General features: G+C 44.1%; 57 protein-coding genes (1 of these 57 running past the window's edge). 38 read left to right on the top strand and 19 right to left on the bottom strand.

Translation table 11 applies throughout. From position 1 onward, the window contains the following. A protein-coding gene (locus ISR87_01495; GenBank protein ID MBL7024102.1) for a TlpA family protein disulfide reductase crosses the window boundary here: on the bottom strand, nt 1–44 show its 5' end (the start). 451 nt of this gene lie to the left of the window's left edge; 44 of the gene's 495 nt are visible here — the first part of the coding sequence; its start codon is at nt 42–44; the stop codon falls past the left edge of the window. A gap of 197 nt (nt 45–241) precedes the next feature. Here ISR87_01495 and ISR87_01490 point away from each other — a divergent pair, with 197 nt between their 5' ends. Together ISR87_01490 and ISR87_01485 are read left to right on the top strand one after the other, a co-directional pair. Next, a complete protein-coding gene (locus ISR87_01490; GenBank protein ID MBL7024101.1) occupies nt 242–2,278 on the top strand; it encodes a pullulanase in 2,037 nt (678 codons plus the stop codon). Nucleotides 2,279–2,286: 8 nt separating this feature from the next. Next, nucleotides 2,287–2,709 (top strand): YjbQ family protein, encoded by a 423-nt coding sequence (locus tag ISR87_01485; GenBank protein ID MBL7024100.1) that lies wholly within the window; start codon nt 2,287–2,289, stop codon nt 2,707–2,709. Nucleotides 2,710–3,103: 394 nt separating this feature from the next. Here ISR87_01485 and ISR87_01480 read toward each other — a convergent pair whose 3' ends face one another. The 5 genes from ISR87_01480 to ISR87_01460 all read right to left on the bottom strand — a co-directional run bounded on the left by ISR87_01480 (nt 3,104) and on the right by ISR87_01460 (nt 7,643). Further along, nucleotides 3,104–3,805 (bottom strand): hypothetical protein, encoded by a 702-nt coding sequence (locus tag ISR87_01480; GenBank protein MBL7024099.1) that lies wholly within the window; start codon nt 3,803–3,805, stop codon nt 3,104–3,106. A 77-nt stretch (nt 3,806–3,882) separates the two neighbouring features. Continuing rightward, entirely contained in the window at nt 3,883–4,644 is a 762-nt protein-coding gene (locus ISR87_01475) for an alpha/beta fold hydrolase (GenBank protein ID MBL7024098.1), read from the bottom strand. Continuing rightward, entirely contained in the window at nt 4,641–5,441 is an 801-nt protein-coding gene (locus ISR87_01470) for an MOSC domain-containing protein (protein ID MBL7024097.1), read from the bottom strand. The genes ISR87_01475 and ISR87_01470 overlap by 4 nt, the downstream gene beginning before the upstream one ends. Before the next feature lie 16 nt (nt 5,442–5,457). After that, the gene (gene ychF, locus ISR87_01465; GenBank protein MBL7024096.1) at nt 5,458–6,558 is read right to left on the bottom strand and encodes a redox-regulated ATPase YchF; all 1,101 of its coding nucleotides are present in this window, start codon (nt 6,556–6,558) and stop codon (nt 5,458–5,460) included. A gap of 92 nt (nt 6,559–6,650) precedes the next feature. Continuing rightward, nucleotides 6,651–7,643 carry a potassium channel protein gene (locus ISR87_01460; GenBank protein ID MBL7024095.1) on the bottom strand — a complete coding sequence of 331 codons (993 nt, stop codon included), beginning with the start codon at nt 7,641–7,643 and terminating at the stop codon, nt 6,651–6,653. A gap of 259 nt (nt 7,644–7,902) precedes the next feature. Between ISR87_01460 and eno the strand changes: the two genes are divergently transcribed. Genes eno through ISR87_01445 form a run of 3 tightly spaced genes read left to right on the top strand, consistent with a single transcriptional unit; the run spans nt 7,903 to nt 11,494 of the window. Then, a complete protein-coding gene (gene eno / locus ISR87_01455; protein ID MBL7024094.1) occupies nt 7,903–9,189 on the top strand; it encodes a phosphopyruvate hydratase in 1,287 nt (428 codons plus the stop codon). A gap of 8 nt (nt 9,190–9,197) precedes the next feature. Then, on the top strand, nt 9,198–9,560 hold the full coding sequence (locus ISR87_01450; protein MBL7024093.1) for a septum formation initiator family protein: 363 nt from the start codon (nt 9,198–9,200) through the stop codon (nt 9,558–9,560). A gap of 59 nt (nt 9,561–9,619) precedes the next feature. Further along, nucleotides 9,620–11,494, top strand: a complete 1,875-nt coding sequence (locus tag ISR87_01445; protein MBL7024092.1) for a hypothetical protein — start codon at nt 9,620–9,622, stop codon at nt 11,492–11,494. Here ISR87_01445 and ISR87_01440 read toward each other — a convergent pair. Then, nucleotides 11,491–11,742 carry a DUF2164 domain-containing protein gene (locus ISR87_01440; GenBank protein MBL7024091.1) on the bottom strand — a complete coding sequence of 84 codons (252 nt, stop codon included), beginning with the start codon at nt 11,740–11,742 and terminating at the stop codon, nt 11,491–11,493. The genes ISR87_01445 and ISR87_01440 overlap by 4 nt on opposite strands. Nucleotides 11,743–11,844: 102 nt before the next feature. Between ISR87_01440 and ISR87_01435 the strand changes: the two genes are divergently transcribed. The 25 genes from ISR87_01435 to ISR87_01315 all read left to right on the top strand — a co-directional run bounded on the left by ISR87_01435 (nt 11,845) and on the right by ISR87_01315 (nt 33,404). After that, complete coding sequence (locus ISR87_01435; protein MBL7024090.1) at nt 11,845–12,660, top strand: hypothetical protein; 816 nt, start codon at nt 11,845–11,847, stop codon at nt 12,658–12,660. After that, entirely contained in the window at nt 12,657–14,405 is a 1,749-nt protein-coding gene (locus ISR87_01430; protein ID MBL7024089.1) for a hypothetical protein, read from the top strand. Before ISR87_01435 ends, ISR87_01430 begins: the two co-directional genes overlap by 4 nt. 29 nt (nt 14,406–14,434) lie before the next feature. Beyond that, nucleotides 14,435–15,967, top strand: coding sequence for an N-acetylmuramoyl-L-alanine amidase (locus ISR87_01425; protein ID MBL7024088.1), 1,533 nt, complete (start codon nt 14,435–14,437; stop codon nt 15,965–15,967). Next, entirely contained in the window at nt 15,964–16,797 is an 834-nt protein-coding gene (locus ISR87_01420; protein ID MBL7024087.1) for a glutamate racemase, read from the top strand. The genes ISR87_01425 and ISR87_01420 overlap by 4 nt, the downstream gene beginning before the upstream one ends. Before the next feature lie 41 nt (nt 16,798–16,838). After that, nucleotides 16,839–18,110 (top strand): bifunctional folylpolyglutamate synthase/dihydrofolate synthase, encoded by a 1,272-nt coding sequence (locus ISR87_01415; protein MBL7024086.1) that lies wholly within the window; start codon nt 16,839–16,841, stop codon nt 18,108–18,110. A 267-nt stretch (nt 18,111–18,377) separates the two neighbouring features. Beyond that, nucleotides 18,378–19,631, top strand: a complete 1,254-nt coding sequence (rho, locus tag ISR87_01410; protein ID MBL7024085.1) for a transcription termination factor Rho — start codon at nt 18,378–18,380, stop codon at nt 19,629–19,631. Nucleotides 19,632–19,811: 180 nt separating this feature from the next. After that, nucleotides 19,812–20,999, top strand: coding sequence for a pyridoxal phosphate-dependent aminotransferase (locus ISR87_01405; GenBank protein ID MBL7024084.1), 1,188 nt, complete (start codon nt 19,812–19,814; stop codon nt 20,997–20,999). Nucleotides 21,000–21,018: 19 nt separating this feature from the next. Continuing rightward, complete coding sequence (rpmE, locus tag ISR87_01400; GenBank protein ID MBL7024083.1) at nt 21,019–21,231, top strand: 50S ribosomal protein L31; 213 nt, start codon at nt 21,019–21,021, stop codon at nt 21,229–21,231. Nucleotides 21,232–21,249: 18 nt separating this feature from the next. Continuing rightward, nucleotides 21,250–22,245, top strand: coding sequence for a DUF1385 domain-containing protein (locus tag ISR87_01395; protein ID MBL7024082.1), 996 nt, complete (start codon nt 21,250–21,252; stop codon nt 22,243–22,245). Further along, on the top strand, nt 22,245–23,309 hold the full coding sequence (gene prfA, locus ISR87_01390) for a peptide chain release factor 1 (GenBank protein MBL7024081.1): 1,065 nt from the start codon (nt 22,245–22,247) through the stop codon (nt 23,307–23,309). The genes ISR87_01395 and prfA overlap by 1 nt, the downstream gene beginning before the upstream one ends. Before the next feature lie 20 nt (nt 23,310–23,329). Continuing rightward, nucleotides 23,330–23,728, top strand: coding sequence for a PepSY domain-containing protein (locus ISR87_01385; GenBank protein ID MBL7024080.1), 399 nt, complete (start codon nt 23,330–23,332; stop codon nt 23,726–23,728). 11 nt (nt 23,729–23,739) lie between these two features. Beyond that, complete coding sequence (locus tag ISR87_01380) at nt 23,740–24,237, top strand: DUF4920 domain-containing protein (protein ID MBL7024079.1); 498 nt, start codon at nt 23,740–23,742, stop codon at nt 24,235–24,237. 33 nt (nt 24,238–24,270) lie between these two features. Then, complete coding sequence (locus tag ISR87_01375; protein ID MBL7024078.1) at nt 24,271–24,882, top strand: sigma-70 family RNA polymerase sigma factor; 612 nt, start codon at nt 24,271–24,273, stop codon at nt 24,880–24,882. Further along, nucleotides 24,882–25,133, top strand: a complete 252-nt coding sequence (locus tag ISR87_01370; protein ID MBL7024077.1) for a hypothetical protein — start codon at nt 24,882–24,884, stop codon at nt 25,131–25,133. Before ISR87_01375 ends, ISR87_01370 begins: the two co-directional genes overlap by 1 nt. A 3-nt stretch (nt 25,134–25,136) precedes the next feature. Further along, on the top strand, nt 25,137–25,391 hold the full coding sequence (locus ISR87_01365) for a glutathione S-transferase N-terminal domain-containing protein (protein MBL7024076.1): 255 nt from the start codon (nt 25,137–25,139) through the stop codon (nt 25,389–25,391). 9 nt (nt 25,392–25,400) lie between these two features. Then, nucleotides 25,401–25,670: a co-chaperone GroES gene (locus ISR87_01360; GenBank protein MBL7024075.1), complete on the top strand. Its 270-nt coding sequence runs from the start codon at nt 25,401–25,403 to the stop codon at nt 25,668–25,670. A 326-nt stretch (nt 25,671–25,996) separates the two neighbouring features. Further along, nucleotides 25,997–27,346, top strand: coding sequence for a CoA-disulfide reductase (locus tag ISR87_01355; protein ID MBL7024074.1), 1,350 nt, complete (start codon nt 25,997–25,999; stop codon nt 27,344–27,346). A 128-nt stretch (nt 27,347–27,474) separates the two neighbouring features. Further along, nucleotides 27,475–27,681: a DUF1858 domain-containing protein gene (locus ISR87_01350; GenBank protein MBL7024073.1), complete on the top strand. Its 207-nt coding sequence runs from the start codon at nt 27,475–27,477 to the stop codon at nt 27,679–27,681. A gap of 79 nt (nt 27,682–27,760) precedes the next feature. Next, the gene (locus ISR87_01345) at nt 27,761–28,183 is read left to right on the top strand and encodes an OsmC family protein (protein ID MBL7024072.1); all 423 of its coding nucleotides are present in this window, start codon (nt 27,761–27,763) and stop codon (nt 28,181–28,183) included. Further along, a complete protein-coding gene (locus ISR87_01340; GenBank protein MBL7024071.1) occupies nt 28,180–28,587 on the top strand; it encodes a rhodanese-like domain-containing protein in 408 nt (135 codons plus the stop codon). Before ISR87_01345 ends, ISR87_01340 begins: the two co-directional genes overlap by 4 nt. A gap of 185 nt (nt 28,588–28,772) precedes the next feature. After that, nucleotides 28,773–29,489 carry a T9SS type A sorting domain-containing protein gene (locus tag ISR87_01335; GenBank protein ID MBL7024070.1) on the top strand — a complete coding sequence of 239 codons (717 nt, stop codon included), beginning with the start codon at nt 28,773–28,775 and terminating at the stop codon, nt 29,487–29,489. Next, entirely contained in the window at nt 29,486–29,977 is a 492-nt protein-coding gene (locus tag ISR87_01330; protein MBL7024069.1) for a TlpA family protein disulfide reductase, read from the top strand. Before ISR87_01335 ends, ISR87_01330 begins: the two co-directional genes overlap by 4 nt. An 8-nt stretch (nt 29,978–29,985) precedes the next feature. After that, nucleotides 29,986–31,683, top strand: coding sequence for a hypothetical protein (locus ISR87_01325; GenBank protein MBL7024068.1), 1,698 nt, complete (start codon nt 29,986–29,988; stop codon nt 31,681–31,683). Next, on the top strand, nt 31,680–32,954 hold the full coding sequence (locus ISR87_01320; protein MBL7024067.1) for a hypothetical protein: 1,275 nt from the start codon (nt 31,680–31,682) through the stop codon (nt 32,952–32,954). The genes ISR87_01325 and ISR87_01320 overlap by 4 nt, the downstream gene beginning before the upstream one ends. A gap of 6 nt (nt 32,955–32,960) precedes the next feature. Next, nucleotides 32,961–33,404, top strand: a complete 444-nt coding sequence (locus ISR87_01315; protein MBL7024066.1) for a hypothetical protein — start codon at nt 32,961–32,963, stop codon at nt 33,402–33,404. 81 nt (nt 33,405–33,485) lie between these two features. Here ISR87_01315 and ISR87_01310 read toward each other — a convergent pair whose 3' ends face one another. Beyond that, nucleotides 33,486–34,490, bottom strand: a complete 1,005-nt coding sequence (locus ISR87_01310; GenBank protein ID MBL7024065.1) for a c-type cytochrome — start codon at nt 34,488–34,490, stop codon at nt 33,486–33,488. Nucleotides 34,491–34,730: 240 nt separating this feature from the next. On the opposite strand from ISR87_01310, the gene ISR87_01305 reads away from it, so the two are divergent. The 7 genes from ISR87_01305 to ISR87_01275 all read left to right on the top strand — a co-directional run bounded on the left by ISR87_01305 (nt 34,731) and on the right by ISR87_01275 (nt 44,782). Next, nucleotides 34,731–35,330, top strand: a complete 600-nt coding sequence (locus ISR87_01305) for a TetR/AcrR family transcriptional regulator (protein MBL7024064.1) — start codon at nt 34,731–34,733, stop codon at nt 35,328–35,330. 35 nt (nt 35,331–35,365) lie between these two features. Beyond that, nucleotides 35,366–37,138: an acyl-CoA dehydrogenase family protein gene (locus ISR87_01300; protein MBL7024063.1), complete on the top strand. Its 1,773-nt coding sequence runs from the start codon at nt 35,366–35,368 to the stop codon at nt 37,136–37,138. A 20-nt stretch (nt 37,139–37,158) separates the two neighbouring features. After that, on the top strand, nt 37,159–38,292 hold the full coding sequence (locus tag ISR87_01295; GenBank protein ID MBL7024062.1) for a thiolase family protein: 1,134 nt from the start codon (nt 37,159–37,161) through the stop codon (nt 38,290–38,292). A gap of 2 nt (nt 38,293–38,294) precedes the next feature. Continuing rightward, the gene (locus ISR87_01290; protein MBL7024061.1) at nt 38,295–40,643 is read left to right on the top strand and encodes a 3-hydroxyacyl-CoA dehydrogenase/enoyl-CoA hydratase family protein; all 2,349 of its coding nucleotides are present in this window, start codon (nt 38,295–38,297) and stop codon (nt 40,641–40,643) included. A gap of 176 nt (nt 40,644–40,819) precedes the next feature. After that, a complete protein-coding gene (locus ISR87_01285) occupies nt 40,820–41,149 on the top strand; it encodes a TraR/DksA C4-type zinc finger protein (protein ID MBL7024060.1) in 330 nt (109 codons plus the stop codon). A gap of 15 nt (nt 41,150–41,164) precedes the next feature. Next, nucleotides 41,165–43,252 carry a S9 family peptidase gene (locus ISR87_01280; protein MBL7024059.1) on the top strand — a complete coding sequence of 696 codons (2,088 nt, stop codon included), beginning with the start codon at nt 41,165–41,167 and terminating at the stop codon, nt 43,250–43,252. A gap of 30 nt (nt 43,253–43,282) precedes the next feature. Next, on the top strand, nt 43,283–44,782 hold the full coding sequence (locus ISR87_01275) for a hypothetical protein (GenBank protein MBL7024058.1): 1,500 nt from the start codon (nt 43,283–43,285) through the stop codon (nt 44,780–44,782). A 13-nt stretch (nt 44,783–44,795) separates the two neighbouring features. Here the strand turns inward: ISR87_01275 and hypE are convergent, their stop codons facing one another. The 7 genes from hypE to hypA all read right to left on the bottom strand — a co-directional run bounded on the left by hypE (nt 44,796) and on the right by hypA (nt 51,433). Further along, nucleotides 44,796–45,845 (bottom strand): hydrogenase expression/formation protein HypE, encoded by a 1,050-nt coding sequence (gene hypE, locus ISR87_01270; protein ID MBL7024057.1) that lies wholly within the window; start codon nt 45,843–45,845, stop codon nt 44,796–44,798. A gap of 27 nt (nt 45,846–45,872) precedes the next feature. Further along, nucleotides 45,873–46,967, bottom strand: a complete 1,095-nt coding sequence (gene hypD / locus ISR87_01265; GenBank protein MBL7024056.1) for a hydrogenase formation protein HypD — start codon at nt 46,965–46,967, stop codon at nt 45,873–45,875. After that, nucleotides 46,964–47,236 carry a HypC/HybG/HupF family hydrogenase formation chaperone gene (locus tag ISR87_01260; protein ID MBL7024055.1) on the bottom strand — a complete coding sequence of 91 codons (273 nt, stop codon included), beginning with the start codon at nt 47,234–47,236 and terminating at the stop codon, nt 46,964–46,966. The genes hypD and ISR87_01260 overlap by 4 nt, the downstream gene beginning before the upstream one ends. A 58-nt stretch (nt 47,237–47,294) precedes the next feature. After that, entirely contained in the window at nt 47,295–47,663 is a 369-nt protein-coding gene (locus ISR87_01255; GenBank protein MBL7024054.1) for a four helix bundle protein, read from the bottom strand. A 72-nt stretch (nt 47,664–47,735) separates the two neighbouring features. Continuing rightward, the gene (hypF, locus tag ISR87_01250; GenBank protein ID MBL7024053.1) at nt 47,736–50,009 is read right to left on the bottom strand and encodes a carbamoyltransferase HypF; all 2,274 of its coding nucleotides are present in this window, start codon (nt 50,007–50,009) and stop codon (nt 47,736–47,738) included. A gap of 142 nt (nt 50,010–50,151) precedes the next feature. Next, the gene (hypB, locus tag ISR87_01245; protein MBL7024052.1) at nt 50,152–50,934 is read right to left on the bottom strand and encodes a hydrogenase nickel incorporation protein HypB; all 783 of its coding nucleotides are present in this window, start codon (nt 50,932–50,934) and stop codon (nt 50,152–50,154) included. Between the two features lie 154 nt (nt 50,935–51,088). After that, nucleotides 51,089–51,433 (bottom strand): hydrogenase maturation nickel metallochaperone HypA, encoded by a 345-nt coding sequence (gene hypA / locus ISR87_01240; GenBank protein MBL7024051.1) that lies wholly within the window; start codon nt 51,431–51,433, stop codon nt 51,089–51,091. Between the two features lie 204 nt (nt 51,434–51,637). Between hypA and ISR87_01235 the strand changes: the two genes are divergently transcribed. Further along, a complete protein-coding gene (locus ISR87_01235; protein ID MBL7024050.1) occupies nt 51,638–52,513 on the top strand; it encodes a radical SAM protein in 876 nt (291 codons plus the stop codon). Nucleotides 52,514–52,952: 439 nt separating this feature from the next. On the opposite strand, the gene ISR87_01230 is transcribed toward ISR87_01235, so the two are convergent. From ISR87_01230 to ISR87_01215, 4 genes are all read right to left on the bottom strand, one after another. Beyond that, on the bottom strand, nt 52,953–55,343 hold the full coding sequence (locus ISR87_01230) for a S8 family serine peptidase (protein MBL7024049.1): 2,391 nt from the start codon (nt 55,341–55,343) through the stop codon (nt 52,953–52,955). 564 nt (nt 55,344–55,907) lie between these two features. Then, the gene (locus tag ISR87_01225; GenBank protein ID MBL7024048.1) at nt 55,908–56,531 is read right to left on the bottom strand and encodes a rhodanese-like domain-containing protein; all 624 of its coding nucleotides are present in this window, start codon (nt 56,529–56,531) and stop codon (nt 55,908–55,910) included. Nucleotide 56,532: 1 nt separating this feature from the next. After that, the gene (locus ISR87_01220) at nt 56,533–57,123 is read right to left on the bottom strand and encodes a YeeE/YedE family protein (protein ID MBL7024047.1); all 591 of its coding nucleotides are present in this window, start codon (nt 57,121–57,123) and stop codon (nt 56,533–56,535) included. A gap of 9 nt (nt 57,124–57,132) precedes the next feature. Continuing rightward, the gene (locus ISR87_01215) at nt 57,133–57,645 is read right to left on the bottom strand and encodes a YeeE/YedE family protein (GenBank protein MBL7024046.1); all 513 of its coding nucleotides are present in this window, start codon (nt 57,643–57,645) and stop codon (nt 57,133–57,135) included. Nucleotides 57,646–57,671: the final 26 nt, after the last annotated feature.

The raw sequence follows: 57,671 nt of genomic DNA, 5'->3' as shown, positions 1-57,671 counted from the left end.
AAGAGGATTGCGGCTGAGCTGGCGATAATTTTATTTTTTTTCATTCTATTCCTTCTTTCGTTGTTGCTCTTAGAGCGAATATCACCCATAGAGTTACAAATAACTGCGGTGAATATGACTTTATAATCACTACTTTCACATTATGTTTCTCCGCAATTGCTTGAAAACTGTTGAATTGTCAGCCAACAGTCAAATTCGAGCCGCTCGTGTATTGTTTTTGGAGAAGAAGGGGAGTACTTGTATGATTCCCAGGAAAATTATCCTGAGTTTGGTTGCCCTCGTTATGATGGTAGCCTGTAGTAATAATTCGGAGTTAGCAAAAGATATGATATCAAGTAGTAAAAATATTGCCGCCGTTGATGAAAAATTGGGGTTAAGCAGAAATCAAGATGAGGCGATTTTTCGTCTATTCGCACCGGAAGAAGACCTGGTAAACCTGGTTCTTTTTCAGAATTTCGACGATGAAACAGGTGAAAACCTTGCCATGCACAAAAAACCTAATGGTGTCTGGGAAATCAGCGTGCCCCATGAGCAGCTCACCAAGTTTTATGCCTATTCTGCTCCTTCCAGCGATAAGCAAATTATTCCCGATCCCTACTCAGAGGCTGTGGTACGTCAGAATCATTTTAAATATCCCAGCAAAACGGTCATTTTACCCCGGGACGAATTTGATTGGCAGGGAGCTGAGGTTACCTCAGCAGCGATTGGAGATCTTGTAATTCTTGAAGCCCACCTGAGAGATATGACAGTACATCCAAGTTCGGGAGCTATCAAGCCAGGCACCTATCAGGGTTTTATTGAACCCGCCCAGAAGGGTGGAATTGCCCATCTGAAAGATATGGGATATAATGCCATCGAATTTTTACCTCTCCAGGAGTTCGGAAACATAGAAATCGATTATAAGAATTCAGAAATAAGCACCTGGAATGATTGGAACCCCTATGAAGCAAACCATTGGGGATATATGACCTCTTTTTTCTTTGCCCCAGAAATTTACTACGGTTCAGACGGTGTAAAGGACAGGGGAGCCTGGGTCGGTGAGGATGGACGAGCAGTCAACGAGATGAAGGAAATGGTGCGGGCTCTTCACAAGGAAGGTATATCGGTCATTCTGGATGTGGTCTATAATCATGTTTCACAGTATGATGATAATCCCTTTAAACTCATTGATAAAGACTACTACTTCAGACTGGATAAAGAGGGCGATTATCTCTCCAAAAGTGGATGTGGCAACGATTTTAAAACCGAGAATATCATGTCTCGTAAAATGATTGTTGAAAGCCTCTTACACTGGATGAAAGAATATCACATCGATGGTTTTCGTTTTGATCTGGCTGCCATGATTGATTTGGAAACGGTAGATGCAATTACTGCAGCTACTCAATCAGTCAATCCAGATGTTATTCTGATTGGTGAACCCTGGGGTGGTGGAGGATACAACCCAAAGGAGTTGGCTGATCATGGCTGGGCTTCATGGAATGATCATTTCCGCAATAGTGTGAAGGGACGCAATCCACGTGAGAATGATGTCGGATTTATCTTTGGAAAACTTTGGGATGGCAAGAAAAAGGAGCACTACAAAAAGCTCATGCGAGGCTATTTGCAAAGCGACGGGGGACATTTTGTGGATCCTTCACAAAGTGTGAACTATCTGGAAAGTCATGATGATCATACCATGGGTGATTTTATTCGCCTGGCTCTTGGTAAGGTGGGGGCTTCTGAGGTTGTAACCAGGGATCAGGTCGCTCAATTATCAAGCGAAGAACTGGCAATTCATAAGTTTGGTGCTTTGAATCTTTTGACCAGTCAGGGACCAGTTATGATAGCTCAGGGGCAGAGTTGGGGTCGCGCGAAGGTGATTGCCAATAGTGCTGGAAATGATCCGCATGCCGGACGACTTGACCACAATTCATATGAGAAAGATGATGAAACCAACTGGCTGGACTGGAAAGAAAAAGTACTCAATCAGCCCCTTGTAGATTACTATCGTGGCCTGATTTCCATCAGAAACACATATCCTGAAATCCGAAATGTGGAAACTGGTTATCGTAAATTTATGGATGGATCCGCTCAGCTTTCCTTTGGTGTAAGTATGGCAGGGGAACATCAGATACTGGTGTTACTCAATGCTGATAAAAAATCAAAATCAAAATTCTCTTTACCAGCAGGTATCTGGACCATTCTGGCAAATGAAAATCATGCAAATGTTGAGGGACTTGGAACAGCGGAAAAAGTAGCTGAGGTAGCTGAGCAATCAGGTCTTATCCTGGTTCAATAGGTGACAGTATGAAATCGACCACAAAATATCTTCATTTTAATGTTCCTGAACGAATGGGTTTTGTAAACATTACCCGAGATATTGTATCCATTGTACAGGAGAGTGGTGTGCAGGAGGGGCTCTGTTTGGTAAATGCCATGCATATCACCGCCTCTGTTTTTATCAACGATGAAGAATCTGGATTGAAGGAAGATTACAAACGCTGGCTGGAGTGGTTGGCTCCTTTTGATGCCAGTCCAGAGCGTTATCATCATAATCGTACAGGTGAAGACAATGGCGATGCCCACCACAAACGTCAGATTATGGGCCGAGAGGTAGTGGTTGCCATTACCTCGGGTCGATTAGATTTTGGCACCTGGGAACAGATCTTTTATGGTGAATTTGACGGCAAACGTGACAAACGTGTTCTGGTGAAAATTATTGGGGAGTGATTTAGAAGTTAGAAGTTAATAGTTAAAAGTTAAAAGTTAGAAGTTAGAAGTTAGAAGTTAGAAGTTAGAAGTTAGAAGTTAGAAGTTAGAAGTTAGAAGTTAATAGTTAATAGTTAATAGTTAATAGTTAATAGTTAATAGTTAATAGTTAATAGTTAATAGTTAATAGTTAAAAGTTAAAAGTTAAAAGTTAAAAGTTAAAAGTTAAAAGTTAAAAGTTAGAAGTTAGAAGTTAGAAGTTAAAAATTAGAAGTTAGATGTTATTCTCACAATATTGTGTTGCTCCTGAAGTTGTTACTCCTCATCGCACAAAGCATCTCCACATTAAACTCAATAACTCAATAACTCAATAACTCAATAACTCAATAACTCATCAACTCATCAACTCATCGACTTATAGTCCCAATTCCTCTTTAATCACTTCTGTCCACAACGCATAGCCAACTTCATTCATATGCAAACCATCATGTCCAAAAATATCTATCCGAGGAGTTCCATCCTCTCCCAGCATGGGTGTAAACACATCAATATAGTATAGATTTTTAGTCTCTTCTGTCCGTGCTTTGATAAGTGCGTTGGCTTTGGCCATGTTTTCCATGTGTTTGATACGGGCCAAACTCGGTTTAATTGAGATGAAAAAGATGGGCATCTTGGGCCATTTTTCCAGAACCCTTGACACAAAAATATTGTAGTCACTGAGAACCTTCTCAGGGGTTTTACCTGAGGCGATATCATTGTCGCCTTCATACACCAAAATAGCATTGAGGTGGTAGGGGAAAACAATATCATCCAGATAATAGATCAGGTCTGACATGTGAGAGCCGCCCATGCCACGATTCACAGCATTGACTTCGGGAAAATCTGATACCAAAGATTTCCAGCCGTGGATACTCGAACTACCTACGAAAAGGATGGAATTGGGGCGAGGCTTATTTAAGGAATCTGCAGATTTATAACCTGCCACTACATCAGAAAAACGCAAGGGATCAACAATAACCTCTGGTGCCGCTTTCGGGGTGGGACCACAGTTGAAAACGATAGCGGTGATGAGGACCAGGCCAATACTTATGCCAATTGAGCTAAAAACTTTTCTCATAATTTCTCTCGCTTATAGAGTGCTAAAAAAAATAACAAATATTTGTGCATAAAATATGCAGGAGGGAGTGATGACAATCAACTGATAAAATCTGCAACCAATGCGAACAACTCATCAGCTTTGTCTGCATGCAACCAATGCCCGGCGCCTTCTATTGTTTGCAATTGTGCAAGTGGAAAATATTGTAGAATTTCAGGAGAGAGCTCTGGTTCCAGATAATCTGAATTTTCACCCCGGAGAAAAAGAACTGAACCAATGAAGGGCTGGCTGAGATCCAGGCTTGAGGTCAAGTCCTCATAATGCTCCAGGAGTGCATCTCGATTGAATTTCCAGCCCAGACTACCATCAAGTCTCCTCAGGATGTTTTTAAGTAGAAATTGTTGAATAGGGGATGACTCAATAAGGGTTTGAAGCTCCTCTTTGATTTCCTCTCGAGCTGAAAACTCCTCAGGATTAATTGATGATAATGCTTTTAGAATGAACTCATGTTTCCCTTCGACACGATCAATCCCAATATCCAGAACCGTTAAACTCCTGACCAGATCTGGATAGGTGGAGGCAAAGAGCATCCCAACCTTACCCCCCATAGAGTGTCCCACAATATGGACATGTTCCAGTCGTTCCTGAGCGATGAATTGATGGAGGTCCCGGGCCAGCTCTGTATAATCCATGGCTGATTCATGAGGTGAGCTGCCATGGTTCCGCTGATCCAAAGTGAAAACTTGAAATGTTTGTCCCCATCGGCGGGCCAGGGTGTGCCAGTTATCTGACGACCCAAAAAGACCGTGTAATATGATAAGGGGCTCGCCCTTTCCATATTTTCGGTAATGGAGTCTCATCCAATTATTAAAATGGGGTCATTTAGATTTACAGTCCCTGTAGTCAGGGCAACGAGATTCATGCCGAACATGACCTTCCCATCTTGCTTTCGATAGGTCGCCAGGGTTTTTAAAGGTTCTTTGGAGGAAGTGCCTGTCTGTTGATCGATTGTTGTGACTTGGCAGCGAGCACAGGGTTTTACCACCATAAGCTCGACTTCACCGATACTGATCCTTTTCCATGAATCTTCAGCAAATGCCTCAAATCCACTCACCACCAGATTGGCTCGAAATCTATCCATGGGAACAGGGTTTGTAAGTCGGCTATTGAGGTCATCAAGGGATGCCTGGGAAGTCAGAAGGTAGGGATATCCATCGGCAAAACTGACTTCAAACAAGCGATCCTGTGGGAGACTATCTTTTGTCAGAGGTCGATGGACTTTTTCATTCATATGGATGAGTTGAACCTCTCGTCCCAACACATCACTAAACCAGGCATCACATTCCTGGTCTACCCATAAACCATCTACCTTATCCTTCCAGATCATGGCCTTGTGCCGAATATTACTTTGAACATTCAAGTTCAGGTTGAGTGGGGATTTACCAGGGTAGTTCACAAGGAGCTGGTCACCATTTAGAGAGATTCTGATCTGACCCAGCAGAGGAGTTGTACGTTGAGAGATAAACTGACCCCCCTGGTCAACCAGCAGCCATCTTCTGTCCAGGGGAAACCCACGATCCAGTACCTCACTGGTTTGGAGATTAATTCCAGAGCAGGATTTGATAGGGTAAATTGATATTTGATCCAGTTTGGGCATGCAGCGCTTGCCTTAATTATACATTAAAGTGGAAGTAGATGCAGTCACCTTCTTGAACAATATACTCCTTGCCCTGTAAGGATATTAGACCCTTTTCCTTCAGCACCTTCTCAGAACCATGAATCATAAGATCATCGAACTTGAAGATGGCCGCTTTGATGAAACCCTTCTCGAAATCAGTATGAATTTCAGCAGCAGCTTTGGGTGCGGTTGAACCCTTTTTGATGGTCCAGGCTCTCACTTCTTTAGGGCCGGCTGTATAAAATGATTGGAGATGCAATAGGTCGTATGCCCGATGGATCAGTTTATTGAGACCAGGTTCAGCCAGACCGTATTCCTCACAAAAATCAAGTTTTTCCGCTTCGTCCAATATGGCGATCTCTTGCTCAAGCTTGCCGCAGAGACGTAAAGCTCCGGCTCCAGTGGCTTCTGCATAATCGAACAAACGCTGGGTCAGAGAACTACGTTTTTCAGCCAAAATTTCATTTTCATCCACATTTGCCACATAGAGTATGGGTTTCATGGTGAGTAAAAAGTAGCTCTTGGTTCGAGTGGTTTCATCCGCTTCCAGATCCATGCTCCGAACGGGGTTGATTTCGTCGAGGTGCTCTCTGATTTTGGTGAGTAATGCTTCATCCGCTTTGGCACCTTTATCACCTGATCGAGCGAGTTTTGTAACACGATGAAGCTGTTTTTCAACAGAATCAAGGTCCTTGATGATCAGTTCACTTTCAATGGTTTCAATGTCTCTGATGGGGTCAATAGAACCCTCCACATGGGTGACGTTGTCATCTTCGAAACAGCGAACGACATGGACGATTGCCGTCACCTCTCGAATGTGTCCCAGAAACTGATTCCCCAGACCCTCCCCTTTGCTGGCTCCCCTTACCAAACCAGCAATATCAACAAATTCCATAACAGCAGGGGTGGTCTTTTCTGGTTCATATATCCTTGCCAATGCCTGCAACTTATCATCAGGGATTGGCACAATACCCACATTGGGGTCGATGGTGCAAAAGGGATAATTTTCAGCAGGGATATCCGAAGCGGTTAGCGCATTAAAAACCGTTGATTTACCGACGTTTGGTAGTCCAACAATTCCACAGGTTAAAGCCATTCTTTTTTCCTAATTCATCTTATTTATTTACAATTTAAAATTATCAGCGATTTGTTGATCTGCGGACGACCCTCAAGTATGTCTCTGCAACTTTAAATCAAAGCCTCACAAAGTTTCTCAAAGCCAATGAGATTTTCCTTTGAGCCCAGGGCGATTAATTTATCATCGACATTCAACTTATAGTTGGGATCAGGATTAAAGTTCGCCTCACCAGTGCGTTGTTCAACGGCGGTGATGATGATATCATGATTTTTGCGGACTTCAAGATCGATGAGTGATTTGCCTTCCGCGCGGGAGTTTGCTTCAATGATGATGGTTTCCAGGACCAGGTCAAGATTCCCTCTATTCATGATGAGTTCGATGAAATCGACAACACCTGGGGCCATAGCCTGCCGCGCCAATTTTGTTCCTGCTGCTTCATAGGGGTTGATCACATGGTTTGCACCCGCCCGGGTCATCTTAGCAATAGATGCCGGAACTGCAGCTCTGGTTAGAATTAAAAGATCGTTCCTCAAACTTCTGGCCGAGAGGGTTAAAAACAGATTGTCCTGATCATCTCTCAAAACGCCAATAAGCGTGGTGGCTTTTTCAATTCCCGCATTCAACAGGACCTCGTCCCGCGTTGCATCTCCTTCTACAAGGACAATATCATTTTGTATGAGGGTAGCAATTTTATCTTCATCTTTTTCAATCACTACAAAACTTTTACCTGCGCTTAGTAGCTCTCTGGCAATGGCTTGTCCCATGCGTCCATAGCCGCACAGAATGAAGTGTTCGTTTAATTTTTTAACTCGTTTCGCCATGCGAAACCTCCTGTAACGTTTGAGATCCACCGCTTGCGTTGCAATATGACCAGCGATCAGGAAGAACATACCAATTCCTGAAAACATAATAACAATGGTCCAGAGATGACCAAGATCAGACATCTCCCAGACCTCTTGAAATCCTACTGTAGCCAGGGTAATAGCCGTCATATAGAAGGCATCAAACCATCCGACATGCTCAATAATCACATAACCAGTGGTCCCAAAAAGGATAATGCTCAGCATACTCAGGATTAAATGTGAAAGTTTAGTGTCCAGCATGCTTTATAATAGTTTTTGCAAGTGCTGAAGGCTATCAAAATTCCTGTTCACCACTGACAGGTCTGAAGTATGAGAAATGGTTTGTAACCGAGCTGAGCGATTGTCACCGGTTCGTATCTGATGTTAATGAAACTGAGTTTTCATACTTTCAACTCTCACGCTTTCAGACCCAATGCTTTTAGATTACATTGTAAGCCGATGAGTACTGCACTGAACACTATTAATTACCCCATAAACGAAAAATTTAATCGGAGTTTGTATGTCAAAGATCGTTGATGTTTTTAGTCGTCAAATTATGGATTCTCGTGGGAATCCAACTGTTGAAGTTGATGTCTACCTGGAAAGTGGTGCATTTGGTCGCGCAGCTGTGCCATCCGGTGCTTCTACAGGTGAGCATGAAGCCATGGAGTTACGCGATGGAGATAAATCAGTTTATCTTGGTAAAGGCGTTACCAAAGCCGTAGCCAATGTAAATGATATACTGTCAGATGTGGTTATTGGAATGGAAGCCGTGGAACAACGCGCTATCGATGAAAAAATGATAGCAGCTGATGGAACGGAAAATAAATCCAAATATGGCGCCAATGCTATCCTGGGTATATCACTGGCAACGGCCAAAGCTGCCGCCATGGATTTTGATCTTACGCTTTATGAATACCTCGGTGGTGAAGATGCAACGCTACTCCCTGTTCCCATGATGAATATTCTCAATGGTGGCGAGCATGCTGACAACAATGTTGATTTCCAGGAATTTATGGTTTTTCCATTGGGAGCCACCACCTTTAAGCAAGCACTGCAAATGGGTGCAGAGACTTTTCACCATCTCAAGGGTGTTCTTAAAAGCAAGGGAATGAATACTTCTGTTGGTGACGAGGGTGGATTTGCACCAAATCTCCGTTCAAACGAAGAGGCCGTGGAAGTCATTCTGGAAGCTATCGAAAAGACTGGTTACAAGGCTGGCAAGGATCTCTTTATTGCCCTGGATGTTGCTTCAAGTGAGATTTATGATCCCAAGACAGGTTTATATAGTCTCGCTGGTGAAGGTCGGACACTGAACTCAGATGAAATTGTCGATTTCTATGCTGATTGGATTTCCAAGTATCCCATTGTCTCCATCGAGGACGGAATGGACGAAAACGATTGGGAAGGTTGGCAGAAATTATACGCCAAGCTGGGTGACAAAATCCAACTGGTTGGTGACGATCTTACAGTGACTAACCCTGTGAGACTTCAAAAAGCCATCGATATGACTGCAATGAATAGCATTTTGATCAAATTGAACCAGATTGGTACTCTAACCGAGACCCTTGATACCATCAAGTTGGCCCATGAGAACAATATGACCTGTGTGATTTCCCACCGTTCAGGTGAAACAGAAGATACCACCATTGCAGACCTGGCCGTTGCCACAAGCGCAGGACAGATCAAGACGGGATCTGCCTCACGCAGCGATCGCATTGCCAAGTATAATCAGCTCCTGCGTATCGAAGAAGAGCTGGGTGATCTGGCAACTTTTAAAGGTTTTAAAGCCCTAAATCCTAAATAAGGATTCACATGGCAAATAGAGGGTCACGCTCAACAACAAGTCGCTCTTCCCGAAATTCGGGAGGTATATTCGGAAATAAAGTCGCCTGGATATCAGGAGCCATTATTTTATTGATTTTGTTCCAGATCTTCGTGATGAGAGACGAAGGACTCTACAGTCTCCTCCAGCTCAAGCAGGAAATCAGGGATATGGAAGCACATATTTCTCGCCTGGAAATTGAGAAGGCCGAGTTAGAGAGTGAGCGTGACCGTTTATTAAACGATCCAGACTATCTGGAGCGCATCGCCCGGGAGAGATTTCGTATGGCGAAACCAGGTGAAAAGGTGTTCCATGTTGTTACCGAAACCAAAAAACAAGGCGAAACCAGGTAAATGGATCACCCTGCAAGCAGAGTTCGAAATTCGTACGTCTCATAAAGCATGAGAATTGATTGCTGATCTGGCAATATCATACTTCCCAGAGGAGTGGCTTCGAGGCTGAAATTGACAAGCCCGGTCTATCCTCATCGCTATTAAATACAACTCACAACCTGCTTCCCTTTTTTTGGGACTTATTAACCACCCTTGTCCTGGGTGTGCTCTTACATGGTAGCTTGGTAGCTGAGGGTAGAGATTCGCTAGCCTATATTTTTCGTCAGGATAATCTCTCCACCAATAACGATTTTCAACTCAATTATAAGCAACATTTTTCGAATAGCGATATCCAGATCAACGATGTACTCAAGTACAAAGTATTCTCATATGATAGTGACCTCTCGGATGACAAACAATATTCCATAGAGCATCGACTACGTGGTGATTTTTCATGGGGTGAAAATCGTGGTAAGAGTATTCGTCTGGAGAGTGGCCAACATCAGGATCATCGCACTGGTCTGGCATCATCCATTGACAATTGGGCTTTACTCGCTGGTTTGAAGCACAATGATAATCTGTCCCTATTCGTTGGCGGTAGGTCCGTAGAGCGTTACGGGATTGTTGATAAAGGGTGGACGACTGAGCTGGATCTGGGCAAGTCCTGGCAATCTCCAGGGCAGCGATCATTAATCAATATTAATGGATCCCGGGATCAATTAACCGAGCATTTGAATCACACCCTGAATGCCCGGGGAGAGTACCACGTTCGCTTTGGTGATATTTCCACTTTTCAAACTTCAATTTACAGAGAAGCACGATTGCAGGCATTTTTTACTGACTCACTGGGAAGTTCTCAGTCCAGGAATAATGAAAACCTGAATTGGCAGAATATGTTCACCTATCACCTGGGAAAAAACCTCCACCTCTCTCATCGCCTGGATTGGGGAGACCAGTTGACAAAGATCAGTCGAAAACGAGTTGATCAAACATCAACTCTTAACTTGTCAAGTGAGGATAGGAAACGATTTTCGCTGTTAAACGAAACCTCGCTTGAGTTGAACAATCCCAACTTTTCAACTTTGACGGCATTCAAAATTGAGAATTCTCAGAATAAATACTATGTTGATTATACCCAGATTCTTTACCAACTGAAGGAGTCTCTGCTTTGGCAAAAGGTGGGACCTTTGGACACACTCATATGGATATCCTCTCTTTCAAGACTTGAGTATGATACGCCAGATACAACCAATGATGATGATAGAGATGAGTGGCGGCTAAACACAGAAATCAGGACAATTTGGGAGCCCTCTCCATTTTATAGACTTGAGTTGGGCACCAAGTTGGGGTTATTCCACCTCATTTATCTCTTCAATACCCGAAGTTCTGAAAATCATTGGAACCGTAATCTGGTCTTATGGTCAGGAGTAACCTGGCGTAGGCACAAGTGGTCAGGAGGGGGTCGCGCACGCATACGGAGCAATTATTTTGACTATGATTACGATGACCTGTTTATTGAGCTGGACCAGCCCTCTCGCAGTTTTGTTCACAGATCTCTGGAACTTACAAAAAAATTAAAATATAATTTTGGACGACGCTGGTCAATTAGTTCGAAGGCAGCTTTTCGTTGGGAGGATGAAGGCAAACTGAAATGGGATGTTTTCATTCAGGAAGTCAATAGCAGCAGAGAGCAATCCGAATTGAGTCTGGAGCTTAATTACAGCTATAGGGGCTGGGAAGGTTGGTTCGGGTACCTGACTCATCAAAGGGACATCAACTACGCCACTGCCTCTCGAGATAGCGATCATTGGCAAGGTCAGGGACCTTTGATGGGTGTAAATTATCGATTGGGCAAACGCCTTCACCTGAGGGGAGATGCGCGTTTTTTATCCGTGAAAGATGGTGACAGGGAATATCTACTCCCCAAGGTCTACTTTACCCTGGTTTATCGCTAAGCAGATTCAGGTAGGGGCTTTTCGAGCTCGTCGATACGTTCATTGAGTGTATCAACATATCCGGAGAGATGTTTCTGAACATCATGGATAGCCTGATTGTAATAGTGTGGACCAATATTTTCACTAAAAAAATCCAGCAGGAATTCTGCCTCAAAGTTGCCTAATTCCTGACTCAATTCATTTAGAAAATAGGTTTTAATTTGCTGGATGAGTTCGTCCTTCATCTCTCTCGAAAAAGTTTGGATCATAGTTTATATTCCTCCATTGAAAGTGGTTGCCACACGCCGATTTATACATTAATATAGCCTACACTTTAAAAACAATCCTCAAAGTCAAAAGTTGGAAAAATCATGATTCACATCAAAAAAATGATGTGTGTATGTGCTGTGCTTTTTGCAGCCATATCACGCATACCTCCAGTGTTCGGTGCCTTCGAGTATATAGGTCTGGGATGGCCAGCTGCGACGGCGAACATTCGGGTTCTGGGACAACATCCTCATCAGTCTGCAGTAAATCCAGCTTTGATGGTGATAAGTCCATCCACCCAAATTATTCTTTCCTACCAAAACCCATTTCAATCGCTGGGTCTTCAGGCTGGCTCGGTTACCATTCAAAATTCATTCAAACAAAGACCGTATATTCACCATTTGGAGTATTTCGGAGATGATCATTATTCTGAGCTAAAACTTGTCAATGGTTCAGCCTGGATCATTGAAAAGGGTTATAGAGTTGGAGTGACATTGAACTATCATCATCTTTCCATGTCAGGCATAACTCCGCAGTATGCCATATCCTTATCCTTGAGCTCTTATGCCGAAATATCTGATCAACTCAAGGTGGGCTCGGTGATGGAACATGTCATTCAATGGGGGGACGTTCTATCACTTCCCCAGAAATTTCATATGGGTGGGGAATATGTGGTTGGACCGGCCAAAATTGCAATTGCCCTTGAGAAAGAGTCTGCCCTGCCATTGGAGACATGTCTGGGATTGCAGCTTGCTTCCAGGTCATTCTGGCAGATTGGTGTTGGGTATAGAGATCTTAGCGGGATGATGTCAGCTGGTTGGCGAATTCGAACACGAAATTTTGCGTTTCACTATGTCTGTGTAATGCACCCCCATTTACCTGTGTCACATGGTTTTGGCCTGGAACTTGAGATTCCATGAGACAGATCATTGCTTTCTTAATACTCCCCCTGATTGCATATCCTCAGTATCATGGAATCCTGGAGGAGAACGAGTTGGATGATCCTGATGAGACGCAATACCTGGAGCAATTACTAACTACGATATTTCAACCATTTTTAATTGAAACGGCTGATACCAACGCTCTGGTTGAGCATGGTTATTCCCCTGAGGCAATTGAGACAATTCTTAATTGGCAGGGGAGTGGGGGTAGCCTCACCTCTCTGCGGCGGAAAATCCATGGAAGTGATTTAATCCTTTTGAAGAATGATATAAAACAGGAATCTCAGCAGACTCAAATCCAATTGCGACAACGTTTACAATATTCCCCCTCCCTGGATGGCTGGCGTGTTCTGAATAAAGGTCGCTTATGGAATAGATGGGGATCAGTAACGATTCTTAGTGAGCAAGACCCGGGTGAACGTGATTTAACAGACCATTCCATCATCACCTTGAGTAGTCAATCTATTCCAAGGCTTGACAATGTCATTCTTGGTGATTTTCATGTAAACTGGGGTGGCGGATTAATTCTAAATCAGCAGGGATCGCGCCCAAGTCTACATCCAGGATCACTCCTCCGCACAAGGCAATCAACAATCCGGCCTCATTATTCAAGTAGAGAGATTGATTATTTTCGTGGGATTGCAAGTTGCTTTTCGTTTAGAGAAATTCATGGAGCAGCATTTATCTCCAGCCGAATAGTTGAAGGTACCATGCATGGGAGTCAATTCACAATCGATGGAGATGGAATTCACCCTGCTGGAAGAATCTATGATTACAGACGGGCAAACGATATTGGATTGGCCTTGGAGACAGTCTCAACAGGATTCCAGGTTTATGGATCTACCATTTACAATCCCAATATGCAAGCAGGGCTCGCCTATGAGCTAGGACTTGCAAGTGAATTGGGGTGCTCCCAAAAGATACAATTTTATACAAATAGCCTTGATTTCAAGAACCACCGGGTAATCGGCACCTGGGCTTATCTTACATCAGAACTGCATGTGTCGCTTCAATATAGACATTTTATCTCAGATGAAGTCCTCGCCCCCGGGGCAATTTCAACCCTCCTGGGTACTTCTGCATCGAATGAGGAGGGACTCTCAGTCCGTGTTCAACTCCGTCCCTGGCATAAACTGCAAATCCGCTATGCCCTCGATAGTGGGTATCCCATTGAGCTTCAATCTGCTCATGATTACCGGAGTATTCAGCAGCACAAATTTCAGGTCCTCCAGAAACTGGATAAAGGGGTTGTGCAGATAGATTTTAGTCAAAAAAAAGAGCGCCCAGTTCTGGAAGGGGATATCTGGGCGGGTCAGTTTTCAAGTCGCACGCTAACAAAGGGGGCGCTGTCCCTTACGCATATATTTTCACCCCATTTTGAATATCGTTTAAATATAAAATCTGCGTTTCATCAAACGGAGTCAGCTTTCCTGATTCAACAGCGCCTGTCCTGCGAAAAGGGTAGCTGGAAATGGTCATTGGGTTATGTAAGATTTTCTATCCCGGACTACACCATGAGATTAAGTGTTTATGAGACCAGCGTGGCAGAAAGCTTTGGTTTTTATACAGCTTTTGATGATGGTGATCGATGGTTCTTATATCTAAAACAAGGGGTGGTCAATTGGTTTCACATCGAGTTGAAATTGGTTCAAACTCGCTCCTTTGAATTCCCCGTTTCCCCCAAACAACTTGCCCTCAGCTTACAGATGTCCATTGTCTTATAATTGCTCTCAGACTATTTTCAACGCTAAATATGAACCGCCTTCGATATATAGTTTTCGCAATCATCCTGCTTTTTCTGGTCTCTTCTCTACAGGCAAGACGGACTGAACTTATTCTGCAAAAAGCAAATGATGAGAGATATGTACCTGCTATCCCAGTCTATGTAATAAATCAATACCAATATATTTCACTTCAGGATTTGCTGGATGCCTATAAGATATCCGCATTTCTGAACCCTGCCGTCAGGAAGTCGGTCTTCCGTATCGGTCGCCTTAAATTTAAGGTTACCGCTTACAACCATTTCGTCATGGTTGAGGATAAAACATTTCAGATGTCCCACGCTGTCATTTTCTTTGATGGGGACACTTATCTACCCATGGATGATTTTGTAAACATTCTGAAAATGGTGGGTCTGGTCTCGGGAGTAACAATTTTGTCTGGGTCTGACACAGCTGATATGCAAGTTCAACAAGAAGCTGAACCCACAAAATACTCCCCATTTGACATCGTGTCTGCCAATATAGAAGAACGGCAAAATGGGACTGTTATTCGGATTCGTACAGCCAATCGATATGATGCAAAATCTGTAAAGGCCTGGATAAACCGCGAGGAGTGGCTCTATGTAACCCTGCCTGGAGCAAAAGTAAATAAGCCAGATCTTGATAATACTGAAATTCCAAAAAACAGCAGCATCCGCACGGTTACTGCAGATCAATTGGATGGCACCTCTCAACTCACCTTTCGTCTTCGCGGTACCGTAGAAGGCGTCGATGTTTTGCATCGCGATTCACCGCCGGAAATTTTACTGACAATTCGAAGACCCTATGTTATCGATCAATCCCACTATCTGGAAAAAGAACGCCAGAAGTGGAAGCTCGATAAAATTGTCCTTGATGCCGGGCACGGGGGGCATGATCCAGGGGCTCGCGGTAACGGTCTCAGAGAGAAGGAGATTACCCTGGATGTTGTGAAGCGGTTGGGGAAGCTGATTGAAACCAGAACTGATATTGAAGTTATTTATACCAGAAAGACGGATGTGTTTGTCCCACTCTGGGAGCGTACTAAAATCGCCAACGAAGCCGGTGGAAAAGTTTTCCTGAGTATCCACGTCAATGCCAATAAGAATAAAAAGGCATCAGGCTTTGAAACCTATCTACTCCGACCTGGAAAAACAGATGCCGCTGTAGCCGTTGCTGAGATGGAGAACGCAGTAATTAAGCTTGAACAAAATACTGACCAGTACGACAAGTTGAGCACGGAACAATTAATCCTGGCTACCATGGCCCAGAGCTCTTTCATGCAGCAAAGTGAAACCTTGGCCGATTTGACGCAAAGGGAATTTGACAAGAAGCTGGTGGGTCAGAACAGGGGTGTTAAGCAGGCAGGATTTATTGTGTTGATCGGAGCCTCAATGCCCAATGTACTCATCGAATTAGGATTTATTTCTAATAAAAATGACGCTCGCAGGTTGAAGCAGGCTTCCTACAGACAGAAAGCAGCAGAAGGGATATTTGACGCCCTTATGAAATATAAAACACGTCATGAAAAGTTATTATCACCGTGAATAAATTAAACCCAGAACAAGCTATTGGAGTATTTGACTCCGGACTGGGAGGAATCTCAGTTGTAAGGGCAATCATTGATTTATTGCCCCACGAACACCTCATTTATTTTGGGGATACTGCACGAGTTCCCTACGGTTCAAAATCTGAAGATACAGTCATCAGATTCGCCCATCAAATTTCTGCTTTTCTGAGGGAAAAACAGGTCAAAATGATTGTTGTGGCCTGTAATACGGCATCAGCTGTTGCCCTGGAGAGTCTCCAACAGAGTTTTAGCATTCCAATTGTAGGTGTAATTGAACCTGGTTCTGAAGCAGCGGTAAAATATTCAAAGCATAAACGTATTGGGGTGATCGGCACCGCCTCCACCATACGATCTGGTGCTTACCGAACAGCGATCCGAGCTCTTGATCCAGAGATAGAAGTGACGGATCAGGCTTGTCCTTTGCTGGTACCTCTGGTCGAAGAGGATTGGCCCCATGATGGTGTGGTCACACAAGTACTGGAGAGCTATTTGGAATCATTCAAAGCTCAGAAGCCAGATTCGCTTATTCTGGGGTGTACCCATTATCCCTATCTCAAATCAATCATCCAGGAAGTGATGGGGCCATCAGTTCGTCTCGTTGATTCAGGAGAAGAGACAGCGACCAGGGTTCAAAAAGTGCTGAAAGAGATGGGGTTGTTGAATCATGAGAGTGGGGACCCGGGTAGGCATAAATTTTATGTTTCTGACTTTCCTCAAAAGTTCGAAGAAACAGCATCCAGATTTTTAGGAAGACCCCTTGATCAGCTGTTCAAGGTGGAGCTGGAAGTTCTGGAATCTTACAATTAAACACACCTTACCATTTCAGTAGAGATTGGGGAATAATCGACTTGATCAATCCGGATTCTAAATCAGTATTCGAATATATCTTTGGCTTGACGGTACCAGGGGTCAAGCTTGAGTTGTCCAGGGTTGAAGCCTTTATGGACAGGCTTGGCAATCCCCATGCATCATATCCGGTTATTCATATTGCTGGAACCAATGGAAAAGGTTCCACCGCAGCAATGCTGGCTGCTATTCTAAGGGCTTATGGTAAAAAAACGGGTTTGTTTACCTCGCCACATCTGATCAAACCAAACGAGCGTATCAGAGTTGGTAATACCCTGGTTTCTGATGAGTTTATCATCAGAAAAGTTGAGGAATGGCGGGTTCATATTGACGAATTGGGCATTACCTTTTTTGAAGTTCTCACTGCCCTTGGGATGGAATACTTTAAGGAACAATCAGTTGACTATGCTGTGATTGAAACTGGCCTGGGGGGCCGTCTGGATGCCACAAACGTTGTGAATCCTATCGCCAGTATCATTACCAGTGTGTCAATGGACCATGAGAATATCCTGGGAGACAATCTCGCTCAGATTGCAGGTGAAAAGGCAGGCATTATTAAATCGCAACGCCCAATTCTTCTTGGAAAGAATCCTGATGTTGTCAAACAGATCGTTGAACACAAGAGTCAACAAGTGAATTCCACATATATTTATGTCCCAGACAGGGTCAAGATTGAGACCGTCACTCATCATGGCATGTCTCAGCGGATTCGCTGCAGTATATCCGGGCAGACCATCGATATCGAATTGCCTCTCCTTGGACGCCATCAAGTGGAGAATTTCACCAATGTGCTGGCCGCACTGGATGAGTTGGGCTTCAGATTGGATGCGTCCATTATCCAGTTGGGACTGGATGACATGATCTGGCAGGGTCGCATGCAGGCTTTGCAAAAAGATCCTCCAGTGCTTTACGATGTTGCTCACAACCCAGAGGGACTTACACGATTACTGGAATCTCTACTTGAACTTGGTAAAGAAGATTCAATCATTGTGGCTGCATTTAATGCCAGGAAAAATATCCAACCCATGCTTGACCTGCTTCAAACCTGGCCGGGGGAGGTCATATTCACCGCTTTTTCAGGGCATTCTGCTGTTGAGAAGAAAAGTCTGGTTCATTTAGGTGTTAACCCTGATCTGATTGAATCAAACCTTGTGGCAGCCTATGAGCGCGCTCTAAAACTTAAGGTGCATGATGACCAGGTAATCTGCTTTTTTGGAAGCCACTATTTGGCTGAATCTCTCTTTCCCATGTTTGAAAATTCAGATCAGAACTGACCCTCTAATCTTGATACTAACAAGGTGATATTAATGATAAACAGTTGGAGCATCGCTGCTTGCATCTATTGATTGAAGGCTAAAACAATGTCCAGGGTCTATATCACACGGATAAATAATTAATTAGAATTTTAATTGACAAGGTATAGGTGCAGATTAAATTCAGGTTGCAATTCAAACGCTGAAAATGCAGATCTAATCTCCCAACAATACTTTTTTACAGAAATTTAACAAAAATATCAATCACAAAAGAACAGGTTTATTTCAATGAGTTTAACCATTACGCAACTTCTGAAAATGAAGTTGAAAGAGTTGGCAGATATTGCCCAGGAATTGGCAGTGCCAGCAGTCTCCGGTCAGAAAAAGATGGATTTAATCGAAGCCATCATCGAAGCCCAAACCGAGAGTGCGGGCATGATGTTTTCCAAAGGTGTTTTAGAAATCTTGCCTGATGGATATGGCTTCCTCCGAGATGCAGACAACAATTATCTGGCTGGAGCCCACGACATCTATGTATCGCCCTCACAAATAAAAAGATTTGGATTACGCACAGGACAAATTGTGTGGGGTCAGGTTCGTCCCCCCAAGGACAATGAGCGCTATTTCGCTCTACTCAAAATTGAGGCAATCAATTATCAAAATCCTGAAGAGGGTAGAATTGTTCCTCAGTTTGACACACTCGTTCCCCTGTATGCGGACACCAAACTGACTCTGGAGCGTGGCCCCAAGAGTTATTCAATGCGCGTTATGGATTTAATAAGCCCTGTGGGTAAAGGTCAGCGTGGTCTTATTACTGCTCAGCCCAAAACAGGTAAAACGATCCTGTTGCAGGACATTGCCAACTCCATTGTTCAAAATCATCCTGATGTTACGCTCATCGTTCTGCTTATTGATGAACGACCTGAGGAAGTGACCGATATGCGTCGCATGGTTGACTCTGAGGTCATCGCATCTACTTTCGATGAGCCGCCAGAACGTCATGTTCAAGTCGCGGATATGGTCCTTAATAAAGCAAAATGTATGGTAGAATTTGGAAAAGATGTGGTCATCCTGCTGGATAGTCTCACACGTCTTGCACGTGCCCACAATGCAGTTATTCCCCATAGTGGTAAAATTCTCTCAGGTGGTATTGATTCCAACGCGCTACACCGTCCCAAGCGCTTCTTCGGTGCAGCCAGAAATGTGGAACATGGTGGCAGTTTAACCATCATGGCCACAGCCCTGATTGAAACTGGATCCCGCATGGATGATGTTATTTTTGAAGAATTCAAGGGTACTGGTAATATGGAGTTGGTTCTCGATCGTCGTCTCAGTGATCGTCGAATTTATCCAGCTATCGATATCAATCGCTCCGGTACCAGAAAAGAAGAACTCCTCCTTTCCAAGGCTGAGCTTTCAAGGACCTGGATATTGAGGAAACTACTCAACGAGATGACCCCTGTTGAAGCCATGGAATTCCTCCTGGAGCGCATGCAGCGTTCAAGCACAAATAAAGAGTTTATCCAGACCATGAATTCATAGTTTTATTTATAATACATCCAAGTAATGGAGGAGCGTGGAGTCATATCTGCGCTCTTTTTTATATGAGAATTCGCAACATTTTAATGAGCATCAAAACCAGATCATTGTCCCACCTTTCCCTTGCCAAGACAGGGGGGGTGCAGATATATTGCGCGGCTTTTTAAGGAGAGTATATAAGAAATGAGTTTTGCTAAAAGAATCAACGCCTTACAACCCTCAGCCACCATGGCTGTGATTGAAGCTGCAGCCCGTCTAAAAGAACAGGGCATTGATGTCATTTCCTTTGGTGCCGGTGAACCGGATTTTGACACACCTGAGCACATCCGAGCGGCAGCGAATAAAGCGCTGGCAGAGGGACATACACGCTACACGCCAGGTTCTGGAACCAGTAGCCTTAAGCAGGCCATCGTTAAAAAATTAAAAAAAGACAATGGTCTTGACTATGAGACCAATCAGATTGTCGTTTCAAACGGTGGTAAGCACTCATTATTTAATATTATGATGACCTTGTTTGACGAGGGTGATGAAGTCATTATTCTCACACCCTATTGGGTAACCTATCCGGAAATAGTCAAATTAAGTGGTGCCGAACCTGTCTATGTTGAAACCCGTGAAGAAGATGGTTTTCAAATAAACCGTAATCAATTGCTCAAGGGGATTTCTCCAAAGACAAAAGGGATTATCGTTAACACACCCTCTAACCCCAGCGGCGCTGTTCTCAATCGGGAAAGTTTGCAAGCCATTGTAGAGGTAGCTGCTACAAACGATATGTGGTTGATCAGTGACGAGTGTTACGAAGCCCTGGTATACGATGGGGAACATTTAAGCCTGGCTGGTTTTGAAAATGCCTATGAGAAGACCATTACCGTCCAAACCATGTCCAAGGCATTCGCAATGACAGGCTGGCGTATGGGATACAGTGCTTCTTCAAGAGAACTTGCTGTAGCTATGGGGAAATTTCAGGGCCAGGCAACTGGTTGTCCCAATTCAATTGCCCAGTTTGCCTCTGAGGTAGCCTTGACGGAACCACCATTATTTCTCGATGATTGGCGAGCACAATTCATTGCACGGCGAAACTATATGGTGGCAGCTCTTGATGCCATGCCTGGAGTAAGCTGTCTCATGCCTGAAGGTGCTTTCTATACTTTTCCCAAAGTTTCAGGTCTCTTTGGAAAAAAGGCTGGGAGTGTTGTCATAAAAGATGACACCGATCTGACAAATTATTTATTGGATGAAGCTCATATTACGGTGGTTCCAGGCTCAGCTTTTGGAGCTTCAGAACACATAAGATTGTCCTATGCTACATCCATGGACGCTATTAAAACAGGTCTTGGCAGATTTGCCGACGCTGTTGCTAAATTGAAATGATGAAGGGAGTACCCATAAAATGAAACCAGGAATCCATCCTAAATACGAGTTGCACAAGGTTGCTTGTGCCTGCGGGAATAGTTTCGAAACCTATACCACAGTTGGTGAGCTGCATATAGAAATTTGCAACGAATGTCACCCATATTTTACTGGAAAGCAGAAATTGCTGGATACGGCTGGTCGTATCGATAAGTTCCGTAAAAAATATGGAACAGCTGAAAAAGCTAAATAGATCCGTTCCAAAGCTGATTTGAAGCCCAAACGCTCGATCCGCGTTTTTATCCAGGCATTTCTCACCGCCCAGCAAACCATACTGGTCGGTGGGCAAGCTATCATCGAAGGTGTGATGATGCGTGTGCCTGGTGCCTATGCTATTGCTGTGAGGAACCCCCAGGGCGAGATTATTACCAGACGCCAGGAATTCACTTCACTGACAGAAAAAATTGCCATACTCAAAAAACCAGTACTGCGTGGCATGATAGCTCTTTTTGAATCCATGAAAATGGGTATTGGTACACTCAACGAGTCTGCAGAAATAGCTTATGAGGAAGATAGTTCAGCCGAAATGACATTGAAGGATAAAGTGTTATCCTTTCTTGGAACCGCTTTGGCACTTGGAATTGGATTAGGTCTTTTCTTTGTCACACCACTATTCGTAACAGGCAATCTGTTAAATCTTTCAGAGACAGCGTTTACCTTTAACGTCGTGTCTGGAATAATCAGAATCGCCCTGTTTCTGGCCTATCTCTGGGGTATTTCACTCCTGGATGATGTGAAAAGACTGTTTCAGTATCATGGTGCCGAGCATAAAGCGGTCTACACATTTGAAGCAGGCAAGCCACTGGATCTTGATTCTGCAAGACCCTTCCAAACCCAACATCCTCGCTGTGGGACCAGTTTTATTTTTATCGTGCTTTTATCTTCCATTATCATGTTTGCCATTATCGACAGCATCGTGAAACTCTTTGCTGGCGAAATGACTTTACAGATCAGATTATTGACACACCTGCCCTTAATCCCACTGGTTGCTGGTGTGGGATACGAAATATTGAAACTGAGCTCAAAATATCGTCATATCGCCTGGGTGAGAGCATTAGCGGCTCCCGGCATCTGGCTACAGAACATCACAACCAGAGAACCTGATGATGATCAACTCACGGTCGCTCTTGAATCACTTAAGTTTGCTTTTGGTGATGATCTGGAGAAATATCAGGGTCAATCTTTTGTTGCTGAGGCCATTGACTAATGTTATTGGAAAAACTTCCTGCTCTCAAGGTGAAGTTTAAAGAACTCGAGGATCAGCTTTCTGATCCTGAGCTCATGGCCAATAATCGCAAGTATGCGAAAATAGCCAGAGAGCATAATGATCTATCCCATGTTCTGGAAGTATTTCATAGCTATGAAGAGTTGATGACCACTATTGACGAGGGTGAGTCCATCCTTCGTGGTGATGACGATGAGCTAAAAGAAATCGTTCGTGAAGAACTGGATGATTCTCTTGCTGAAAAAGCCAAGCTTGAGGACGATTTAAAAATTCTCTTGATCCCCAAAGATCCACTGGATCAAGGAGCTGCCATTCTTGAAATCAGAGCGGGTGCTGGTGGTGATGAAGCAGCTCTATTTGCATCGGACCTGGTTCGCATGTATCAGCGTTATACTGAAGCAAAAAACTGGAAATATGAATTCATCACCTTGAATGAGCTGGGTGGGGGTGGAACGAAGGAAGCCATCATCCAAGTTACAGGTGAGGATGCATACGGTACTTTGAAGTTTGAGAGTGGTGTCCATCGGGTTCAGCGAATTCCTCAGACTGAGAGTAGTGGTCGAATTCATACTTCAGCTGCAACTGTGGCTGTATTGCCTGAGGCGGAAGAAGTTGACGTTGAGATTAATGCAGGAGATTTAAGAATTGACACATTCCGTGCCAGTGGTGCAGGTGGACAGCATGTCAATAAAACTGAATCTGCAATCCGCATCACCCACATGCCTTCTGGTTTGGTAGTCTCTTGTCAGGATGAAACTTCTCAGCATAAGAACAAAGATAAAGCGATGAAAGTATTGCGTGCTCGTCTATTGGCCGCAGAACATGAGAAGCAGGATAGCCAAGTTGCAGCAATGCGTAAAACACTTGTCTCAACCGGTGATAGAAGTGCCAAGATCAGAACCTACAATTATCCACAGGGTCGGGTTACGGATCACAGAATAAATTTGACCTTATATCGTTTGGAAGAAATTACCAATGGTGATCTTTCCGAGCTTCATGAGAAACTTGTGGCTGCGGAGATGGTCAATCGACTGGAGTCGCTTTGAACAAGGGTTCCTCTCGATCGATGCGCACCTGGCGCAAATTTCATAGGTATACATTTGGTTATAGTAAATGGGTGAGTCTTGTTTCAGTTGTACTGCTTATTGTTATTTCGATCACGGGCATTCTCCTTATCCACCAGGATGATTTGAAACCCATACAGACGTCCCGGGTCCCCCTCAGTATTCTCCCTGATCACTATGAAAATCGGCTGGAGACCACCAGGGATAGACAGGGCACCAAAGCGATATTTGTTGAAGAGAAGAGTGTCCCCCTGCGTTGGGTGATTCTTGACCTTCATACCGGAGATTTTTTTGGTAAATTCGGCTTTCTACTTTATGATATTTTAGCAGTTATTATGCTGGTGATGGGAAGCACGGGGATATACATGTATTTTAGAATTAGAAAAAATAACAGTTTTTAGAAGGGGATATCATGTACAAACACACACATCTATTAGTTTTACTTGTTTTAAGTCTTGGTCTTATGGCTTGCAGTTCTGAAACAGCAGAAGGTGCCGGGGATCAATTTGGACAGAGCCTTTCAATGACCAAAGTAACTCCCGTTGCAGAGGTATTTACCCAGGCTCAAGATTTGAATGGTCAAATGGTTAGGGTCTCTGGCACAGTGACTGATCTATGCAAACATAAGGGTTGCTGGATGCAGGTGAGTGACGGACAAAATGTTTTAACCGTCCGATTCAAAGATGAAGCCTTTATCGTTCCAGCCGATGCTATGGGTCGCAATGTTGATATGGAAGGACTGTTCATCGTTGAAAAAATCTCAAATCCCTTAGGATCACACCAGGCTTGTGCTGAGGGTGGAGAGCACAGTGGTGAAGGCGCTTGTGAAAGTGAACGCGCTGAAAAGACGGTTCACAAAGTAGCTGATATGCGCTATACCCTGGTTTCAACTGGATTGGTCTTGTCATAAAGTATAATTCCTTCTGTAACGACTGAACAGGAAATGCATCCAATAAAACGTGAATTGACAATTGAAGAGACGCCGGAGCTAATCCAGGCAGCCCGAGATGGAGACCGGAAGGTTCAGTCACAGTTGGTGACCATGTATTCTTCCCGCATCTACAATCTGGGACTGCGCATGCTGCGAAATAATGAAGATGCTGAAGATATGCTTCAGGAAACTTTCATTACAGCATTTCAAAAGATCCACACCTTCAAGGGGAAATCCAGCTTTTATACATGGATTTACCGCATTGGTGTGAATATCGCTCTCGGCAAATTGCGAAAGCAATCCAGGATGCAGATTTCATACTCCATTCAGGAACCGGATTTCGAAAATCTCCACGGGCTGAAAATAGCAGATTGGCCGGAGTACATCGAAACCAAAGTTTCAGATGAAGAGTTTAGGATTGCACTTAAGGTTGCTCTGGATGATCTGGATGAAAAATATCGTTCAGTATTTGTCCTGAGAGATCTGGAAGAGCTGTCCACGGCAAGAACAGCCGAAATCCTGAAGCTTTCTGAGAGCAATGTGAAGGTAAGACTGATGCGGGCCAGACTCTTTTTGAGAGACAGGATGAGTACCTTTTTAAAACGTGAAGGTTGGTTGGTATAATGAAGCCCAAACATGATGTAGAGCTGCAAAAGAAGATCTGTCTGGATTTTGGTGCGGATATCGGCTCTGAATTGTGTCAGGAGGTAGGCCTGCTCATGGAAGAATGTCCAGAGTGCAGAGTCTATTATGATACTATGCAGCGTTCCGTCAAGCTGTACAAGGTTGTGGAAAATGAATGCGAGCTTCCTGAATCGGTATCCGAACGCCTCTTCAAAGTATTAGATTTAGATCAATTGAAGAAGGATGCATAGAAAATGGCAACATTAACAACACAGGTCAAAAAAGTAGTCATGTTTACTACCCCGACTTGTTCACATTGTACCACTGCAAAGCGTTATTTGAGAGAGAACGGGATAAAGTTTAAAGAGATAGATGTTAGCAGAAATCAAAAAGCTGCACAAGATATGCTAAGAAAAACAGGTCAGCAGGGCGTTCCTCAACTGTGGATTAATAATCGTCCAGTCGTTGGCTTTGATAGAAATAAAATCAATAGTTTATTAGGGATATAGGAGAAAGAAATGAAAATTCAACCTTTAGATGATCGTGTATTAGTTATTCCTGCTGGTGAGGAAGAAAAAACAGCCTCAGGTATTATCATACCAGATACAGCCAAAGAAAAACCACGTCGTGGCACTGTTGCCGCTGTGGGAAATGATGAAGAATTGCAGGAATTGATCAAAGAGGGTGATGTTATCCTCTATGGAAAATATTCTGGTGATGAACTCGCATATGATGGGACAGATTACCTCATCCTTAACCGGAGTGATATTCTGGCTAAACTCAGCTAATTACGAGTCATAATCGATTAAAAAGAGGCTATCCCAAAAGGGTGGCCTTTTTTTTATAAGTGACGGGCGCAGTAGGGTATAAAGGTATAGGGGTATAAATGGTGAAATGATGTTCGCCTTTAATCTAAAAAAAAATAGCCCTGAAAATGGATTTTTCATAAATCCGTGTGTATCCGTGGCTAAAAGAAAGAGACATAATCAGGTTCTGAGACAGCCCCTTATTTAATCGTCTTGCTACTCTATTTATCTATCCCAAAATAGTTTGTCACCCTGCTTTGATCCCATACTCAAAGATATGTTCGAAATGCTATCCTGAGAGGGGATTTATGAATAAAAAATATGTGATTATCGGTGGAGATGCAGCTGGAATGAGTGCAGCCAGCAAAATCAGGCGCATGCAGCCAGATTCTAAACTTGTTGTTTTTGAAAAAGGACCACACATTAGTTTTGCAGCCTGTGGCATGCCTTATTGGATCAGTGGTGTCATAGATGATGGAAGTAAACTACAAGTGCTCACTCCAGAAAGTGCACGTGAAAAAAGAGATATCGATGTTCGCATTGGACATGAAGTGATGGAAATTGATCCTTCCATGAATAGCATTGTTGTTCAAAATTTGAGTACCGGTGAAGAGTTTGTAGAAACATATGATGCACTTCTCATCGCAACTGGCGCTCGTGCAATTGTACCACCCATTCCAGGTGTGAATTCTGAGGGTGTTTTTACCCTGCGAAGCCTGGCAGATGGACACCGGATTAAAAATTACATAGCAGACCATGAAATTAAGCATGCAACCATCATCGGCGGTGGCCACATCGGGCTGGAAATGGCCGAAGCCTGTAGGCATCTCAAGATTGATGTATCCATGGTGGTCAGGGGAGATCAGATTGCACCCTCAATGGATAAAGAATTACTGGAAAAAGTAACTGAAAATGTAATTGAGCATGGGGTAGATCTCCAGTTTGAGACCACAGTGAACAGCATAGAAAAATTGAACGGCAGACTCCAGATTCAGACTTCTGCTGGACACATACACACCGATATGGTTATCGTATCTACGGGAGTGAGACCAAATGCAGAGCTAGCCGTTGAGGCTGGAATTAAGGTGGGAAAAAGTGGCGCAATTCTTATCGATGAGCACATGCAAACCAATATGGAAAACATCTTTGCTGCTGGTGATTGTGCCGAGCATAATCATCTCGTTCTTGATGAGAGTCGGTGGATTCCCATGGCTCCTTCTGCCAATAAGGGGGGGCGGGTTGCAGGAGAAAATATGGCCGGAGCTAGCACAAGGTTTCCCGGAATCCTGGGGACTGCCGTGGCCAAAGTATTTGATTATACAATTTCCCAGACCGGAATCACAGAGAAACAGGCCAGTACAATTGAAGACCTGGGTGAGTTTGAAACAACAACCATTAAAGCTGGAAGTCGAGCACACTATTATCCTGGATCCACACCTGTAACCATAAAACTTGTGGTGGAAAAAGACACTGGGCGAGTCCTTGGTGCCCAAATGATAGGCATGGGAGGTGTCGCCAAACGATTAGATGTTCTCGCCACAGCTATCACAGCCAGAATGACTGCAGAGGATATAGGTATGTTGGATTTAACCTATGCTCCACCTTTTGCGCCAGTCTATGATCCCGTACATGTCGCTGCAAATGTGGCCAGCAAGTAAATTAGGAGTTGGGTCTTTGTAGAATAAATGGGCGAGGATTCGAATCCTCGCTTCGAATTTCCCACGTGTACCGAATGATGTTTCCCTACTCCGTATTCCATGAGATTATTCAAAAAGGATGATTACCGATGATAAATAAGGAAATGTTGATAGAAGATCTAGTCCAGGAATATCCAAAATTAATCGGCCCACTCAAGACGGAAGGTATTGTCTGTCTGGCTTGTGGTGAAGCTGTCTGGGGTACCCTGGAAGCGCAAGCCATGGAAAAGGGTCTCACCAATATCGATGACATTGTTGAAAGAATGAACACGTTGATATTGGAACAAACATTATAGAAATTGATTTGTTGTTCTGGGGGACCATATTAGGTGGTGTCAGAACGGCAGTAAAGTGTGAAAATTAGGGTTATAGATTATGTCAGAAGTTAAGATTCAACAGGTAAAAGGTGGAACCTTTGCCGCCAGGGGTACTTCAAACCATTGGACCATGATGGATGTCTCAAAAACGATAGGTGGCCAGGAGGCTGCAAGCGGTCCCATGGAGATGGTCCTGTTTGGTCTGGGAGGATGTACCGCTATCGATGTTGAGACCATGTTAAAGAAAATGAAAGTTCCTTTGGAAAATTTTGAAATTGATATTCACGCAGAACGTGCTGAAGATCACCCAAAAGTCTACACCCGAATTGATATGACATATCACTTTTATGGCAAAGATCTTCCTCAAAAGAAATTGGAGCGGGCGGTTAAGCTTTCCAAAGATACGTATTGTTCGGTGAGTGCCATGTTGGCGGCTACGGTTGAAATTACAGCAAAAGTCGAGAACCATAACACCGCATGATCCATCGCCTCATAGCATACTCCATGATTCTATTGGGAACCGGGGGCACCATTTATATGGGTGTAGAAGGTATCTATGGGGATCATTATGACATTCCCACGATGAGCTATGAGTCGTTTAGCCGACAATATTCAGACTCCAGCAGGTATATCTTAATCGATGTTCGCACGGAATCTGAAATTGCAGATCGGCCGGCACCCTGGTCGAATACAATGCAGATACCCCTGCTTTCACTGGAAGATCGTTACATGGAGCTAAACAAGTATAAGGATCAACCCATGTTGGTTTTGTGTCCCACAGGCAATCGTTCACGGCAAGGCGCTCGCGTACTGAGATTAGCAGGATTTGATGCATCCTACATGGAAAATGGCATGTTCAAGAAGAAAGTATTCAACAATGAATAAAAGATACATTAAAATGTTATCAGGTTTAGCAGTTGGAGCTATCCTCGGATACCTTTATTACTATTATATTGGCTGCGCTTCAGGGACGTGTGCGATAACCTCGAATCCGTTTATTAGTACTGCCTATGGAGCGATGATGGGTCTTGTTTTTATGTGGCCAGCCAAAGAAAAGGACGAGAAGACTGATGATGGGGAAAACACTCAAACCATTTAAAATATTGATTCTGGCGCTGTTTATCGGGCCTGCATTGTTTGGACAAAACAACAACTTTGAATTTGTTCAATATGATTCCGCCTATATAGGAAACGAGGATTTCGTTATTCTTCACGGTGATATAATCAGTCTTGCCGCCTCATCACAATCGATTTCTGTTACCAGAGTTACTCATGAAATAGATGCCTCTTGGACAAACTCATTTTGCGTCGGACCGGCCTGTTTACCGCCTTTTCTGGATAATTTCACATTTGACCTGGCTGCTTCGGATACTGCCTTGTTCACTCTTGACACCTATCCAAATGGTATAGAGGGAATAGGACGTTGGACCATGTTTGCCGTAGATTCCTCAACGATGGAAGTTGATTCAGTTAATTTCAGTTTGGAGTTTGTTGCCGTCTCAATTGATGGGTCTTTCGCAAGGCCTAACTCATTTGAACTCTCGCATATTTACCCGAATCCAACCAATGCATCAGTCAATTTTAATCTGAATCTTAAAAAGAGCGGGGACTATTCAATCATTCTTTATTCACTTGATGGAAGAGAAATACTGACCAGGAATTACCAGCTAAATTCTGGCAAGAATCATCTCCAATGGAATATGTATGGCTTGTCCTCCGGCAATTATATCATTAGTGCCTCAGGAGCGGGTGAAACCATCTCCAGACAGGTGAGTGTGATAAAATGATGCGCCTACTTCCTCTCCTTTTGATCGTGGCAATTTCCTATGGCCAGGAGAAAAACTTACCCCAGGTGAATCTCAAGGACATGAAAAATAAAACTCACAGTCTCAATGAGTTGGTTGAAGGCCAGGTGACTCTCATCAATTTTTGGGCGACCTACTGTGTTCCGTGTCGAAAAGAGATGAAACATCTGAACCGGATTAATAAAACTTACGCCGATCAAAATGTTCAAGTCATTGGTATCTCCATTGATGATTCTCGAACAGTTGGCCGGGTCAAGTCCATGGTCAAGTCTCAAAAACTTGAATATACTGTGCTTCTTGATACAGAGCAAAAGTTGTACAAGAATTTCAATACAACGGCCATGCCCTTTTCAATCCTGGTTGATGCTCAGGGCAAAATTCTCTGGGAGCATACGGGTTATCTCCCTGGTGATGAGGCCCAAATGGAAGCTGAAATCAAGAAAGCTCTGGCGGCTCAGAAAAAAAGTTAATACCCCCTTTGTCCTTATTTTTCAGAACACTCATCCTTTTAGCAATTCCACTAGGTCTCATTGCTGAAGGTGTGTCCTGGAATCTTGGTCTCAAATCAAATCTGGGACGAGGCGAACAAGTTGGGACCGATTACAATTACTTCGAAAATTTTATAAGTGGATCCATCGAGATTGGTCAATGGTATCTGGATCTATCAGTAGAGTCCAGTCAACCTCCAGAATATGGATTTGAATATCAGGGCGTTGATCGCTTTTTCATCAGCTACATAGGCAATTCTCGTTCTCTTGAAATAGGGGATATCTCAGCTGTTTTTGGTAGAGGATTGGCGTTGAATCTGGATGAGAATCAGGCTATCGATTTTGACAATGAGATCATGGGCCTGAGATATTCATCTGTATTTATGGAAAATCATGAACTTGATTTGCTGGCCGGGTTTAAAAAGGAATATAGATTCTATTCTCCTAGTTCAGACCTCCGAGAACCTGATGGTATGGCTGCCTATGAACTGGCCGGTGCAGAAGCAACTCTCAATAGTGAAAGTGGCGTGTGGTCTCTGATCCCATACATTGTCGCAAGTCGTATGGAATCTGATTTCGTGTGGCAGGAGTTGGATTCTGATATTGGATTGATCGTCACAGACACAGTGACCCAGCAAATGAATGCCATCCAGGGTGGATGGGGGCAATCTATTTATGGTGAGAGTTGGGATTTGTATCTGGAATACAATAGAACCTGGAAAGCCTTTGATTATCCCGTAGTCACACAGAGTATCCAACAAATAGAGAATGGGCAAGTTCTTAATAATGGTACGCCAAAGTACACCCAGGAAGGGCAGGCCTTAAATCTCCAGGTTAATTGGTTCCCAGACTGGTTCACGACTCTATTCGAATATAAACGCTATTTGAATGGCCCTGAGACCTCGTCACAGAAGCGTAATCCCTTGCTCCTGGCCACCAAACCACTACCCTGGCAAATGGGACCTACGGGCATCAGAGAGCATGATATCAGTTTGTTGGGAAATGTAACCCACCCTGTTGACTATGGTGACGAATTGGGTTGGAATCTTGAAATACGAAAAACACTTTCAGATACATGGTCAATCGTCCTTAATGGCGCACAAACTTCCCAATCTGCTTCAGATGGTGCACCTGGGATTCTGCCTACACAGGATTTAGATAGAAATCCCTGGCAGGAATACTATGCAGAATTCGAGTATTCTGGATCAAGTTTTTATCAGAGATTGTTAATTGCCTACACCAGATCCGTTTTAAGTGGCCAATCTGCTGCTGAAGTGATGGAACATTACACACTGGTGCCAGCCTACTTATCATGGCATCCCAATACAACGCTGGTCCTTTCCACAGTGGTTGAATTGCAGACATCCAAAGTATATGGTGAACTGTATTCTGGTAGTGAATTAGAAGGTCACAACTTTCAAAGTGGCCATTTTATTGCCAGTGCAGATTATGATCACAATTACTCCGCTGCGATTATCTGGGACATGAGCAATGATCCAAGTTTGGTGACCAGTGGGGAAGATATCCAACATTGGGTCAGTGGTGAGGTATCCATCAAACCCAGAAATGGATTGTGGGTCCGGGCTTCTTATGGCAAAGAAAAGGGTGGTGTCCGTTGTACTGGTGGCGTTTGTCGTGTTTTAAATCCCTTTGAGGGTTTCCGTCTGGCACTGGAGTGGCGACTATGAGAATTCGACTCTTCCTATTGCTCCTGTTCCTGTTTCTCTGGTCATGTGATTGGCGACCATCCGAAATTGGTATCGATTACTCGGCTAAGGTACAGGAATATAATATTGCAATTGGTGACACGATTATTCTCGAAATCCAACCCCAGGGCGATAATTTTACTGAGATCGAAATTCAAGATACAAGCATTGTAGAAATTATAGATCGCATGGCCCATGATTTTGGTGGGCAATTGATTCTGGTTGGCAAGGGTGAGGGAATGCTGGATTTATACTTCAGCTATGATGTACTGGTTGCACCGGATTCCCCTCCAGTATCCGCCAGCTATTACATCCATCTTAATGTTACCGAATCAATACCGCTTCCCCTCAATGTGGGAGAAACATTCACATTGGACTTTTCAAGCGAGCTGTCCACCGAGCAATTGTCAGCCCTTGATTCAGTAGCCCTAATTGTTGTCCAACAAAATCCAGGCGGTGCATATCGCCTGGAGCAAATACCTGATGAACTCACCAGGTTCAACCTCATGGGAGAAATACCCGGAACGACTGAACTTATTATTGAATGTTATGATATAAATAGTGATCTAATCGTAGCAGTATTTTATGAAATAAATGTCTCCATACGTAAAAAGGTTTTTGCTGAACTGTTTACCAATTCCGGATGCGTCAATTGTCCTGAGGCCAATGGCTACCTGGACAATATCTCCCATGCATTTGGGGATGATTTTGTTTTAGTTAGATATCATGTCAACTGGACCGATCCATTTGACCCTATGAATCTCTATAATCCAGGAGAAGTTGAGTCCCGACGAGCATATTATAATATATTTGCCGCGCCGGGTCTGGTTATTGACGGAACTCATGTCGCAACCCTGGATGAGGATGACTGGACGGGTCGGGTGGGCAGCGCCAGTCTTGCAGACCCAACTATATACATATCTGGAGTTGATGTACTGGAGAGCGTGGACAGTCTACACCTGGAATTTGACGTGAATGCTTTTGGGATACCGCATACTAACATGACGGTTTGGACCATAGTGGTTGAAGATAGTATTCATTTTGCAGGCTCTAATGGTGAAGATTTGCATATGGATGTTATGCGGGATATGGCATTTACCTCACTTAGCAATCTCAATGGATTAATTACCTTTCAGCATAGCTTGAAAAAACCTGATGACTATTGCGTAGCTGGACCCATGGAGCTTATTGTATTTGTCCAATCCGAATCCAGCAAATATGTGCTCCAGGCGCGTAAACAGCTACTGTACTAGTCTAAAATGGCTGAACTGCATCCCTTCTTTGTCCACTTTCCCATCGCCATTCTGCTCGTTGCTGCCCTGTTTGATCTCTATGGTGTGATAAAAAGCATTCCACAGCATACCTGGACTGCGTATGTGCTACAATTGATGGCTGGAGTGTCTGCTATCTTTGCAGCCATCAGTGGCAACCTCGCTGAGACTCTGGTGGTGGCGGAGGAATCACTTCACCAGGGAGTCATAACATCCTTTGAAAAACATACATCCCTTGGCAATGCCGCCGTGTGGATCATCATTCTGGTGGCAGTGGGTCGTACTTTTGCCATTCTGGAGAAGAAGGATTGGGCTCTCAAGGGGTGGTTCTTTCCAGCAATAAGTACAGGTCTGGCAATGCTTATATTGATAACTGGCTTATTGGGTGGTGAGCTAAGTCGGCAGATTCTGGCATATTTTATTACTCACTAGCTAACCTACCAAAACAATCCATTTTAAAAAAAAGCGAGGGACCTGCCCTCGCTTTTTTATCCTACATCTGAAAGCTAAAAATCAGCTTTTAGTAAAACGATTCCCGTTCATAGTTTTCAAAAAGGCAGCAATCCTGCTGGCTTCTTCATCGGATATCTGTTGCATCAATTGCATATCACCCATCATGATGATGGTTTCTTCAAGACTTTCCACACCACCATCATGAAAATATGGTCCTGTTAAACCAATATTTCTTAAAGCAGGCACTTTAAACATGAATTTGTCCTGCTCATTGCCAGTCACTTCAAAGCGACCCTCATCTTCAAGATTATGGTATGGTTTGATAAGACCATTTTTCTGGTACATGTTTGCACCCAGCATCGAGCCTGTATGGCAGGTTACACAGGCTTTACCCAGGAAGAGGTCCAGGCCTTCAACCTCAGCTTTAGTAATGGCTTTGAGATCCCCTTTTAAAAATGAATCAAACCGATCATGACTTACCAGCGTGCGCTCAAATGCAGCCATTGCTTCGGTAATATTTTCAAAGTTGATACTGTTCTCACCGAAAGCTTCAGTAAATAATGCGGCGTACTCAGGGATCGCTTTAATTTTTGCTACAGCAGTAGCGGAATCAGCAATTGCCATTTCAGCGGGATTTAAAATTGGTCCACCAGCTTGCTCATTTAGATCAGCTGCCCGTCCATCCCAGAATTGAACAAAATGAAAACCGGCGTTAAAAACTGTCGGGGAATTTCGGGGACCTGGAATGCCATTGGTCCCTTCTGAGGTGGGTTTGTTGTCAACCCCTGCCGTGGCGATATCATGGCAAGTATTACAGGACATATCCCCGGTATTGGAGAGTGCCGTTTCAAAATAGAGCTTTTCCCCAAGCTTGATCTTGGGATCAGTATCATTTTCAGAACCTGGCATTTTATCAGGAACCGCGGTAAACATTGGTTTCACTTTTGCCAGAACTCCCTGTTGATAGGATAAATCTTCAGGTGGTTGTTGTTCTGCTTTTTCACCACACTGAATCAACACCATCATCATCAAGCTTATAATGATAAACAGGACACCTTTTTGCATTCCTAATTCCCCTTATTATTTAAGTGCTCAAAATTAATAACTGCTAAACAGCAACAATATATATGGGCGGTGGAGCTTTCCATCAAAAAAAAACAGTAAGATTCAAATGATGGCGCTAATCCTACCTCCAGAGCGAACCTTTCATTAACTCACAAAGCTTGCTTGCAGAAGGATAGTAAAGGTCTATATTACATACCGACCAGTCGGTATGTATGTCATGAAATAATATTAAGGCCAGCTATGACAGAGAGAAGACCCAGCTCAGAACGTCGAATTGAAATATTAGAGGCAGCGCTTACCATTTTTGTTAAAAAGGGATATTCTGATGCCAGAATGGATGATATTGTTCAAGAGATCGGCTTGAGCAAAGGAGCGATATATCACCACTTTCAGAGCAAACGCGACCTATTCATTGCCTTGATCGAACATTGGATGGATCAATTTTCACCCATTGAGCGCGGTGGCAAAATGAAGGCAAAACCATCCAGAGAAATCATACTTCACATAGCGAAATTTACTGCAAAACTATTTCAGAGAAATCCAAACTGGTTCCTGGTGGAACCCGAAATCTGGGCTTTTGCCAACCGGGATAAAGAAATTAAAGAATTAGCAAGTCACCTGTATGCCAGTGTCTTGAGCGAATTTGAGGCCCTTATCAAGCGGGGGATAAAGTATGGGGAATTTAGAAATGTAAATGAGCGCATGATAGCCATGTCTATTATGACCTCCTTGCATGGAATGATCTGGTTTGCACTATTTAAACCCAGTGACTTTTCCCTGGAAGAATATGTAGACTTGAATATGGAACTGATTCTGGATGGTATTGCCGTCCAGGATTGAAATAACAGAATTGTATCCAAAATAAGGAGAATGAAATGAATAAGGGTGGCGCATTTCTAACCACACCCTTTGGCGTCGATGAAATCTTCACCAGAGAAAAATGGAGTGATGACCAAAGAGAATTTTTTGAAGCAATACGCACTTTTTCTTCAGAAGCTATCGCTCCCATGGCCCTTGAAATTGAAAAACTCGATGAAAAACTGACTCGTGATTTTATGACTCAGATGGGGGAAATGGGGATGCTGGGACTGGATGTCCCAGAGAAATATGGCGGCATGGGTCTTGATAAAACAGCTGCTGCCCTGGCCCTGGAAGCTTTTGGGGAAAGTAAAAGTTCATCGCTTATGGTGACTGTGACCGATCATACCGGAATCGGTTTGCTGCCCATCCTTTGGTATGGAACTGAAGCTCAGAGGGAAAAATACATTCCAAAAATGATGAGCGGTGAATGGATGAGCTCCTATGCTTTAACTGAGCCAGGAGCTGGCTCGGATGCCTTGAATGGCACGACCTCAGCCAAGCTGAACGCAGAGGGTACCCATTATATCCTTAATGGGGTAAAACAATTTATCACCAACGGTAGCTGGGCGGACATTGGGATTGTCTTTGCCAAGATAGATGGTGACAAAATGACATCATTTATCCTGGATCAAGAGACGACTGGATGGGAGCGCGGGCCAGAAGAACATAAATTGGGAATCAAAGGCTCTTCAACAACTACCTATGTCTTGAAAGATTGTATGGTTCCTGTTGAAAACGTTCTAGGTGGCGTTGATAATGGAGCAGCTGTAGCCTTTAATGTGCTCTATATCGGGCGATTGAAGCTGGGAGCGGTGACCATGGGGGGTGCCAAACAAACCATTCTCACTGCCCTGGACTATGCCAAGGAGCGTGAACAATTCGCCCAACCTCTAACTGCCTTTGGCATGATCCAGAGAAAATTTGCTGATATGGTAATTCGCTGCTATGAGGCTGAAACGATTACGTATCAGTCCACTGGATCCATCGATGCGGCAACAGAGCGCTATGAGGATGATGATCCTGAGTATTACAATCATCTCTACACCGTGATTGAAGATCATGCTATTGAGAATAGCACCAATAAGATCTTCTCCTCTGAAGCCATGTGGATTAACGCTGATGATGGGGTCCAAATATTTGGTGGCTACGGATTCTCTGAAGAATATCCGCTGGCAAGAATCCTGCGGGATGAACGTGTCAATAGAATATTTGAAGGAACCAACGAGATCAACAAGCTGATCATTTCTGGAATAGCTATGAAAAAGGCTATCCTGGAAGAGCTGCCTATTCGTGACCAGATTCTTGAAATGGGTGATGGCTGGCTGCCCAAAGTTGAAATACCAGCTGATCATCCAAGAGTGCAGGAAATAAAAGCAGTGGAGTTGGGACGAGGCATTGTACTCAAAACGCTGCATGAGCTAATCCTTAAATATGGGCAGGACTTCAAAAATACTCAATTTGAAATTGAGGCTTTTGCGAATATGGTTATCGCTCAGCAGGTCATTTTCAGTGTACTAAGGAGATATTTGCAGCTGGATGAGAAGTATCCGAGATGTGACGAAGTTCTGGCAGTCCTGAGAGTATCCGTGTTGAGAAATCTGGAAGTCATTGTTTCAAATGGCAAAAGAATATTAAGGCACATCCTCTCTGAAGATGAACGCAAGTCCAAGTTGGGCAAGCTGGATGAAACGCTCACAGAATTGGACTATCACGCTGATGTCATTGAGGAACAAAAGCTGATTTTCCAACTGCTATTAAAGCGCGGTTCATACCCACTGAATGATTAAGGAATGAGGAGAATTTAAAAATGAGTGAAAGATATAGTGTAATCGTTGATGCTGTTCGGAGTCCCATAGGTCTTAAAAATGGTGAAATGATTGGGATGCGACCAGATGATATTGCCGCCCAGGTTGTGAAAGCCCTTCTGAAAAGAAATCCAGCTGTAAAGGGAGAAGATGTGGAAGACCTTGTGCTGGGTTGCGCGTTTCCTGAAGGAAATCAAGGAATGCTCATGGGGCGTGGAGTTGCATTGCTGGCTGGTCTACCCAATACGACCACAGGCAGCACAGTAAACCGGTTCTGTGGTTCTTCCATGGATGCCCTCCATCAATTGAGTGCGTCCATCCTTGCTGGCGATAAAGAAATTGGAATTGCTGCTGGTGTTGAAGATATGTTTGGTGTCCCCATGGGTGGTTATAACCCTGATTTTAATCCAGAGTTATACGAGATTGACTATTATATGGGTATGGGTGAGACTGCTGAAAATCTTGCTCAGGAATTGGATATTAGTCGAGAGGACCAGGAAGCCTTTGCCATTGCATCTCATAAAAAAGCTCTGGCTGCTCAAGCCGCTGGAAGATTCGACAACGAGATTGTTCCCATTGAAATTGAGGGTATTCGTGTCTCTAAGGATGAGGGTCCCAGAGAACCAGATGTAGCTAAGATCAAATCTTTATCCCCCGCTTTTTTAGCGGAGGGCACTATTACAGCTGCAACATCAAGCCCCATTAGTGTCGGTGCCGCAGCTGTTCTGGTCATGAGCAATACCAAAGCTGAGGAATTAGGTCTTAAAGTCCGAGCCAAAATCATATCTCGTGCTGTAGCCGGTGTGGATCCCACCCTAATGGGTTCTGGACCACTTCCTGCCACAGAAAAAGCCTTAAAGAACGTGGGTATGACTATGGATCAGATGGATACCATCGAATTGAACGAAGCTTTTGGAGCTCAATCACTTTATGTCATTCGCAAGGGTGGTTGGCCAAATGAAAAAATTAATTTGAATGGTGGTGCCATTGCACTTGGACATCCACTAGGCTGTTCAGGAGCCAGGATTGTAACGACCCTGCTCAACGTCATGGAACAGAACGATACAAAATACGGTCTGGCCACCATGTGTATTGGAACGGGGCAAGGCATCGCAACCATTATCGAGAGGATTTAATCATGGCATTAAAGGTAGAAAAGGTAGCCGTTCTAGGCGCTGGAGTCATGGGCGCACAGATTGCGACTCACCTGTCAAACGCTGGGATTCCCAGTTACCTCTTCGATATGAATCAGGAGCTGGCGGAGCAGGGCTTGGAGGGAATGAATAAGCTGAAACCCAGTCCGGTATATAATCCTAAAACCCTGGAGATGATTACACCATGTAATTATGATGATCACCTCGACAAGATTGGGGAAGTGGATTGGGTCATTGAAGTCATCGCAGAGCGTCTTGATTGGAAACAGGGGCTCTTTGAGAAAATAGTGCCCAAAATGAATGCCACAGCTATTCTGACCAGTAATACATCGGGTCTTTCTTTAGCTGATATGGCCAGCTCATTGCCTGCCCATATGAAGAAACGCTTCTTTATTACTCATTTTTTCAATCCACCCCGCTATATGAAATTGGTGGAGTTGGTGGGTGGACCTGATACAGATATGGAAGCCATGCAGGATATAGCCACCTTCCTGGAAGATGATCTTGGAAAAGGGGTCGTCTGGGCCAAGGATACAGCCAACTTCATCGCCAATCGTATTGGTGTATATGGTATGATGCTGACCCTGAAATTGGCCAGAGAAAAGAAATTGAACGTTCCTGATGTGGATGCCTTGACCGGTACGCTTATCGGGCATATGAAATCAGCTACTTTCAGAACAGGAGATGTGGTTGGTTTGGATACGCTCGTCCATGTGGCTGAAAATGCTTATGACAAAGGTGAGGCGGATGAAGAACGAGATATCTTTAAGATTCCTGACTATCTGCAATCCATGCTTGATAATGGATGGTTGGGCCAAAAAACGGGAAGTGGTTTCTATAAAAAAGTAGATAAAAAGACCATCCTGTCTCTTAATCTGGATACGCTTGAATATGAACCTTCTGTTAAAAAGAAATACGATGCCATCCGGGTATCTAAGAATGAGACCTACCTCCCTGGAAAACTAAAAAGTCTGGTGAGGATCGATGATGTCGCTGGAAAATTTCTCTGGGAATTGAATGCTGGAATTCTGATTTATTCCGCAAATCGTCTCCCTGAAATTTCTGATGACATTGTAAATATTGACAGTGCCATGAAATGGGGTTTTGGTTGGGAATTTGGTCCCTTCGAAGTCTGGGATGCATTTGGATTGGCAGCCTCAATTGAACGGATGAAGCGTGATGGCCGAAAAATCCCAACCTGGGTTCAGACCATGATAAGCAAGGGATTCACATCCTTTTATGGATTCGATGGGAAGGTCAAAACCTATTATGATCCTACAAGTGAATCCATGCAGCCTGTCCCAACTCATCCGCTGGCTTTCGATTTTAATGTCATCAAGAAAACGGGTGGGCTCATCAAAAAGGATTGGTCAGCGTCGTTGATCGATCTTGGAGATGGTGTTGCCGCTGTAACCATGCATTCAGTGCTTCAGCCTACCTTCAATCCTATTGATGGTTCCATTATTGGCATGCTTGATCAAGCAGTGGATTGGGTAACTGAAAATAACTATAAGGGCCTGGTTATCGCCTCAGAAGCGACACACTTTTCCGCTGGAGCTAACCTGGCTTTGATGCTGCGAGCTATAGATGAAAAGGACTGGGCTGGTTTGGATGCCATGAGTAAAGCCATGCAGGATACCCTGCAAAAGGTTCGATTCGCTCCCTTCCCTGTGGTAGCTGCACCACACTGGATGGCCCTGGGTGGAGGATATGAAACCATTGGTGCCTGTGATAGGATCGTTGCTGCAGCAGAGCTCTATACAGGTCTGGTTGAGGTAGGTGTAGGACTCATACCAGGAGCTGGCGGCAATCTTAGAATGATCATGAAAGCGCAGGACCGTCTCTCCAAGGGTCGTGCAGGTGCCTTTCAGGTTGCTCAAAAGGCGTTTGAAGCCATTGGGTTTGCCAAAGTCTCCATGTCAGCCAAGCATGCGGTTTCAATCGGGTATCTCACAAAAGATGATATCATTGTCGTTAATCAAGACCATCGAGTCTCTCGGGCCAAGGCAGAAGTCTTGTCCATGAGTGAAGGCTACCAACCGCCTGAATTTCGGACAGATCTATTTCTGCCTGGTAAGGGTGGTCGTTTAGCTGTGAAGAGTACTGTAAAGGGATTCCTGAAATCCGGGAAAATTTCCGAACATGATGCCCTCATTGCTGAGAAACTAGCCTTTGTACTTACTGGTGGTGACAAAGGGGGGATCATGAGACCCCTGGATGAACAGTATCTACTGGATCTAGAACGGGAAGCGTTTGTTTCACTCGGTGGGGAACCAAAAACGCGGGCACGCATAGAATACATGTTGAAACGAGGGCGACCTCTTAGAAACTAACTGCATCCCAGGTTTTCCGTTTTCCTCTTGGGGATGCAACAATAAAGAAAGGCGGCGATTATTTTCGTCGCCTTTTCTGTTTATATAAACACTTCTATAATTAACTTAATCCACAATCACTTATAACGCAGGGCGTTGCACTTGAATTTATTGAAATTTACAATTTGGATTAATATATGAATTACGAAGAAAAACAACAGATACGAGAGCGCATTCATTCAGAAATCGAAAGCGCCACTGAACAGGTAATTGAATTAAAGGAAATGACCCAACCCATTGCTCCTGATGCAGCCATTGGACGAATCTCGCGTATGGAAGCCATCAATAATAAAAGCGTGAATGAACTCCTGCTGTCCAAGACTGAAGCCAAGCTTCAAAAACTCGAAGTCTCTCTGTCCTTCATTGATAAAGATGATTATGGTCTTTGTCGAGTCTGCAAACAACCCATCCCACTGGGTCGTCTGATGATGTTGCCTGAATCAGACAAATGCGTGGACTGTGCCTGATAAGGAGAACCTACTTTGGACAAATTTAAAATAGTTATCGGGCTGCTTGCCCTGATAGTGCTTTCCTGCATACCAAAACCAGAAAGTGTTCCTCAATTGAATGTGAAAGACCCCTATATCTGGCTTGAAGAAGTAGAAGGTGAACGAGCTCTAAACTGGGTGAGGGAACAGAACGCTCTTACTTTGAGCGAATTGCATGCTGACCCCCGTTTCGAACAATTTGAGCGTGAAGCTCTGGCTATTTATGAGGCGCAAGACAGGCTGGTATATGGCAAAATCAGGGGAGATTATATTTACAACTTCTGGCGTGACGATGTGCATATCAGGGGGATCTGGCGTCGGTCACCCCTGGCAGCATATCTGGACAATAAGCCAGAATGGGATGTGTTGCTTGATGTAGATGCTTTGGCTGACATGGAGAGCGAGAACTGGGTCTATAAAAGCACTGCAGGTTTACCCCCAGCTTACAATCGCTTCCTGATTGAACTGTCACGGGGTGGCAAGGATGCAGTTGTGGTGCGCGAATTCGATATCTCCACTCGTTCTTTTATTGAGGATGGCTTTACTGTTCCTGAAGAAAAATCAACCGTGAGCTGGATTAACCAGGATCAAGTGTTTGTGGCCACAGACTTTGGACCAGGCAGCATGACCGAGAGTGGCTATGCCGCCAGTGTAAAAGTATGGACGCGGGGTGACGATTTGGCCGCATCTCCTGAACTAGCCAGAATTCCCTTGGAGGATGTAGGTACCTGGGGCTGGACCATATTCACAGCAGAAGGAAATTACTCCCTGATTAGTAAATCAAAGGATTTCTGGTCACACGAAATATTATGGGTGGATAAAAATATGGCCACCCAAAGAATAGATTTACCCCATGATGCTGATTTTAAGGGTATCTGGCGAGATCAAGCGTTTGCAGTACTCAGGACGGATTGGAGGGGAAGTGTAAAAGGCTCGCTTATCGCCCTGGACCTGGAATCGAATGCGAAAACAGATGTGTTTACTCCCGATTCAGAAAGTTCTATTTTGGATATTTGTTTTTCATCTGCAAACCCCCTTCTCACTATTCAGCAAAACGTTGTGGACAAGGTATTCCGTGTCAGTTTGAAAGATGAATCATGGGAACTGGATATGCTAGATCTCCCCAATGGAGGAACTCTTTCCATTTACGGTGCCGACCCTCTGAATGCCAATTTCTTTTGCACCTACAATGACTTGATTACACCAACGACACTGAGTTACTATACCGAAGCGACTGCAAACCCCATCTTGATCCAACAATCGCCAGCTCGCTATGATAGTGAAAACCTTGAAGTAAATCAAAAGTTTGCCATCAGTAAAGATGGTACCAAAATTCCCTATTTTCTCGTGAGTGTGAAGGATATGCCCTTAGACGGTAGCAATCCTACCCTTCTTTATGGTTATGGTGGATTTGAAGTATCCGAGAAATCTCAATATTGGTCTAAAACTGGAAAGCTGTGGATGGAGAAGGGGGGCATATTTGCCCTGGCAAATATCAGAGGTGGAGGTGAATATGGTCCTGCCTGGCATCAAGCTGCCCTGAAGACCAATCGACACAAATCCTATGAGGATTTTTTCGCCATAGCTGAGGATATGATCAACAGTGGTATCACCTCCCCAGAGAAGTTGGGTATTATGGGGGGCAGCGGTGGTGGACTTTTGGTCGGTGCGGCTTTTACCTTGAGACCCGATCTGTTTGGTGCTGTGGTTTCCCAGGTTCCCCTGCTTGATATGATGCGATATCATAAATTACTGGCAGGTGCCAGTTGGATGGGGGAGTACGGAGACCCCGACGATCCCCAAGAAGGCGCATATCTCAAAGCTCATTCTCCATACCATCTTTTAGACCCTCAAAAGTCATATCCCAGAGTGATGTTTACAACCTCAACCAAGGATGATCGTGTTCATCCAGGACACGCCAGGAAAATGGTTGCCCGTATGCTGGAACAGGGGCATCCGGTTATGTATTATGAAAATATTGAAGGTGGGCATGCAGCTGGAGCGAATTTGAAACAATATGCGACCATGGCTGCTATCGAATTCACTTATCTACATCGTCAACTGGGTACGACAGCAGAATAATCCGAGTAATAATTAAAGGGGATTGAAACAGTGAAACTTCAATGGGTCGGGTTAATCGCTACGCTGCTTTTAATCGGTTGTCAGGAGGGGGTTAATACCAGCCTTCCTGAAATCAGTATTTCCTCCCCCCTCAATAATTCAACAGTGGCTGGTGTGACGTCTATCAGCGCTCTGGTTGCCGATGATGAGGGGATCGAATCGGTTGAGTTTTTTGTCGATGGTGACTTGATCGAGACCCTTCATAGTGAACCCTTTACCGCAAGCTGGAATACACTGGAATACGAGAATGGGGAGCATTCCCTTCAATGTCGAGCTATCGATGATGCTGGGAACGAAACCCTGTCGAATCAGGTGGTTGTGCGTGTGGCCAATGTATTATTCACAGCGAAGTACGTTAATAATTGGCTCTGTGCAGACTGTGGAGCCGGTGTTTTGTTTGTTCAGGATATGTCAGGGACCTTGCTGGGACAATCGTCCTGGACTGGTAATGCTACAGTAGTGATTGAGGATCTAAATCAGAGTCCATCTGATTCGGGAAATATTTCTATTACCACGATGAGGGCTGATGGATATGGCAATGTCAATATTGCAACCTATCTGGACATTCCTCGTGGTGAAACGTGGACCTTTCGGGGATTACCACGGGTGGATTTGAATTTTTATCAAACCATTGATTTCAGTATTAGTTCTGTACCCTCACACACGGGTTGGTCTGTGGCCAATGCCTATGCAGAGCTTTGGGGGTTTGACACTCAAATCCCTGCAGAATTGTCGCTCAAGACCTACAAGGCTGAAACCGGTGTGTATTTACGACTGAGCAATACATCAAACGGAACTGGCTATCTTTGGTATGATGCTTTACAACCCCAGGGTTACGATATCAGCCTGAGTAATCTCATATCGACAACTGAGCATAGTGTGCAATTCCCTTCAGACGCACAAGAAGCCCGAACTTTGCTATACGGTTATACAGTTTCAGGAGATTATAGTCATGGATCATTTTTACTGGATCGAGTTCGCTTTGATCCAAATACAACCACCATGCGCGTGCACACTCCGCAGTCTGAGATGCAGGATTATCGTACCTATATGTATTATTTCAAAAGTGGTGGTTGGAATTACAATACGGTCTATGGCAATATTCCCGGCCAGTTTGAAACCATCGATGCAAGCATGACATTTGTGTCAGGCTCCAAAAACAATTTTGAGATCACAACGACAGGCACCTTTGATCAAATCAGGAGCTATTGGCGTTTTCGGTCTGGTGAATCAGTATATACCTGGAATATTGTTGGTCGGAATGATCTCACAAGTTACCGCGTCCCGGATTTCCCAAGTCTGGTTGCCCAGATCTTTCCCACCATGCTTAGAAGCCAGTTTGTGTTGAGCAAGACGGAGCTCATTGATTACCCGGAATTGACATCCAACCAGGAAATCTGGGATATTCGATTTAAGTGGGCAGGATATTTCAACGAGTACATTTCGGAATCACGAACTCGTTCAAAAGATTATGTAGCACCAACCCCATAATATGCGCTTTTAGCTAGCAGATACGCGGAAGCTGTTCTCCTACGGGCATATCCACAATTCGATTGGCTCCTAATCCTGTCTGTATAGCCACTATTCCAGGATGCTTGTCTGTAACTTCACCAATAATAGTTGCTGACTTTCCGTGTTCATTGCCATGCATAGCATTCAGCATTTCATCTGCGACATCTGGCGGCACAATGGCTACCAACTTACCTTCGTTGGCTACGTAAAGTGGATCAATTCCCAATATCTCACAGGCACCGCGGACATTCTCTTTTACAGGAATGGTATCCCCATAGAGTTGAATTCCTACAGTAGAAGATGCAGCAAATTCATTAAGCGTTGTGGCCAGACCACCACGCGTTGGATCCCTCAAAGCATGAATATTGGTGCTTACAGCGAGCATATCCTGGACAAGATGATTTAATCCGGCTGTATCACTTTCCACAGTTGACTGAAAGGATAATCCCTCACGAGTGGTCATGACAGCCATTCCATGATCTGCCAGCGTCCCCGACAAGATGATTTTATCCCCAACTTCAAGATTTGAAGCTGAAATATTGACATCATCAGGTACAAAGCCGAATCCGCTGGTATTGATAAACAGTTTATCGCAACTGCCCCGGTTTACAACCTTGGTATCACCGGCAACAATTTGGACACCAGCAAGTTTAGCTGCCTTCTCCATGGAAAGGACAATTCGGTGTAGCGTTTCAAAGGGAAGTCCCTCTTCCAGAATAAAGCCGACACTCAGGTATCTGGGAATGGCACCACTCATGGCGATGTCATTCACGGTGCCGTTAATGGCCAGATCACCTATATCTCCTCCGGGAAAAAAGATGGGATCAACCACAAAAGTATCGGTACTAAAAGCAATCCGTCCACCTGGATTCTCAAGGACTGCCTGATCTTCCATTTTATCTAAAGTGCTGTTGGTGAAGCGGGGCAGGAAGATTTTGTCAATCATCTCATTGGAGAGTTTTCCTCCAGCACCATGGGCCAGTTGAACTGTGTCATGACTGAGGATGGGAACAGGACAGGATAAGGCTTCAGGAAAATCCATAGTTTGACTCACTTCTTTCAGAGATTATTAGTTACTCAGAATGCGTTGATATTTATAGTAGGCCGCACATGCACCTTCACTGGAAACCATGGTGGCACCCAGAGGGTTCTGAGGTGTGCATTCCTTCCCAAAGGCTGGGCAATCGTGAGGTTTCTTCAAACCCTGAAGGATAACCCCGCTGATACAGGCTTCTGGTTCCTCTGTATGAATATCACCAACTGAGAATTTCAGCTCTGCATCAAAAGCAGCATATTTTTCTCGAATTTTGAACCCGCTGGCTGGAATTTCGCCGATACCACGCCATTTACGATTGGCAATTTCAAATACGTCCTTTATCAGGGCTTGAGCGGGTTGATTTCCACCCTGCTCCACAATGCGGGCATACCTGTTCTCAACCATATGAGTACCTGCTTCAAGTTGCTTGACTGTATGCAGAATGCCATCCAGCACATCCATGGGCTCAAAGCCGGTAATGACGATGGGTACCTCATATTTTTTGGCAATAGGATCATATTCATCCCAACCCATCACAGTGCAGACATGTCCCGCCGCTAGATATCCTTGAACCCGATTTAAGGGGGAGGAGAGCAGCGCTTCCATGGCGGGTGGAACCAGAACATGGCTTACCAGTTCACTGAAATTAGTCAAACCTTCCTTGGCGGCTTGTGCCACAGCCATGGCGTTGCCAGGGGCAGTCGTTTCAAAACCAACAGCAAAGAAAACAACCTCCTTATCTGGATTTTCGCGGGCGATTTTCAAGCTTTCCAGGGGGGAAAACACGGTGCGAACATCACCACCTTCAGATCTCACCATAAACAGATCTTTATGGCTGCCTGGAACGCGAAGCATATCGCCAAAACTGGTAAATATTACATCAGGCCTACCTGCTATTTCAATGGCTCTATCAATAATCTCAAGAGGCGTGACACACACGGGACAACCAGGTCCATGGACGAGCTCAATCTCTTTGGGGAGAACTTGATCAATTCCGTTGCGGATGATTGAGTGGGTTTGACCACCACAGATCTCCATGATCACCCAGGGTTGGGTGGTAACAGCATGAATCTCCTTGAGTATCTTTTTGGCTACAACGGGATCGCGGAATTCGTCAAGATACTTCAATCTGGACGCTCCAGCTTTTCCATTTCAATTCCTTCAGCGTTGGCACGATCAATCAAATCATCCCAGGCATCAAATGAGTTTTTAGCCTCCTCCTCATTGAGTACAGAAAGAGCAAATCCAGCATGGACGATGGTATACTGGCCTATTTCAATTTCAGGGACGTACTCCAGACAGGCCTTACTCACCGATCCTGCAAAATCAATATTGCCCATTTTAAGACCATTTTCGTCAAAGATTTCAAGTAGTTTTCCGGGGATTGCTAGGCACATATGAGGGTTCCTGAGTTAATTGAGTTATCTGGAAGGGCAAGGGAGTTGGTCATACCATCTAAATGTTTTTTCTCAAATAGTTTTGGAAGCCTAATATCATTTTTGATATTTCTTCACATTCCAGATAAAGTTCATTAAAAATTTCTGGTTCAATATAGCCCAAATCAAGGGCAATATATAAATGAGATTGAAGTTCCGCGGCCGACCCATGGGCAATATTCAAGAAGTCAGCAAATTCCTTCTTGGACCTCCGACCGAATCCTTCAGCAACATTCCCCATAATGGATACTCCACACCGACGTGTTTGATCTTTCATGGAAAAATCTCTCCTAAAATGACCCGAATTTGAAACAGTATATAATTTTGATACAAGTATCCGTGCCTTTTTCCATGCCAAAATATCCTCAAATTTATTGAGTTTACTCATATTATCTCCTGTACTTTGGGTGGGTTCAGGACATTTTAACTCAAAAACTCAAAAACTCAAAAACTCAAAAACTCAAAAACTCAAAAACTTCTGCCCAATAATTACCTGCCCCAAAGCGATCCCACCATCATTTGTCGGTACCTGACTGTGGGTGAACACATCGAAACCTACCTTATTCAACTCGGTCTGGAGTCCTTCGAACAATAAAGTATTCTGAAAAACGCCGCCACTTAACACGAGCTGTTTGATACCAGTCTCTCTGCTGAGCTCAACCGATATTGATGTAAATGTTTTGACAAGGGAATAATGAAACCATTGACTGATGGCTTCTAAATCTTTTCCGGCCTGAATTTTTTGAACCAGATCATGCATTACATTGGTGATTGAAATTGTTTGCCCACCTTCACTCAGCTGAAAATCAAACTCAGAATAGTCTGAACCCAGACGATTTCCAGCCGCCTGCATAAATTCGATGGCAGCCTGTGCTTCATACCGAATTTCCTGCCGTCCTCCCGAAAGAGCAGCGACTGCATCAAAGAGACGTCCACAACTGCTGGTCATGGGAGAATTGATGTTTGCATTCAGCATTTGAATGATTGGTTGAATATCACGATCCATAAGTGCAGGAATGTCAGGTAGATCGGCACCAAATACTTGATGGAGGTAACTTAGCCCTATACGCCAGGGCGATCTGATGGCAGCTTCACCACCCGGGAGGGGCATGGGCTCAAAATGTGCTTTCCTTTCAAATCCTGAAGCATCACCTACGAGGAATTCACCACCCCAGAGGGTTCCATCCATGCCGTAACCGGTTCCATCCATGATGATACCAATTACCGGTTCTTCCAGATCATTCTCAGCCATGCAGGCAGCCAGATGAGCATGATGATGCTGAACACCCAACAGGGGTAAGCTTTGATCCTTTGCCCATTTTGTCGAGAGATATTCAGGATGCAGATCATGTACTATAAGCTCAGGTTGAATTTCAAATATTCTCTGGATGTGCTCGATGGTCATTTTGAAAAACTCAAAGGCTTCAAGATTTTCCAGATCACCAATATGTTGACTTAAAAAGACTTTTTCATCTTTTGACAATCCAACCACGTTTTTCAATTCACCACCAACTGCCAGAATTGATGGACCCTTCTTCTTCATAAAAATGGGTCGGGGAGCATACCCCCTGCTACGACGAATGGGACGAAGCTTGCCAGCCATTTCCATGACAACTGAATCATCGCTACGTAAATAGATATCCCGATTATGCAGAAGGAAATAATCTGCCAGACCAGATAGACGCTCAAGCGCTTCGTCATTATCGATACAGATTGGTTCTTCACTGAAATTGGCCGAGGTCATGACCAATGAATCCAGTTTCCCAGACAGGAGCATGTGATGGAGAGGTGTATAGGGGAGCATGATACCCAATCGATCATTTCCTGGTGCGACGTTAGGAGAAATTTTATCATTAGAAATCGAAGTACACAGCACGATAGGAGCCTGAATTGAGAGTAAGGTATTGGTTTCATCCTGATTCAGTTTTACGAGCTCATGGGCCGTATTCATATCTCTTACCATAAGCGCCAGAGGCTTTTCATCTCGACCTTTGGCAAGACGCAATTGACTTACTGCATTAGCATTACTGGCATCGACTGCCAGATGAAATCCACCAAGACCTTTTATGGCCAAAATTTTGCCTTCGACCAGAAGTGCTATGGTTTTTGAGACAGAATCCGTGGATTCAATCCGCATACCCATTCCATCTGTGAGCCACACTTGCGGACCACAATCTGGACAAGCGTTGGGCTGGGCATGAAAACGCCGGTCCTGAGGGTCCTGGTATTCAGCATGACAGACCTCGCAAAGTGGAAAATGCTTCATTGAAGTGAAGGGGCGATCATAGGGAATATTTTCAATAATTGTATAGCGTGGGCCACAATTGGTGCAGTTGATGAAGGGATATCTGTATCGACGATTCTTATCATCAAAGAGCTCGGCCTTACAATCATCACACAGGGCAACATCTGGAGATATTAGTGTTGAAACCGACGCATTGTCATGGGAAGCTACAATGTTGAAGTCAGCTTCATCAAGAACAGGAATTTCTTCTATTTCTACAGAGATAATGGTTGAAAGAGGAGGTGCTTCAGGCTGTAAACGGGATTCAAATTGCCTGAGTTGTTGTGAATTTCCCTGGATATCAACCTTGACACCATCAGAGGTGTTGTAAACTGAGCCAACCAGCCCGATATCTCTGGCAAGGGAATAAATAAAGGGGCGGAATCCCACCCCCTGAACGATTCCGTTGATTGTCAGTCGACGTCTCTTATGTTTTAAGTGTTCAGGCATTTAATAGTTGCGATAAAAATGTGATGCTGTCATTGCGAGAGATAAATGGGAACACAGCGATCTCAATTTCGAGATTGCTTCGTCATTTCATTCCTCGTAATGACTGTTGGGTTTGTGCCTAACGTGGCAAGATACACAGAGACTACTTCGTGTTTTCCTTCAGCCAGGCATACCAGGTATCCATACCTTCGCCAGTGGTGGCTGATACTTCAAAGAATTCAAGATGGTGGTTTACTTGACGCGCGTATTCCTTGCATTTCTCTACATCAAATTGCACATACGGGAGTAAATCAATTTTATTTATGATACAGATATCAGCTGCATGGAACATGGTGGGGTATTTCAGGGGTTTATCGTCACCCTCCGTCACACTGATAACCACGACCCGCTTGTCTTCACCCAGATCGAAAAGAGCTGGACAGACCAGGTTGCCCACATTTTCAATGAAGAGGGCTGAATTGTCCTGCAACTTTAACTCACCATAAGCTGTGTGGATCATTTCGGCATCGAGATGGCAGCCATTTCCAGTGTTAATCTGCAAGACAGGTACCCCCGTTTTTGCAATGCGATCAGCATCATTCATGGTTTGTTGATCACCCTCAATCACAGCACTGGGAATTTCTTCTTTTAAGGTAGCTAAGGTTTTTTCAAGGAGAGTGGTTTTACCGGATCCAGGCGAACTCACCATATTAATTGCGAATATATTTTTTGCTTCGAAATAGCCACGGTTCCTCTGGGCTAATAAATTATTCTCACCAAGAATATCCTGCTCTACAGCAATGGTTCTATCATGGGAATGATCGTGAGAATGATCATGGTCGTGATGGTCATGAGTATGGTGATGTCCATCTCCGTGACTGTGCTGGTCTTCACCATGTTTTCTAAAGGTTGTACTATCAGCCCCACATCCACAGGTATCACACATATCTATATCCTTTCACTCAGATTAAATTTATTTATGCTCTCGCAGAGATCGCAGAGTCGCAGAGTTAGAAAAGGGTTTCAAGCCGGTTACTTCCACTCTATCAGCCCCTGCATCTTCGCGGTCTTGGCGAGATCTGTTTGTCGTTTTTCCCGTGCTATTCATTTACGCTAATAGCTCTAAGTTTTAACTCGCGGCCCTGGAGTATGTCAATTTCATAGCTCTCACACTGAGGACAGAGAGCCATAAATGAATCAATTTCGAATACATGATTGCACTTTTTGCAGCTTGCCCTGGCAGGTACCTCATTGATGGATAGAGTAGAGTTTTCCGCCAGCGTGCCCTTGCAAACAGATTCATAGCAGAAATTAAGCGAATCAATCATGACCCCGGACAATTTCCCCACATCAAGTTCGATGTTAGATATGGAACTAGCACCATCCTTGTCAGCCTCTTTGCAGGCGATACTGATGATATTCATGGCGATGGACATTTCGTGCATTACAACTCCACTTTGGTAAAGATAAGGCAATAATAATGCCCTAGAGTTTGAGGTCAATGTTTTAAATAATTACAGGCAAAAAAAGTATCTAACCAACGATTAGGTTTGCTGCCAAATTGTGGGGTAGTTTCCACTCTGTTTGATCCTCGCTAGCTTTTTTAGGATAGGGGTATAATCCAGAGCATTTATATTCATGGATAACTCATGGAATTCATTCAGTCAAAAACTATCCTGTCTCGTGTTAAAGATGATTCATTCTTTGGATTGAGTTACAACATGAATCTTTATCGCGGTTGTCAACATGGCTGCATTTATTGTGATTCTCGCTCTACCTGTTATGGTATGGATGAACTCTCAAAAATCTATGTTAAAGAGAATGCCATTAAACTCTTGGAGAAGGAACTCAGTACAAAACGGTTAAAGGGAACCATTGGCACTGGCTCCATGAATGATCCATATATGCCTGTTGAACGAAAGCTAGAGCATACCCGAAAAGCACTTGAAGTGATCTCAGATTACCGGTTTCCAGTCCATATCATGACCAAAAGTGATCTGGTTCTACGCGACCTGGATTTGCTCCTCAATCTACAAGAGAATTACTGTGCAGTTACATTTACGATCACCACAGCCGATGATGATCTTGCCAAGATTATTGAGCCTCACGCTCCTGCGCCATCTCTCCGTTTCCAGGCTATGGCGGCTCTTAGAAAAGCTGGGATATACACAGGCATCACAATGATGCCCATATTACCGTATCTGAATGACACTCATAAGAATATAAAGGAGCTGGTGGGTCTGGCAAAAACTGCAGATGCTCAATATATCTTACCGTATATGGGAGTGACACTCCGTGAAGGTTCACGGGATTATTTCTACCAACAGATTGATAAATCATTTCCAGGGCTAAAGGATAAATACATCAAGGATTTTGGGAATAGTTATGGTTGTAATTCACCCAAAGCAAACGCCCTGTATACTTTATTCTATGAACGTTGCAAGCTACATCAGATTCCAACGGAAATGCAGTTTTTCAAACGGGATCAAGAGCCTCAGCTTACCCTCTTTGATTCCCATTCATAACCGGAGCACGCAAACCTAGTTCAGTATTGCTGTCACTAAAGTTACCACATCCTGAATATTTACTGTGGCATCAAGATTGAATTACAAGTCGATGTGTTTGTGGACCGAAAACAGAGGCTGTCTCGAGACCTGCGGCGATTTTGATATTTTTAGCCACGGATTTATGTAAAATCTATTCTAAAAGTCACTTTTCAATCCTAAAAGGCTAAAATCAGTTCACCAGACAAAAGGAATCTATTCTGTCAGCCTGAATAGAGAGAGCGTTGTGCCGTCTATAAGGGTAGTTTGAAACCGTTGCTATTAGAGTTTTTACTACCAATCTGTCTACACCCTATGGGTTTCGACAGACAGGTTGGACGACTATTACGAAATAGCAATATATGTCTTCGAGAATTTCATTTGTTTCGTTGTGAGAGAAGCGATTAAAGACAGACTCTATTTAATCTCCCAATATGGCAGAAACTAGTGTGACCACGTCTTGAATATTTACTGTGGCATCAAGATTGAAGTCAGCTGCAAAGGCTGCATTGCCCTGTAGGGTTGAATTGCCAAGGATATGGGCGACGATTAGAACCAAGTCCTGTATGTTGATCTGAGTATCAAAATTGACATCACCGGGTATAAAACTGACTTCGCCAGTATAAAATATATGCAAGTCATCGACGGCAGCTTCTACAACGGAACCTCCAGGAAGATCTTCAGCAATAAATCTGAGCTGAAGCTGATTAGGTTGTTCAAATATGTGTTTGGCCAGGAACTGGTATTCGCTCCATGAATTATCCGATTGCGTCGTTTGCTCCAGGGTAACCCAGATATTGTTCTGATCACGTATTTGAACTTCCCAGTTATCCTGACCCGGTGTATCACCATGATCATTGGTATACCAACGCCAATAGCTGATCACTGGAGAGATACCTGGAGGGATGGGATAAACTGGACTCTCAAGGGTCGTTCGTCCACCATCCACATCACCAGCACCAGTATTGGTACCGTCGAATGCTGCATTCCCTGTTACAAAACATATGGAGCCTGTGGGGGAGTGGTCCTCGTCAGGCTGAACTGGGTCAAGTCCATCCCAGGTTCCAATTGGCTCATCGCGAATCCATATACCTGCCGTGGCATTGTCACTGGGAATTCCCAAAGACCACCCCTGCTCAGTTTCGGCATCCTCATAGATGAGAGTTGGGAATAATCCTGATGGTCCCACCAGAAAAAAATGAGGAATCTCTGGCGCAGTAAGCGGATGATATACATTGTTATCATCACCATCAATTGCATGGATATAGTACTCAACAATAGAACCAATTTCAGGAGCTGGAATTTCACTACTCCAATTATTTGGTGATGCTTCCGTCATTTCAAGACTTGAATATTCACTCCCCGAAATAGAGTAGTTCAGGGTTAAGGAAAGGGATGAGCCGGCTTCGGCAAAAGTTTCAACATATACGCTTATTGGATCAGTTGGATCAATGATATTTGTCAATGCAGTATGACTTACATTGAATGATGTTAGCGCTTTTAAGGCATTCACCCGAAGACCCATTTGGAGGTTACCCACATCATCACCGTCCATGAGGCGTGCCTCCAATGCATCCACCGTAATAGAGGGGAATTGAGATTTTATGAGGGCGGCGATGCCGGCTGCCAGGGGTGTTGCCATGGAGGTGCCATCCCAGGCTTGATACTGACTATTATGAGCTGGATTACCAGGATCAGTGCAACTCCAGATATTGGTACCAGGCGCACACACATCTACCCAGGATCCATAATTTGAAAAACTGGCTCGACCATCCGAGCTGTTTGTGGCTCCAACACACAAGGCACCTGCACTTGCCCCGGGATAATGGGGGCTAGAACTACCATCATTGCCGGAGGCAAAAAGGACAATACTCCCCATGGTGTTGCGAGCATGGAGAATGGCGCTACCTATGGTTGCTGAAGCACTTCCACCACCCCAGCTATTACTGATAACATGGGCTCCATTGTCTGCTGCGTAAATAATTGCATTTGCAGCGGCTACGTCTGAAACATAGGGAAAAATTTTACAGGTCATGATCTTGGAGTTTTGAGATGCACCTGCAATACCAATCAGATTATTGGTAACGCCTGCAGCAATACCCGCGCAATGCGTTCCATGATCCTCAGCATTGTAGGGATGCCAGCCCCATTCATGGCTCACATCTGCATCTCCCTGGGTGAAGTCCCAGCCATAAATATCATCAACTTTGCCATTGAGATCATCATCAATGGAATTGTCGGCTATCTCTCCAGGATTGTTCCATAAATTGCTGACAAGATCGGGGTGATCCGTATCTACTCCAGTGTCAATAATGGCAATAACCACTGTGTCGCTGCCTGTTTGAATGTCCCAGGCATCTGGAGTACTGACCACAGGATGGTGCCAGGATTGACTGAAATAGACATCATTGGGTGTGAATTGAGTATCATAGAGCTCACGGATATACATGGGCTCTGCATATTCAACATCAGCGAGTGCATTTAATTCATTTATAACAGTCAGTACATCCTCATTGTCTGAAATATTGATTACAAAAATTCTTGCCAGACCATAGGGGTCATTGTTTTCCATGGAAAAGGATGTGAATGCAGGAAGAATATCAAGAGTGTTTTGAGTAGAAAGTATGTCAGCCACACCGGGGATATCCATGATTTGCATGGTACTGCTTCTCTGGCTCTGGGAAAATGAGTTTTCCTCCACCTTGAGGAAAAATTTATCGGTGATCAATTCGACCTGGTTTTGACCATAGGCCAGTTGGCAACATAGTAAAACGAGAGTAATTGCAATATATCGGGGTGGCGAAAGTCGCATGGTGAATAAATCCTTTATTGTGAGTGTCATGATCACATCGCGATGTAGGTAGAAGGAATCATTGAGAAAGGCAATATGTGTTTTAGAAGTTATGGTATTGTGATTGGATAAAAAAGGGCTGTCTCAGAGCCTGGGACGGAGTTTTCTTTTTTAGCCACGGATTCACACGGATTTTCACAGATTTTCACAGATTATTGACAACAACAACCATCCCAAAACTAAAATTCACCTGATCAAGACATGGGAGCAGGAAATGTCTGATATCCAAAGCTAGGGAATCTGTTCTGTCAGCCAGACTAGAGGGAAGGCGTTGGGTATGATATTGTTTGATGCTTTAAAGCTAGGTAAAGGACCTTTAGGCTTCTGCATGGCAGGCAAGGAATAACAATTTTTGAATGTCGAAGTTTCTTAACTTCTTAAATCTTAAATTTTAAATCTTAAAAAGAGGCCGCCCTTTTTAGGACAGCCTCTTGGTCGTAATTGGTAAACTGAGGTCTACCACCCCGTCCTAACTATTTTGCAACCATGTTTCGACAGAGCCTGTGCTGAGCGAAGCCGAAGTGCTCAACAACCACCGGCGGGTGCTTTTTTCTTTTCTCTTCGTATTACCTTTGGCTTTTCTGCCGTGGTCTGGGTAGGAGCGGTCAGGGTTGCATCGCCACCGCCTCCGAAGACACCACTCGCTGCCTTACGAAAGTCATACTTTGCAAACTCTTCATCTGGTGAAGTAGAAGCAGGTTCTTGTGGATTCATAATGGTGTCAAACCAGTAATTCAACCCACCTTGCATGACATAATTGTTCACAAAACCCAGTTGGCGTAAAATCATCCAGGCCTGATGAGATGCCACAGTTCCGTTGGAATAGAGTACATTCATTTTGATTCCCTGATCTACATAATCGCGATATTCATCCTTGAGGATGGCAGAGATTGGAATATTGATTGCTCCTTCCAGGTGGTATTTCTGGAACTCATCTGGCGTGCGGACATCTATGAGGCGAAGACTGGGATCTTTTGATATAACCCAATGCGCGACTTCATCTGCTGTGACCATCTCAGCGGCTCCCTGAACTTCTACCAGCATTTGTTCAGCAGTTAGCTTATATGGTTTGGTTGTGTTCTCGGGAACCATGGCAATGACAACCCCTAGAAGAATTAAACCGATAAATATGATATTTCTTATGTTCATATTAATACTCCTCTCTGGGCCATCTTTTTTCAGCCAGTTCACCTAATTTGAACATGACAAGAGCGGCTATGATAACCAGTAAAGCCATAACGCCACCAGAGATTCCCAGGACATCAGATACTTTTAATGGTCCCATGGAGCCTGACATGTAAAAGTCTTTAAGTAAAGGATATCCTTCAGCAAAAAAGAATATACCTAGAAAGATCCCGCCAACGAAAACCATGGCGTCAATTTTGCCAATGGCCGCTGCGCAGACACTGGTCCCGGGACAAAAGCCACCGATTATGAACCCTGCTCCCATGATGATTCCACCTACAATAGCGCTTCCCAGAAAGGTGGGGTTTACGTAGATTAGATTAAGATCAATCCAGCCAAAGAGGCTAAAGAAAAGCAATCCCAGCATGGCTGTAATGGCTCCTGTAAAAAACACTTTAAGCACAACCGTATCATAACCGTAAAATATACCGGCCAATTTGCGGCTTGATGAGAATCCGGCCTGTTCAAGAACAAAACCAAATCCGATTCCAATGACAAAGGCGATGAAAAAATTCCAGTCAGCGCCAATAATTTCTTGAGGTACGAGAGGTCCCATGATAGACTCCTATATCCAATTTTTTCTGAGGAAATATGCCAGGGCAAAGGCAGTTCCAAATATTGCCATCATAGAGACGAATCCTGCGACAGATAAACTTGCCATACCTGTTAAAGCAGATCCGCTGGTACAACCACGACCCAATTGGGAACCAAAGCCAAACAGGATACCGCCTATCCCGGCAAAGATGAGTCGGCGATTTGCTGTAATGCCCGGGAAATGCTCTACTTTCCATTTGAGGCGTCCCGAGAAGGCACCGGAAAGGAAGCCACCGACTAACACCCCGATCATTTCGAAAACCAACCAGGCTTTCATGGGTGATTTCCCCTCACCAACATATTTGCTGTAAAAGTCAGAGTTGGCTGCATGCTCAGGAGCAACCACATCCACGGCTGTAACCACAACGCTCTTCACTGCACCACTTGCCCCCAGACCTCGGCCTGAAAAGAAAAATGCCATGAGGAGCACCAATCCCAACAGGACACCTGCCAGATAGGGATTCATGTACTTTGTTTTCATCATCAATAACCCTTATTCAATTAATATTC

This window comes from Candidatus Neomarinimicrobiota bacterium, assembly GCA_016784545.1.
Classification (GTDB): Bacteria; Fidelibacterota; UBA8477; order UBA8477; family JABMPR01; genus JABMPR01.
Note: the sequence above shows the minus strand (reverse complement) of the source record. Positions and strands in the feature narration are given on the sequence as shown.

Bases quoted from the DNA above. Each gene is read 5' to 3' on its own strand.
- ISR87_01490 (MBL7024101.1), top strand. From the start codon at position 242: ATGATTCCCAGGAAAATTATCCTGAGTTTGGTTGCCCTCGTTATGATG.
- ISR87_01485 (MBL7024100.1), top strand. From the start codon at position 2,287: ATGAAATCGACCACAAAATATCTTCATTTTAATGTTCCTGAACGAATG.
- ISR87_01480 (MBL7024099.1), bottom strand. From the start codon at position 3,805: ATGAGAAAAGTTTTTAGCTCAATTGGCATAAGTATTGGCCTGGTCCTC.
- ISR87_01475 (MBL7024098.1), bottom strand. From the start codon at position 4,644: ATGAGACTCCATTACCGAAAATATGGAAAGGGCGAGCCCCTTATCATA.
- ISR87_01470 (MBL7024097.1), bottom strand. From the start codon at position 5,441: ATGCCCAAACTGGATCAAATATCAATTTACCCTATCAAATCCTGCTCT.
- ychF (MBL7024096.1), bottom strand. From the start codon at position 6,558: ATGGCTTTAACCTGTGGAATTGTTGGACTACCAAACGTCGGTAAATCA.
- ISR87_01460 (MBL7024095.1), bottom strand. From the start codon at position 7,643: ATGCTGGACACTAAACTTTCACATTTAATCCTGAGTATGCTGAGCATT.
- eno (MBL7024094.1), top strand. From the start codon at position 7,903: ATGTCAAAGATCGTTGATGTTTTTAGTCGTCAAATTATGGATTCTCGT.
- ISR87_01450 (MBL7024093.1), top strand. From the start codon at position 9,198: ATGGCAAATAGAGGGTCACGCTCAACAACAAGTCGCTCTTCCCGAAAT.
- ISR87_01440 (MBL7024091.1), bottom strand. From the start codon at position 11,742: ATGATCCAAACTTTTTCGAGAGAGATGAAGGACGAACTCATCCAGCAA.
- ISR87_01435 (MBL7024090.1), top strand. From the start codon at position 11,845: ATGATTCACATCAAAAAAATGATGTGTGTATGTGCTGTGCTTTTTGCA.
- ISR87_01430 (MBL7024089.1), top strand. From the start codon at position 12,657: ATGAGACAGATCATTGCTTTCTTAATACTCCCCCTGATTGCATATCCT.
- ISR87_01425 (MBL7024088.1), top strand. From the start codon at position 14,435: ATGAACCGCCTTCGATATATAGTTTTCGCAATCATCCTGCTTTTTCTG.
- rho (MBL7024085.1), top strand. From the start codon at position 18,378: ATGAGTTTAACCATTACGCAACTTCTGAAAATGAAGTTGAAAGAGTTG.
- ISR87_01405 (MBL7024084.1), top strand. From the start codon at position 19,812: ATGAGTTTTGCTAAAAGAATCAACGCCTTACAACCCTCAGCCACCATG.
- rpmE (MBL7024083.1), top strand. From the start codon at position 21,019: ATGAAACCAGGAATCCATCCTAAATACGAGTTGCACAAGGTTGCTTGT.
- prfA (MBL7024081.1), top strand. From the start codon at position 22,245: ATGTTATTGGAAAAACTTCCTGCTCTCAAGGTGAAGTTTAAAGAACTC.
- ISR87_01385 (MBL7024080.1), top strand. From the start codon at position 23,330: ATGCGCACCTGGCGCAAATTTCATAGGTATACATTTGGTTATAGTAAA.
- ISR87_01380 (MBL7024079.1), top strand. From the start codon at position 23,740: ATGTACAAACACACACATCTATTAGTTTTACTTGTTTTAAGTCTTGGT.
- ISR87_01375 (MBL7024078.1), top strand. From the start codon at position 24,271: ATGCATCCAATAAAACGTGAATTGACAATTGAAGAGACGCCGGAGCTA.
- ISR87_01370 (MBL7024077.1), top strand. From the start codon at position 24,882: ATGAAGCCCAAACATGATGTAGAGCTGCAAAAGAAGATCTGTCTGGAT.
- ISR87_01365 (MBL7024076.1), top strand. From the start codon at position 25,137: ATGGCAACATTAACAACACAGGTCAAAAAAGTAGTCATGTTTACTACC.
- ISR87_01360 (MBL7024075.1), top strand. From the start codon at position 25,401: ATGAAAATTCAACCTTTAGATGATCGTGTATTAGTTATTCCTGCTGGT.
- ISR87_01355 (MBL7024074.1), top strand. From the start codon at position 25,997: ATGAATAAAAAATATGTGATTATCGGTGGAGATGCAGCTGGAATGAGT.
- ISR87_01350 (MBL7024073.1), top strand. From the start codon at position 27,475: ATGATAAATAAGGAAATGTTGATAGAAGATCTAGTCCAGGAATATCCA.
- ISR87_01345 (MBL7024072.1), top strand. From the start codon at position 27,761: ATGTCAGAAGTTAAGATTCAACAGGTAAAAGGTGGAACCTTTGCCGCC.
- ISR87_01340 (MBL7024071.1), top strand. From the start codon at position 28,180: ATGATCCATCGCCTCATAGCATACTCCATGATTCTATTGGGAACCGGG.
- ISR87_01335 (MBL7024070.1), top strand. From the start codon at position 28,773: ATGATGGGGAAAACACTCAAACCATTTAAAATATTGATTCTGGCGCTG.
- ISR87_01330 (MBL7024069.1), top strand. From the start codon at position 29,486: ATGATGCGCCTACTTCCTCTCCTTTTGATCGTGGCAATTTCCTATGGC.
- ISR87_01320 (MBL7024067.1), top strand. From the start codon at position 31,680: ATGAGAATTCGACTCTTCCTATTGCTCCTGTTCCTGTTTCTCTGGTCA.
- ISR87_01315 (MBL7024066.1), top strand. From the start codon at position 32,961: ATGGCTGAACTGCATCCCTTCTTTGTCCACTTTCCCATCGCCATTCTG.
- ISR87_01310 (MBL7024065.1), bottom strand. From the start codon at position 34,490: ATGCAAAAAGGTGTCCTGTTTATCATTATAAGCTTGATGATGATGGTG.
- ISR87_01305 (MBL7024064.1), top strand. From the start codon at position 34,731: ATGACAGAGAGAAGACCCAGCTCAGAACGTCGAATTGAAATATTAGAG.
- ISR87_01300 (MBL7024063.1), top strand. From the start codon at position 35,366: ATGAATAAGGGTGGCGCATTTCTAACCACACCCTTTGGCGTCGATGAA.
- ISR87_01295 (MBL7024062.1), top strand. From the start codon at position 37,159: ATGAGTGAAAGATATAGTGTAATCGTTGATGCTGTTCGGAGTCCCATA.
- ISR87_01290 (MBL7024061.1), top strand. From the start codon at position 38,295: ATGGCATTAAAGGTAGAAAAGGTAGCCGTTCTAGGCGCTGGAGTCATG.
- ISR87_01285 (MBL7024060.1), top strand. From the start codon at position 40,820: ATGAATTACGAAGAAAAACAACAGATACGAGAGCGCATTCATTCAGAA.
- hypE (MBL7024057.1), bottom strand. From the start codon at position 45,845: ATGGATTTTCCTGAAGCCTTATCCTGTCCTGTTCCCATCCTCAGTCAT.
- ISR87_01260 (MBL7024055.1), bottom strand. From the start codon at position 47,236: ATGTGCCTAGCAATCCCCGGAAAACTACTTGAAATCTTTGACGAAAAT.
- ISR87_01255 (MBL7024054.1), bottom strand. From the start codon at position 47,663: ATGAGTAAACTCAATAAATTTGAGGATATTTTGGCATGGAAAAAGGCA.
- hypF (MBL7024053.1), bottom strand. From the start codon at position 50,009: ATGCCTGAACACTTAAAACATAAGAGACGTCGACTGACAATCAACGGA.
- hypB (MBL7024052.1), bottom strand. From the start codon at position 50,934: ATGTGTGATACCTGTGGATGTGGGGCTGATAGTACAACCTTTAGAAAA.
- hypA (MBL7024051.1), bottom strand. From the start codon at position 51,433: ATGCACGAAATGTCCATCGCCATGAATATCATCAGTATCGCCTGCAAA.
- ISR87_01235 (MBL7024050.1), top strand. From the start codon at position 51,638: ATGGAATTCATTCAGTCAAAAACTATCCTGTCTCGTGTTAAAGATGAT.
- ISR87_01230 (MBL7024049.1), bottom strand. From the start codon at position 55,343: ATGCGACTTTCGCCACCCCGATATATTGCAATTACTCTCGTTTTACTA.
- ISR87_01225 (MBL7024048.1), bottom strand. From the start codon at position 56,531: ATGAACATAAGAAATATCATATTTATCGGTTTAATTCTTCTAGGGGTT.
- ISR87_01220 (MBL7024047.1), bottom strand. From the start codon at position 57,123: ATGGGACCTCTCGTACCTCAAGAAATTATTGGCGCTGACTGGAATTTT.
- ISR87_01215 (MBL7024046.1), bottom strand. From the start codon at position 57,645: ATGATGAAAACAAAGTACATGAATCCCTATCTGGCAGGTGTCCTGTTG.